The following is a 56,827-nucleotide window of genomic DNA, read 5'->3' on the forward strand; positions in this document are numbered from 1 at the left end:
CGAAATCCGGTGCGCGCATGCAAGGGAGCCGAGATTTGGATCTCGCTCTTCCGAGCGGCCGATGCCGCTTAGCTCTGGCTCTGGCTTTGCATCTGGCCGCCATCCTCGACCTTCACGGTCACCGACAGCGTTTCACCCGGCGTGCCGATACGCATGCCCGAAATCGGGGCGGCGTCGCGGTAGCAGAGGCCGGAGGCAACGCGGACATAACGCGTATCCGGGCAGATCTCGTTGGCGGGATCGAAACCGACCCAACCGAGGCCGGGAATATGGGCTTCGGCCCAGGCATGGGTCGCCGCCTGCTCGACCTTTTCCTCCATCATCAGATAGCCCGAGACATAACGGGCCGGTACCTGCAGGGCGCGGGCGGCGGCAATGAAGATGTGGGCATGGTCCTGGCAGACGCCGCTCTTCCTTTCCAGCGCCTGTTCGGCCGTCGTCGCGGTGTTGCTGGTGCCGGGCTTATAGTCGACCGTCTCATGGATTGCTGCCATCAGCGCATGCATGCGGGCAAGTTCGTTATCGCCAGCGACCCCCTTGATCAGCTCCTTGACCAGCTTGCCGCCCTTGGTGAGCGGCGTTTCGCGCAGGAAGAGCCAAAGCGGGCAGAAGCCGGTATGCGGGCCGGTGACGCCGTTATTATCAGTCGTTTCGACCTCGCCTTCGGCGAAGATGCGCGTCAGGTGCTGTGCGCCTTCCAGCGAGACCAGGTTGACGTGATTGCCGTACTGGTCGTCATATTCCACCTCGGGCTTGGCGCCCTCGACGTTCAGCGACCAGCCGAGCACCTTCTGGGCGGCTGTTGTCGGCGGCGTCAGCCTGAGGCGCTGCAGCGAGAACTGCGCCGGTTCGTCGTAGCGGTATTCGGTGAGGTGGCTGATTTTCAGTCTCATGTTCTGATCCGCTTAAACGTAGAACCGGTAGCCGTCGGAAATTTCCGCGCCGAGCTGGTTGTTGCGCGAGACGAAATCCTCCAGGAACTCGTGCAGGCCCTGATCCATGATGTCGCGAATCGCCCGCGTCTGCAGCGTGGTGCGGATTGCATCGGCGGTATCGTGGGCAGGCAGCCGCGCCTCGTAATCCTGGGCGAGATAGCCGAGATTGCTGACGATCTTCTCGTAGCAATAGGCGAGCGAACGCGGCATCTGCACGTTCAGCGTCAGGAAGTCGGCGATGTTCATCGCCCGGTATTCGCCGTCATAGGCCCAGCTATAGGCACGGTGGGCGGAGACCGAGCGCAGGATCGATTCCCACTGGACGTTGTCGAGCGAGGAGCCGACGGCCGAGACCGAAGGCAGCAGCACGTAATATTTCACGTCGAGAATACGGCTGGTATTGTCTGCCCGCTCGATGAAGGTGCCGATGCGGGCGAAATTATAGAGTTCATTGCGCAGCGTCGAGCCATGGAAGGCGCCGCGGATGAGACCGGCGCGGCGCTTGATGGTGTCGATGACTTCAGGCATTTCGGCCGGCTTGACGCGCTTTTCGAGCAGCGACTTCAGGTCGATCCAGCATTCGTTGGTCGCTTCCCAGGTCTCTCGCGTCAGCGCAGTGCGCACCATACGGGCATTGTTGCGGCCGGACTCGATGCAGGACATGACGCTCGACGGGTTGGCGCGATCGCGCAGGAGATAGTCGATCGCATCGGCATTGGTCAGCTTCGTGTGGCCCTCGTCATAGGCTTCGCGAACGCCGGCACTTTGCAGCACGCCATCCCAGTTGTCGTCGCCGGCACTGCTGCGGGTCAGCGACATTCGCAGCCCGGCATCGACAAGGCGGGCGATATTTTCGGCGCGCTCGATGTACCGGAACATCCAGTAGAGGCCGTTTGCGGTTCTTCCGAGCATCAGTCCTCCAATACCCAGGTGTCTTTGGTGCCGCCGCCTTGGCTGGAATTGACCACCAGCGAGCCCTGCTTCAACGCCACGCGGGTGAGCCCGCCCGGAATGATCTGAACCTTGTCCGACACGAGCACATAGGGACGCAGGTCGACATGGCGCGGCGCAATGCCCTTGTTGACGAGGATTGGCACGGTGGAGAGCGACAGCGTCGGCTGGGCGATATAATTGTTCGGCTTGGCCTTCAGCTTCTCGGCAAAATCGGCGCGCTCCTTCTTCGAGGCCGTCGGTCCCACAAGCATGCCGTAGCCGCCGGAGCCGTGCACTTCCTTGACGACCAATTCCTCAAGATGCTCCAGCACGTATTTCAGGCTTGATGTCTCCGAACAGCGCCAGGTCGGCACGTTTTCGAGCAGCGCCTTGCTGCCGGTGTAGAATTCGACGATCTCCGGCATATAGGAATAGATCGCCTTGTCGTCGCAAATGCCGGTGCCGGGCGCGTTGGCGATGGTGATGTTGCCGGAGCGGTAGACATCCATGATGCCGGGAATGCCGAGTGCGGAATCGGCCCGGAAGGTCAGCGGATCGAGGAAATCGTCGTCGACGCGGCGGTAGAGCACGTCGATCGCCTCGTAACCGCGGGTCGTCCGCATCTTCACCTTGCCGTCGATGACGCGCAGATCCGAGCCTTCGACCAGTTCGACGCCCATCATGTCGGCGAGGAAGGAATGCTCGTAATAGGCCGAATTGTAGATGCCGGGGGTCAGCACCGCGACGCGCGGCTTGCCGCTGCAGCCGGGAGGGGCGAGCGAAGCAAGGCTCTGGCGCAAGAGATAGGGATAGTCTTCGACGCGCTGCACCTTGTTCTCATGGAAGAGTTCCGGGAACATTTGCATCATGGTTTCCCGGTTTTCCAGCATGTAGCTGACGCCGGAAGGCGTGCGGGCATTATCCTCCAGCACGTAGAACTGGTCCTCGCCGGTGCGCACGATGTCGGTGCCGACGATATGGGTGTAGACGCCGCCCGGCGGGCGGAAGCCGATCATCTCAGGGATGAAGGTGACGTTGTTCTCGATCAGCTCGCGCGGGACGCGGCCGGCGCGGATGATCTCCTGCTTGTGGTAGATATCGTCCAAGAAGGCGTTGAGCGCGATCACCCGCTGCTCGATGCCCTGGGCGAGCTTGCGCCATTCGCGGGCGGAGATGATGCGCGGGATGATGTCGAAGGGGATGAGCTTTTCGGAGCTATCGGCATGGCCGTAGACCGCGAAAGTGATGCCGGTCTTCCGGAAGATGTTTTCCGCATCGCGGGATTTGGCAATCAGATGCGACCGGTCTTGGCTGTTGTACCACTCAAAATATTTTTCATAAGGCGGGCGAGGACTTTCGTCCCCGGTAATCATTTCATCAAATGCCAAAGGTGCGTGCTCCCCTTTTTTGTTCATTTGAATACAACGCAAATTGCAATGCAAGAACCATGCGCAGTTCGAGGAAAAGATTTTGCGTTGCGGGAAACAGGGGAATCCGGGCGGTGGAAGCGAGGTGGCGGATGGCTGCTCCGCGAAGGCTGCGCAAAATTTGGGCAGGTGATGGTTTTTCGTTCGGCGAGTTTGTGGGAGCGCGGCCTTCCCACTTGCTCCCTCATTCCTGTGCTCGTCACAGGAATCTAGCCGACGCGCGTCGGCGCGGCGAATGACTTCTACGGTGAAGTGAGTCTCCTGCGCCCAAGGACGTGGGCGCGCTGGATCCCTGTGACGAGCACAGGGATGAGGGTGGGCGGGGGATGTGTCGGCGATCCTTCTTGGCCATGGCATGGCGTCGAGATGTCGATAGGCTCGTCCACCAAAAGTATCATCTTCAGCATGTCCGTCGTCCCACCATCAGCGAAATTTCAAATAAGCATCAACGCTTCGCCTTTGACTGTGACCGCCCGGTGCCGCTATCAGCACGGCGAACTCTTTTCTCCCGAGCAGCCTCATGTCCCTCGACCGCCTTGCCCCCGCTCTTTTCGTTCTGCTCTGGTCCACAGGCTGGGTGGTGGCGAAATATGCGGCGCTGCATTCCGAGCCCTTCACCTTTCTTTCGATACGCTACGGGCTGTCGGCTTTGGCATTCCTGGCGCTCTGCGTGGTGATGCGGGCGCAATGGCCGACAAGCCGGACGACCTGGCTGCGCGCCATCTATTCCGGCTTTTTCCTGCATGGTTTTTATCTCGCTGGCCTGTGGTGGGCGATCGCCAATGGCGTGCCGGCCGGCATATCGGGGATCATCGCGGCGCTGCAGCCGTTGTTGACGGCGATGGCGGCTCCCTTTCTGGTCGGCGAGCGGTTGCAGCAGAAGCAGAAGCTCGGCCTTGCCTTCGGCTTCATCGGCATTGCCATCGCCATTTCGCCGAAGCTCGTCGATCCGGCGACATCAGATCTCACGCATGCCGCCCTGCCGCTGGCGATCAACCTCATCGCCATGGGATCGGTCACCTACGGCACGCTCTATCAGAAGAAACACCTGCAATCCGGCGACCTCAGGACCATCGCGACGCTGCAATATGTCGGGGCGCTGATCCTCACCCTGCCGCTGTCGCTGATCTTCGAGCACCAGCATTTCGATGGTGCCGCACGGGCCTATGCCGCGCTCGCCTGGTCGGTCTTCGGCCTGTCGATGGGCGGTGTCGGGCTGCTGCTCTATCTCATCCGCCGGGGGCAGGTCTCGCGTGCGGCTTCGCTGATCTATCTGATGCCGCCGGCCGTCGCGCTCGAGGCCTTCATCGCCTTCGGGGAGCCACTGACCCTGCCGTTGATTGTGGGCACGGCGATCGTGGTCACGGGTGTCTACATGACAAACCGCAGGGTCGTTCAGCAGGTGCCCGCGAGCGTATAGGCCGCCGGCCGCGCCAAGGCCGCCGCCGGACGAGGAGCGTCTCTTCGTAGACGCAATCGGCGACGGCTACCGGTGCCGCTAAGAAAGTTTTCTTTCCCGACGACATTCCACTCTTGCCGCTAGAACAGGATGAGTTAAGGCCGGGTCGGCCTTAAATCTGAATCCTGTTCTAAATTAAAGAGTTAGAGCATGATGTCGCCCGAAAACCGCTCGCACTTTTCGGCAGCATGCTCTAGTCACCGAACCCCGGACGGAACGCATCGGAGGTCGCCGACGATTGCCGGTGACCTGTTATCCAGAGCATCTTCAGTTCGACTGTGCGTGATCCGCAGGTTGAAAGCAATGATCAGTTGCGGGGCTGCAGCAACGCCAAGGCAATCGTCGATGCAGCCAGGATCGCCGTCACAGTCAATGGTCCCACGGCGCCGTAGTGGTCGACGATATAGCCGCCAAAAACCGCGCCGATACTGATGGCCACCTGAAAAGAGACGACCATCAGGCTACCCGCCGCCTCCAGAGCGTCTGGGGCTGCGCGGGAAAGATTGGTCGGCAGCACGACCGGCGCCATTCCGAAGGCAAAGCCCCAAAGTGCGACGAGGGCGAACGCAATGCCGGTATGGGCGCCCCAAAGCACCAGAGCGAGCGCTGCAACCGTCATCAGCGCGGCGGTGACAGCGAGTGCCAGCCGGATACTGGCATCGGCCATTCGGCCACCGGCAACATTGCCGATCACGGAGGCGATGCCAAATCCGAGCAGTGCCAGGGCGATTGATCGGGTATCAAGGAGCGTTACCTGTTCGAGGAAAGGACGCACATAAACCGACCCGGCAAAATGCCCGGTCATCAGCAAAAGGATGGCAAGCATTCCCAGTTGAATGCCGCCCCGTCGTGTCAGCCGGAAAACATCAGCGATACTGTTGCTTGTGCTTGCAGGAAGCGTCGGCAAGCTGATCAGTTGCAGCAGCATGGCAAGCGCGGCAAGCCCGGCTGTCATCGCCATGGCGCTGCGCCATCCCAGCCAATCGCTGATCAAAGCACCCATTGATGGTGCAGCTATCGTGGCGAGCGAAACGCCGAGGGTGACGATAGCCATGCCCCGACCTGTCGCATTAGCGCCGACCAGCCTCGCCACGACGGCTACTGAAAGCGCCCAAAAGCCGCTCAGCGCGATGCCCAACCCGGCCCGGCCCACCAACAACAGCCAAAAATCAGTCGCCAATGATGCCAGAACATTGGAGCCGATCGCCAGCGCGCTGAGGCTGACCAGCACGGTTTTGCGGTTCAGTCGGCCGATGAGGACGTTGCTCAATAAGGCCGCCACGGCGCCGACAGAAGCGGTGGCGGTGACGACTTGTCCGGCCGTTCCCTCGGAAATGCCGAGATCGCGCGCCATCGGCGTCAACAGGCCCGCCGGCAGGAACTCAGCGGACACCAGCGCAAAGCTGGTGGCTGCCATCGAAACAACGGCAAACCAGGTCGCCGTGTTCCACGCGGATGGTTCATCCGTCTCCAGGCCAATTGCGATCCCGTCGAACTGTGATGTTGAGTCCGTCATTGAACTATCTCCTATGTTCGGAGATTTGATAGACGAAGTTTTCAGGATGATATGTGTCTTAAAATCCGAAATCTATATCCATTCGTCCGGAACTTGTGCGGCGCACAATCCCGGGTGAAACGTTGGTGACGCGTTTGAAGGCGCGCGCGAAAGACGCCTCGGACTCATAGCCCAGCCGGGAAGCAACTTCCGCGATCGACATGCCGCTTTGACCCAACAAATCGCGGGCAAGCTGCATACGCAGACGGACGAGGTAATGTGCCGCGCCTTCACCCAAGATAGCGCTGAAGCGTTCGGCGAAGATCGAGCGCGACTGGCCAGCCACACCAGCGAGGCTTTCGAGGGTCCAGTTATGGCCGGGGTCCCGGTGCATGGCCGCCAATACACGACCGATATGAGGATCCCGGATGGCGGCGAGCCAGCCGGTGGTCGAAGCTCCGCTGCAATTGACCCAGCAGCGGATAAGCCGCGCCGCGAGCAAGTCCGCCATTCGCGATAGCACGGTCGCGCTTCCCATTTGGGGCTGTGTCGCTTCCGCCGACATGGCGGCCAGAAGGGGGCCAACGATCGGGTCATTGCCGGCCACATCGCAGCCCTTGATGATTGGCGGCATCAGAGCGATCAAGGGGTGAAGCGCATGCGCGCCCAAAGCCATGGAACCACAGAAGAGGGTGCTATTCGCCCCCATTCCCTCCCGCACGACATCGCAGACATTGCTTCCCACCCTTGTTATCTGACAGCTTTTAAGCGAATCTCCTTCAACATCCGGCGCGCTGGCTAACCGATGTGCGATGCCTTGAGGCAGCAGAACCAGATCGCCATCGTTTAACTCCTGCCATCCTTCGACTTCGGTATGGATCCAGCACGGACCTTGGCTGACGAAGTGGAAACGAAGCAGCTGTTGTTGCGGAAAGGCGATGCTCCATGGATGCCTGAGCTCGCAGCGGCCATAGTTGACCCCGCTCAAGCGAAAGTCTTGCAGGACTTCGCTCAGGGCATCCATTGGGATAGTTGACGGCGACAACGGCCGGGACGGATGGTCAAGCATTTAGCCAATTTAGGTCTCAAGCGTCCGACATTCAAGCGGATGTGCCCGTCTCGATGTACGGGCGAAGGACCGGCTGGGCCCCGGACTGCCGTTGCGATGTTGCCACCACAAAGAGAGAAAGGCCGGAGCACCTGTCAGATGCTCCGGCCTCCCAACGTAAGACCGGAGATATTCGGCCTTTCCTTTAAATCAATCGGCGCTCAGGCGCGTTCGCGACGTTGGCCACCGCCATTGCGGGAGCCCGAGCCGCCGCGGCCGTTGCCGCCATTGCCCTCGCGGCGCGGTTCGCCGCCCTGGGTCTGCTGCGGGCCGCGGTCTTCGCCATGCTTGCGGGCCGGGCGGCCGTGGGCGTGGCGGCCGTTGCCGCGGTGATGACCGCTCGGCTCGCCATTGGCATGATGGCTATTAGGACCGCCATGGGCAGGACGCTGCGGCTTTGCCGAGGGGCGGAAGTCGGAGGTCGAGACCAGGTCGTTGTCGGGGCCGAGATTGGGGGTGGCTTCGCCGCGGCGCTGGCCGCGGAAATCCTCGTTGCGGCTTGTGCGTTCGGGACGCGGGCGGCGCTCCTGGCGGCTGCCGCGATGCTCCGAGCGGTTCTGATCGCCACGGCCTTCGCCGCGACCCTGGCCTTCGCGACCCTGGCCGCCACCGCGATTGCGGTTGTTGCCATTGCCGTTGCCGCGGCGGGGGCCGGCGCTGCCGATATTGGCCGGCGCTTCGCCGCTTGCGACTGCGATGTCGATGCCCATCAGGCGCTCGATATCGCGCAACAGCTTGGCTTCGTCGGGGGCGCAGAAGGCGATCGCGATGCCGTCGCGGCCGGCGCGCGCCGTGCGGCCGATGCGATGGACATAGGCGTCGGGCACTTCGGGCAGGTCGTAGTTATAGACATGGCTGACGGCCGGGATGTCGATGCCGCGGGCGGCAACGTCGGTGGCGATCAGCGTCTTGATGCTGCCGTCGCGGAAGGCTTTCAGCGCCCGCTCGCGCTGGCCCTGGCTCTTGTTGCCGTGGATCGAGGCGACGGAATAGCCGATATTGTCGAGATGCTTCATCAGCTTCTCGGCGCCGTGCTTGGTGCGCAGGAAGACGATGGCGCGGCCATCGGGATTTTCGGTCAGCGACTTGCGCAGCAGTTCCGTCTTGTCGTTCTTGCCGGCGACGAAATGGACATACTGCTCGACCTTGTCGGCAGCCTTGCCGGGCGGAGTGACTTCGACCTTGACCGGATCGACGAGATATTCGCCGGCGAGATCGGCGATCGTCTTCGGCATGGTGGCCGAAAACAGCATGGTCTGGCGCTTTTTCGGCACCAGCTTGGCGATTTTGCGCAGATCGTGCACGAAGCCGAGATCAAGCATCTGATCGGCTTCGTCGAGCACGAGATAACGCACCGTGGTCAGGGTGATGGCGCGGCGATTGACGAGATCGAGCAGGCGGCCCGGCGTTGCGACCAGGACATCGGTGCCCTTTTCGAGCTGCAGCTGCTGCTTGTTGATCGAGACGCCGCCGACGACGACATTGACGCGCAGGTGCGACTTGCGGATGAACTTCTTCAGATTGTCGGCGATCTGGTTCACCAGTTCGCGGGTCGGCGCCAGGATCAGCGTCCGCGTCGTGCGGTTGTCGGGGCGGCGCTCGTCGGCAAGCAGCTTTTCGATGAGCGGCAGGCCGAAGGCGGCGGTCTTGCCGGTGCCGGTCTGGGCAAGGCCGATCAGGTCTCGGCCCTGGAGGAGAAGGGGGATGGCCTGTTCCTGGATCGGCGTCGGCGTTTCGATGCCGAGCTGGAACAAGGTGGCGACGATCGGCTTGGAGACACCAAGCGATTCAAAATTAGTCAAGGCATAACCTTTCGGGGCGCCACAACGACTATCGCCGGAGCGCACCATGCGATCCGGTTTCATTCTGGCGTCAAGAACCCCGCGTGAAGTGGGAACTTGTGAGTTGGAAAAAGCTTTCCAGCGCTTCTGGCCGCTCATGGGAGTGCGGCGCTCTATCGAAATGCGCTTTTGTCCCTTCTTCCTGCGTCCGTATTTTTTAGCAGGGGCACGCTCACGCGGCGGCCGGAAGGGTGAAAGCTGGGCTGCATTTGGGCTAGTTCGCGCGGAAAGTCAAGTGCAGTGCACAAGAAAGCCTCCGGTAGAACTTAGTCGGGCATCACGAGCAAGAAGCTTTGAGATGCGCTTTCCCAGCCGTTGACGAGGATGGCGATGCGGTGCTCGCCGGGGTAATAGCGCCGGGTGGTGATCGGCCGCAGGGCGTGGCGGCGCTCGATTGCGTGGCTTTGCCCGGGTGCGAGCATGATCGTCTTGCATTTGAAGATCTTGGGCTAGAGCGAGCCGTCGGCCTTCACGTGGTGGATGGCGTAGTCGATCATCAGCGATTGCGCGGTCTCGCCGGCATTGTTGACGTGGATTTCGAAATCCAACCCCTCGCCGAACGTGACCTCGCCGTTCAGGAGGCGTAGTTCGCATGTCAGCGCCGTAGCCGCCCCAAAGCCGAAATTGGCGAGCGCTTGCGCATGACCCTTCTTCAGGAGCGTGCGCGAAGCATGTTTCAGCATTCGGCGCCGCTCGGGCGACGCCCCCTCGATACTGCTGGCGATGAAGGCTGCGACCAGATCCGGGTGATCCTTGGCGATGTCGTTCAGACTGTTGGCAACGGAGCGGCGGACATAATCTTCCGGATCGTCGATCAGCGCGGTCAGGATCGGCAGGATCGGCGCGGGGTCTTTCACAAGTTGCGGCAGGCGCATGGCCCAAGGCAGGCGCGGCCGCGTTCCCTCGCTCGCCAGCCGGCGCACGTGCCGATCAGGGTCGCCGACCCAGCGGGAGATGATGGCGAGCGCGCGCTGCTGGTCGCGGTGGATGAATTGGCGGATACCGAATTCGGCGGTGAAATGCGGCGTCAGCGCCTTCAGCAGATCGAGGCCGAGATCGAAATGATCGGGGCCGCGGGCCGCGATGAACTGGTTGACCGGCAGCAGCATCCAGCCGGAAAGCCCGGGCCTGCCTGAGACAGGCAGGCTCGCCTTCAGGATGGCGGCGGCCTTGGTAAAATCATCGGGAAGCGTGGCAAACAGCGCGTCGCGGATCAGGGCCGAGCGCTCCATCAGCTCCAGCGCCCCGAGGCCATCGGTCGCCAGCGCCACGAAACGGCTCGTGTCGAAGGTGGGCGCATTGGCGGCGATGCGATCGGCCATGTCGGCGACCAGCGCCTGATGCAGCAGATTCTTGAGTGGTTCCGGCATGTTTATACCTCTCACGACTCCTAGCGTATCGGCGCTGTCGATTTCCTGGGAATGAGTGTTGGAGCCGAGATCCGAATACGGTCGTCAGCGAGACGGTCAGTACCCGCAAGAAGATCGAGGGCGTTTGAGGCAATTTGGTCGAGCGGCACCCGCAACGTCGTGAGCGGCGTGGGGAGGTGGCAGACGATCGGAATGTCGTTGTAACCGACGACCGAGATGTCCTGGGGCACGGAAAGGCCGAGTTTCGTCAGTCCCGACAAGGCTCCGATGGCGGTATTGTCGTTGACGGCGAAAACAGCGGTCGGGCGAGGAGTGAGAGTCATCAGTGTCTCGACAGCGAGAGCGCCCGATTCGATGCCGAATGTCGAGGGAACGATGTAGGAGGGATCTGTATTCAATCCAGCTTCTTCCAGAGCCTGCTTGAACCCTTCGACTCGGCCCCGAGCGCTGGAAGCATAGGATGGGCCGGCGATGATCCCAATTCTGCGATGGCCTAGATCGAGCAGATGGCGGGCCGCGAGATAACCGCCAAGCCTGTCGTCGCCAACCGAAGAGAGGCTGTGACCATCGGTTCGAAGAGCAAGGACATACGGGACGCCGCGTTTTGCCAACTCGTCCGGAAAGTCGTCGTCCTCCCGGGCCGTTGAAAGAATCAGTCCATCGACACCGCGTTTCAGAAGAGACTCGGCGGCCAGCCGATCTGCCTTCGGCTTGTCGTCGGTGGTGGCGACGATCGCGAAGCGGCCGGTACGACTACAGGCTTTGGCCAGGGCTTCGTAAAGCATGGCCATGACCGTGTCCGTCAGCCTGGGCACGATCACCCCGACCGTCATGGTGTTGCCGCGCCTGAGGCTTGCTGCAGAAACGTCCCTGACATACCCAAGCTCTTCGGCCACCCTGCGCACCCGACGCGCGGTCTCGCTGTCTGAGCGTGGAAGCCGTTCGTCAAGTAGGCGCGATACGGTCGACTTGGAGACGCCGGCTGCGGCAGCCACGTCGTGAATGTTGACGCGGATCTGGCCGGGAATTTCGTCTGCCTTTGAATTCATTGAGCCTTTTCCACTAGAGTCGGGCAATCCGCCCCCGTTTCCGAAGATGCACTAAAAAAGACATTGACTCCAGCAGTTTCGAGAACGATATTGGGAACGTTCCCGCTAACGATCCTATTGCCGGTCGCTGATGTACGCGATCGCATAGAGGAGGAGATCAAGATGCAACCCATGGACATGCGCGGGCTGAGCCCGGCCCCCGTAACCGCTTTCACCCGCGACGGCGAAGTCGATCACAAAGCCAACGCAAAAATCGCCAAATGGCTGGTTTCGATGGAAGGGGTCAAAAGCCTCGTCATTCTCGGCCATGCCGGCGAGGGTACTTTCCTCACGGAAGACGAGCGGCTGGCGCTCGTCCGCACCTATGTCGAAGCGGTTGACGGCGCCGTTCCGATCATTGCCGGGATTACCGGTGAAGGCACGAAGGTCGCCGCCGAAGAAGCCAGGAAGTGCAAGGCGGCTGGGGCCACCGGCGCGCTCGTCTATCCGAACCACGGTTGGCTGCGCTTCGGCTTTCAGAAGGGTGCGCCCCAGGATCGCTACAAGGCGGTCTGGCAGGAATCCGGCCTGCAGTGCATCCTGTTCCAATATCCCGATGCCACCAAAGCATCCTATGATCTCGACACGCAGCTGGCGATCGCCACCCAGGAAGGCGTCGTCGCCACCAAGAATGGCGTGCGCAACATGAAGCGCTGGTATGTCGAGATTCCGGAACTGAAGAGAGCCAATCCTGATCTGCAAGTTCTGAGCTGCCACGACGAATGGCTGTTGCCGACCATGTTCGACGTCGATGGCCTGCTCGTCGGTTACGGCAATATCGCGCCGGAACTGCTGATCGAGCTGATCAAATCAGGCAGGGCGCAGAACTACCCTGAAGCCCGTAAGATTTTCGAACGCCTTCTTCCGGTGACGCGAGCCGTCTATCATCGCGGCTCCCATATGGAGGGGACCGTCGCGCTCAAACTCGGTCTCGTCCATCGCGGCATCCTTGAGCATGCGACAATCCGCGAACCGCTGAAGAATCTTGGCGCAAAAGCCGAAGCGGAAATCTTTGCCGCCTTCGATGCCGCCGGTATCGGCCGCGTCGACCAGCTCCTGGCCGCCGAGTGATTCATTCGACGCTCCTGTGCATTGCGCAGGGGCGTCGCTTCGATGGGCAGGAGGCAGCGTGGGAGCACAGCCTTGGCCAAAGGTGGCTCGCCGTTCAAAGCGCAGCGCATCAACAGGACAAACCGGCACGCAAAAATAACCATCAAGCAGGAGCGCCCCTGGCCGGGAGAGTGGTAGGCCACGGGGCGAGAAGGAGGAACCAATGAATGTCATGCAGCCTATGCCGGCTGAGACGGCGAATGCCGCTGATCCTCAGGCCGAAATCAGCGCTCGTCTGGAGCGCCTTCCCATCACCCGCGAGGTATTCTGGGCGCGCAATATCGTCGGCGCGGCAACATTCTTCGACGGCTACACGGTCATCGCCATCGCTTATGCCATGCCCGTCCTCGTCCGCGAGTGGGGCCTGACACCCTCACAGACAGGCATGATCCTGTCGATGGGCTATCTGGGGCAGTTGATCGGTGCGATCCTGTTTGGCTGGCTTGCCGAGAAGGTCGGCCGGCTGAAAGTTCTTCTGTTCACGATCCTGCTCTTTGTCAGCATGGATGTCGCATGCCTGTTCGCTGCCGGGGCCGGCATGATGATGGCCTTTCGTTTCGTCCAGGGGATCGGCACCGGCGGCGAGGTTCCGGTCGCCAGCGCCTATATCAACGAGTTGATCGGGTCGAAGGGGCGCGGCAAGTTCTTCCTCCTCTATGAGGTCATGTTCCTGCTGGGCCTCGTCGGCGCCGGGCTGATCGGCTACTTCATGGTACCGGTTTACGGCTGGAAGGCGATGTTCATCGTCGGTCTCGTTCCCGCAATCATCATGATTCCTCTGCGCTGGTTCCTGAAGGAATCACCGCGTTGGCTGGCTGCCAACGGCCGCTATGGCGCAGCAAACGCTATCGTCACCCGCATGGAAGAGAGTGCCCGCGCAGCCGGCAAGGAACTGCCCGAGCCGAAGCTCATCCAGGCGCCGGTCCGCCGCAAGTCGGACTGGCGCGAGCTCTTCCAGGGCATTTACCTGAAGCGGACGCTTTCCATCTGGGCAATGTGGTTTACCGCCTATACGGTGGCCAACGGTACGATCACCTGGTTGCCGACCCTGTATCGACAGGTCTTCAATCTGCCGCTTCAAACCAGCATCTTCTATGGTTTCCTGACGTCGGTCGGCGGCGTGATTGCCGCCGTCATCTGCGCGCTGCTCATCGACAAAGTGGGACGCAAGCGCTGGTACACCGGTGCACTGCTTCTCGCTCCCGTGCCGCTGCTCGCTCTCGCATGGCTCGGCGCGACGTCTCCCATTCAGGTTTTGGTTCTTGCCGGTCTCGCTTATGCGATTGTCCAGACCGTTACATTCTCCCTGTACCTATACTCGGCAGAGATCTACCCAACGCGCCTCAGGGCACTGGGAACAGGAACCGGCAGCGCCTGGCTTCGCTTGGGATCATCGGCCGGTCCGATCCTCGTCGGCACGGTGATGTCTTCCATGGGCATCCAGTATGTCTTTGCGAGCTTCGCAGCCATTCTGATCGTCGGTGCGATCATCACGGTGTTGTTTGCGGTCGAAACCAAGGATCGCGTGCTGGAGGAGCTTTCTCCGTAACGATGCAAATGCGATGTCAGCAATTCGTTCTGGCGGGTGAGAACCCGCCAGAACGAGCTTTCATTTACTCCGGGCAGACTTTGACGCGGTAGGCTTCGCCCCAACGGTCGTAGCGCCATTCGAGGTGGCAATAGGACGGCCGGTAATAGGTCCGATAGACAGGGTAGGGGCGGTAATAGGGGTAGGCGGGATAGGCCGGGCGGGCGGCCTCGGACAACAGGGCGCCGCCGACGACGCCGGCGGCAAGGCCGCCCCAGAAGGCATCGCGTGGACGGGCATCGGCGGTGGTGGCGGTGGCGAGTGAGGCGCCGGCAAGGGTCAGCGCGATCAGGCCCGTCGCCATGCTCTTATGAAGAACGGACATGCTATTTTCCTTGATCTAGACTGGCTTCCATAAAGCCGTGTTCAGACTCCGCCCGGATCGCGGCGGCGCGATGGCCGTGCAAGCGGCTCCCGCATTAAATTTTCGTCATGATTTCAACGAAAGTCGGCGCGAAAAGGGAATGTGCGGACGGTAAGGATTGCAAGTCCGGGTGCACATGTACGGCGGCTTAGCTTGATGAGCCGACTTGTAAAAACACTCTGCTGAAATTTATGGTTAAAACCTTGTTAAAAGCCTTGGCGTTATAATCTTTGTAGTTGATATTTCATTCATTGCGGGAGCGACAATTTCTTGAAATCAGCCGGGGACATACTGGAATTGGCTTGCCGCCGGATCGCCGATCTGGACACCCCGGCCTATGTCAAGAACAGCGAACTGCGCTATGTCGCCGTCAACGAGGCCTATGCCGATTTCCTCGGCCGTGAAATTTCCGATTTCATCGGCAGGCGCAGCCGCGAGCTGTTCGACCGTCCCGAGGAAGAGGAGCGCGAGGATAGGGAGCGCCGCGCGCTGGTGTTCGGCACCGAGGAAAACGCCATCTGTTTCGATGCCGCGGGTCTCGGCCACGAGCGCGTCCAGATCGAAAGTTTTTCGCCGTCGCCGGAGCGGGCCTATGTGCTCGGCATTTTCGAAGGGCGCGAAGCGCCGCGGCGCGCGGTGAACGATAGAGGGGCTGCCGGCAACCCCGGCGCTGCAGCGGATTTTGCCCGTGTGTGCGAGGCGCTGGAAAAGCTCGACCATCCGATCGGCATCTTTGCCGAGGACGGACGCCCGCTGGTCGTCAACGCCGCCTACCGCAACGGCGCAAAGCCGGCTGCTGCCGGCGATACGGGCTGGCACGAGAGCGTCAACGAACGCGATCTGCTGCGCACCATCATGGAGGACCTGCCGGTCGCGGTTTTCGTGCGCGACGACAAACATCGCCTCGTCTATGCCAATCAATATTACGAGAGCTTCAGCGGCTACGAACGCTCTCAGGTGTTGGGGATGACCGAGCACGAGATGTTCGGGCCGGAGGGTGGAGAGGCGATCTACCAGGAAAACCGGCTGGCGCTGGAAGATGGGCTGTCGAAGGAGATCGAAAGCCAGATGCCGGGTAGGGATGGCCGCATTCATCCGCTCATCTCGCGGGTCAACCGCGTCGTGACGGCGGATGGGCGCACCTATGTCGTCGGCTCCTTTTCCAATATCGCGCCGCTTAAGGAGCGAGAGACGGCGCTGATCGAGGCGAAGAAGCAGGAGGAGGCGCTGCATCGGGATATCGAGAACATCCTGCGCTCGCTGCCGATCGGCGTGCTTATCCTCGATAACGACCACCGGATTCTCTCCGCCAACGACGAATTTTACAGCATCTGGGAGCTGCCGCTCGACGATCCCTTCGACGGCCGTCATTTCGTCGATGTCATCCGCCGCAATAACGAGCTCGGCCGCTACGACGGCACGCAGACGGCGGAAGAGATCTACGCCTTCCGCAAGCACCTGTTCGAGACCGATGAACCGGAACCGATCGAGCTCGGTTGGGCGGGCGGAAAATCCGTCATCTTCGACAGCCGGCGCATCTCCAACGACCGGATCCTGCTAACCTACGCCGATATTTCGGCTGTGCGCGAGCGGGAAAAGGAAATTCACGAGACGCGCGCTGCGTTGGAGCGGGTCGGCGAAATGATGCGTGATGCCACGCATGCGATGTCGCAGGGGCTTGCCATCGTCCAGGACGGCATCATCAAAATGTCCAACGAGGCAATGGCCGATATCTTGCGGATTCCGGCTTCCTACATCGAGGCCGGGCAAGGCTGGCTCGGCATGTTCGAATTCTGCGCGGTGCGCGGCGATTTCCACGATGCGGCGGACGAGATCCTGCAGGAGTGGCGCGCCAATATCGCCGCGAGGCAGCCGATCTCCACCGTTTTCCATGTCGGCAGCGAGCGCTGGGTGAACATGGATGCGATGGTCAGCGAGGGACAGCATTGGGTAGCGCTGTTCACCGATGTCACCGATCTGAAGAGCCGTGAGGAGGAACTGCGCCAGCTCTTGTCGCGCGCCGAAGCCGCCGACCGCGCCAAATCCGAATTCCTCGCCAATATGAGTCATGAGATCCGCACGCCGATGAACGGCGTGCTGGGGATGGCGGAGCTGCTGGCCAAGACCAATCTCGATACACGCCAGAAGACCTTCGTCGACATCATCGTCAAGTCAGGCAATGCGCTGCTGACGATCATCAACGACATCCTCGACTTCTCGAAAATCGACGCCGGGCAGATGAAACTGCGCAGAGCCGCCTTCGACATCACCGAAGCGGTGGAGGATGTGGCCACGCTCCTCTCCTCGCATGCCGCCGAGAAGAACATCGAACTGCTGGTGCGGGCGTCTCCCGATCTGCCCGCCGCCGTGATCGGCGATGCCGGCCGTTTCCGCCAGATCGTCACCAATCTCGTCGGCAACGCGGTCAAATTCACCGAGCGCGGCCATGTCTTCGTCGATGTCGGGTTCCAGGCGGCCGGGGGCGGCGAGATCATGGCGAGCATCCGCATCGAGGATACGGGTATCGGCATCCCGGCCGAAAAGCTCGAATCGGTCTTCGACAAATTCTCGCAGGTTGACGCTTCCTCGACCCGGCGGCATGAGGGAACGGGTCTCGGGCTTGCGATCACCGCCGGCCTCGTCGATCTCTTCGGCGGTTATCTCAATGTCGAGAGCGAATGGGGCAAGGGCTCGGTCTTCACCGTCAACCTGCCGTTTGCGGTGGCGGCCGCCCGGCTCGAGCCGAAACCGCTGCCGATCAACGTGCAGGGTGCGCGCATCCTTGTTGTCGACGACAATGACGTCAACCGGCGGATCCTGACCGAGCAGCTGTCGCTTTGGGGCTTCGACGGCGTGGCGGCCGAAGGCGGCGGCACCGGTCTGGCGATCCTGGAGGCGGCTGCCGATCTCGGCATCACCGTCGATGCCGTTGTGCTCGACTATCACATGCCCGATATGAACGGCGCCGATGTTGCGCGCCGGCTGCGCGCCGATCGCCGCTTCGTCGAGCTGCCGATCATCTTCCTCACATCGATGGATATTTCAGGCACGGAAAAGGAATTCGCGGCGCTGAACGGCCACGCGCATCTGATGAAGCCGGCGCGCGCCAACGTGCTGCGCAACACCGTCGTCGAAGTGGTGCGCGCCAGCCGCGTCAAGCAGGCTTCAGAGGCCGAGATCGCCCGGCTGCAGGCGCAGGCGGACGCGCCTGTCCCGCCGCCTGCGCCGGTGCCGCAGCAGCGGGCCGCCGAATTCGTCGACGTGCTCGTCGCCGAGGACAACGAAGTCAACCAGATCGTCTTCACGCAGATCCTGCAGGGAACCGGCCTTTCCTTCCTCGTCGTCGACAATGGCGAGGAAGCGGTCGCCGCCTGGGAGCGGCATACGCCGCGGATCATCATGATGGACGTGTCGATGCCGGTCATGAACGGCCATCAGGCGACCCAGACGATCCGCGAAAGGGAAAAGGGGCAGGGCCACCGGGTGCCGATCATCGGCGTCACTGCCCATGCACTCGAAAGCGATCGCGAGCTCTGCCTCGATGCCGGCATGGACGACTATATGTCGAAGCCGATCAGCCCCGAACTGCTGGAAGAGAAGATCCGGCAATGGCTCGGCAAGGACGAGGAGCAGCCGGGGCGTACCAGCTACTGATCTGCTTACTTGCCGGATGCCTTGATGCCACAAAGCATTTCGCGTTTGCCGGCGAAGCCTTGGCGGCGCTCGACGGAAAAACCTGCGGCGATGAGATTTCGGCGCACGAAACCGGCGGCCGCATAAGTGGCGAAGGTGCCGCCGGGTGCCGCTTTCTCACAGACCAGCCGCATCAGTTCCTCCGACCACATGTCGCCGTTGCGCGACGGGGCGAAGCCGTCGAGATACCAGGCGTCGAAGCCGGGCTTTGCGGCCGCGACGCCTTCGAGTGCTGCGCCGCAGACGACGCTGAGCCTCGTCTGCTCGTCGAGGTCGAGCGAGACCGTATCGGCAGGCGTTTCCGGCCAGGACGCCGTCAGCGCCTGGCGTTCGGCATCGATCTCCGGCCAGTGCGACAGCGCCCGGCCGATCTCCTCGCCGCGCATCGGGTGGAGTTCGAAGGAGATGAAATGCAGATGCTGGCCGGCTGCGCGATGCTGCGTCCATTGCCGCCAGGTCTCGGCGAAGTTCAGGCCGGTGCCGAAGCCGAGTTCGCCGATCACGAACGTCCGTCGCCCGTTCCAGCGCTCCGGCAGCCCGTTGCCGGCGAGGAAGACATGGCCGCATTCCAGCCGACCGTCCGTCTGGCAATAAAAATGATCGCCAAAGGCGGTGGAATAAGGCATATCGCCGTCGCGCCATTCGAGCGGCTGCGGCGCGCCCGCGCCAATCTGATCGGGGTTCACGTCTGTCATGGAAAAAGCCGATAATCCTCGGCCGGTCTCAGGTCAATCATCCTGCGAATTGCTGATCGTCGGCGGCGGCATCATGGGTCTCTGGGCAGCCGTTCATGCCGAACGCCGCGGCATCGATACGATCGTAGCCGACGCCGGCAGGTTGGGCGGGGGCGCAAGCGGTGGCCTGCTCGGCGCGCTGATGCCGCATATGCCGGATCGGTGGTCTGAGAAGAAGCAGTTCCAATTCGATGCGCTGGTCTCGCTCGAGGCCGAGATCGCGACGCTCGAAGCGATGACGGGGCTTTCGGCGGGCTATCGCCGTTCGGGACGGCTGATCCCGCTGCCGAAGCCGCATCTCGAGATAATCGCGCGCCGCCACTGCGAGGACGCCGAACGCCATTGGCAGGCCGACGCGCGCCGGTTCCACTGGCATGTGTTCGACACTCCGCCGGTCGGCGGCTGGATCGAGGCGTCGGCCGGCGAGAGCGGCTTCATACATGACACGCTCGCCGCCCGCGTCGCGCCACGTTCGCTGATCGCGGCACTCGTCACCTTGCTGCGGCAGGCCAAACGTGTACGCATTCTGGAGCATGCAGCCGTTGCCGGCCTTGATCCGGATCGCGGCGTGGCTGAGATAGGCGGCGAAACTATCGCTTTCCGTCACTGCATCCTGGCCGCTGGCCATCAATCCTTTCCGTTGCTGCAGGGCCTCACGCCGGGGTTGAAACAGCCGCTCGGCCAGCCGGTCAAGGGGCAGGCGGCGCTGCTGAAAGCCGATCTCGACCCGGCGCTGCCGACGATCTTTCTCGACGGGCTCTATGTCGTAGCGCATGAGGGCGGTTATGCGGCGATCGGCAGTACCAGCGAGAATCGTTTCGACGATCCCACTTCGACCGATGGCCAACTCGACGCGCTGATCGGCGCGGCGCGGGAGATTGTGCCGGCACTCCACGACGCTGCCGTCGTCGAACGCTGGGCCGGGCTTCGCCCGAAGGCGGTCGACCGCGATCCGATGATCGGCCGCCATCCCGAGCACTCGCGCCTCATCGCGCTGACCGGCGGTTTCAAGGTCAGCTTCGGCCTGGCCCACCGGCTGGCGGAAGCGGCGATATGTATCGCAGGCGATAGAGACTGCGGGTTTGCACTTCCGGAAAGCTTCGATATTTCAAGTCATATCGCGGTGGCTTCACGTTAAACGTGAATTCGGCGCCGCTTCGTTTCGTTATTCTGTCATGCAAATCACCTATCTGCTTGCGCATCGACAGCGCCTGAGATCACCGGCGCTCCTTTTCCTGATGGAGGAAATCGCATGCGCTATGCCATTTGCTTCACGCCCCCGGCGAGCGACCCGCTATCGCTTATGGCCGCCCATTGGCTTGGCCGAAACGTGTTTTCAGGTGAGATGCTGGAGCCTCCGGCGGTGCGCGGCCTCGGCATTCATGAGATTGCCTTCCATACGGCCGTGCCGCGGCGCTATGGTTTTCATGGCCTTTTGAAAGCGCCGTTCCACCTGTGTCCGGAACTGTCCGAATCGCAACTCCTGCGCGACCTCATGCGTTTTTCCGGGACTGTCCTTCCCTTCCAGATTCCGCGCCTCGAAGTCGCCCGGCTCGGCAATTTCTACAGCCTGCTGCCGAGTGTTCCCTGCGAGCGGATTCAATATCTCGCTTCGGCGATCGTGCAGGAATTCGACCGTTTCCGCGCGCCGCTGAGCGAGGCCGACATCGAACGCAGCGATCCGGATGGCTTGTCGGCCGCGCAGTTCTCAAACCTGCATCGCTGGGGCAATCCTTACGTGATGGAGGAATTCCGCTTCCATATGCCGGTGACAGGCCCGGTCAACGCGATCGACATGCCGCGCATCGAGCCAGCGCTGCGGATGATTTTCGAGCCTGTGCTCAGCGAACCAGTCCTGGTTTCGAACGTGGCGCTGATGATCGAAGAGGGCACCGGCGGTCCTTTCCGCGTTCATTCTCTGCACCCGATGGGCAAGGTCAGCGCGCGCAAGATCGCCTGACAAGAGATAAGCTAACGTATTGCGCAGAAAGGATAAAAATCCGCTGCGCAGTTTCCGTCTCGACATTCCGGCTGCGGATGCTACCGTTCTTCGTCTTTTCAGAAGGTGATTTGATGGTATCCGAGACTTATCCGCGCAATCTCGTCGGCTACGGGCGTCAGACGCCCGATCCGAAATGGCCTGAAGAGGCACACGTCGCCGTGCAGTTCGTCATCAATTACGAGGAGGGCGGCGAAAGCTCGATCCTCGACGGGGATCCGGCGTCCGAAAACCTGCTGTCGGAGATCGTCGGCGCGGCGGCCTGGCCTGGGCAGCGCAATCTCAACATGGAATCGATCTACGAATATGGTTCGCGCGCCGGTTTCTGGCGGCTCTGGCGGATGTTCACCGATCTCAAGGTGCAAGCGACCGTCTACGGCGTGACGCTGGCGATGGCGCGCAACCCCGAGGCCGTCGCGGCGATGAAGGAAGCCGGCTGGGAGATCGCCAGCCACGGTTACCGCTGGCTGGAATATAAGGATTTTCCGGAAGACTTGGAGCGCAAGCATATCCTCGAAGCCGTGCGCCTGCACACCGAACTGACCGGCGAGCGGCCCTACGGCATGTATCAGGGCAAGCCCTCCGACAATACGCTGCGGCTGGTGCAGGAGGAGGGCGGCTTCCTCTATTCCTCCGATTCCTATGCCGACGACCTGCCTTTCTGGGTGAAGGGCGTCGACGGGAAACCTTTCCTGATCATTCCCTACACACTCGAAACCAACGACATGCGTTTCGCGACGCCGCAGGGCTTCAACACCGGCGATCAGTTCTTCACCTATCTCAAGGATGCCTTCGATACGCTTTATGAGGAAGGCAAGGCGGGCAGCCCGAAGATGATGTCGGTCGGCCTGCATTGCCGTCTCGTCGGGCGCCCCGGCCGGGCGGCGGCGCTGAAGCGCTTCATCGAATATGTGCTGAAACACGACAAGGTCTGGATTCCGCGCCGCATCGAGATCGCCGCGCATTGGCACAAGCATCATCAGCCGGACGCGATCTGATGCTGTCGCGCGAGGATTTCGTTTTCCGCTTCGGCGGCGTCTTCGAACATTCGCCTTTCATCGCCGAGCGTGCCTATGACGCCGGCGGCCTGACCGAGCCGCTGACGGCATCAGGCGTGCATGCGGCGCTTGCGGCCGTCTTCCGCGCCGCAAGCCCGGAGGAACGTCTCGGCGTGCTCCGCGCCCACCCCGATCTTGCCGGGCGTCTTGCCATATCCGGCGAACTTACCGAAGACAGCCGCAAGGAGCAGTCCGGCGCCGGTCTCGACCGCCTGAGCCCTGCCGAACACGCCCGCTTCACCGAACTCAATTCGGCCTATGTCGAAAAATATGGCTTTCCCTTCATCATCGCCGTCAAAGGACTCGGCAAGGAGGATATTCTGGAAGCTTTTGAAACACGGATCGGCAACGGCCGGGACGAAGAATTTGCGACCGCGACTGCGCAGGTCGAAAAGATCGCGCTGCTGCGTCTGACCTCGATGCTGCCGGAGGCGGAATGAAGGAGAGGCGTGCCATCGACTATCTCAATGACATGCAAAAGGCGGCATCCGAAGCGCTGTCCTTCATCGGCGGAATGGATGAGGCGGCTTTCGCCGAGGATCAGCTCACTTTCAAGGCCGTTGCCTTCTGCCACTTCACCATCGGTGCCGCGGCATCCCGTCTGCTGGTGACGCATCCGGAATTTGCCACCGAGCATCCCGGCCTGCCGTGGACAAAGATCTGCGGCACGGGCAATCGCATCCTCGACGATGTCTTCGATCTCGATCCTTCGGACATCTGGGAGGCGACCTATCGGACGCTGCCGGAGCTTCTTCGCGAGATCGATGCCGTCCGCAACTGGCATGCCCAAGGTGAGTGAGGCCATGCCCGAATTTCTCGACATTTGCCCGCTCACCAGCGCTGCCTTCGCTGCCTTCGGCGAAGTCATCGAAGCCGATCCGGCCTCGATGCGGCTCATCAATGGTGGCACGACCGAACGGTTTCACGCGCTGGCTGTGGCGGAGGCGGCGGGCGAGGGCGCGCGCGTCATCATCAATCTGTTTCGCGGCCAGCCGCGCAGTTTCCCCTATGATGTCGATATGATGGAGCGTCATCCTTTCGGCAGCCAGAGTTTCTCGCCGGTTTCCGGCCGTCCTTTTCTGGTCGTCGTCGCCGAGGACGAGAGCGGACGCCCGGGCAGGCCGCAGGTGTTTTACGCGCGGGGGGACCAGGGTGTGAACTACCGCCGCAATGTCTGGCATCATCCGCTGATGGCGCTTGGCCAAGTCTCCGATTTCCTGGTCGTCGATCGCGAGGGGCCAGGCAACAATCTGGAGGAATTCTTCTTCGAAACCCCCTTCGTCATCAGAGAGCCAGCCCCATGACCGGACTGACCACGCATGTTCTCGATACCGCCTTGGGCAAGCCAGCCGAGCGGCTCAGGATCGATCTTTTCCAGCTCGATGGCGAAATCCGCAGGCATCTGAAGACGGTCGAGACCAATGCCGATGGCCGGGTCGACGGCGGCCCCATCCTTGCCGGCGAAAATTTCCGGGCCGGCACCTATGAACTGGTCTTCCACGCCGGTGATTATCTGAGGGGGAGCGGCACGCCGCTGCCGCATCCGGCTTTCCTCGATCTTGTACCGATCCGTTTCGGCATCGCCGATATCACGGCGCACTACCATGTGCCGCTGCTGATCTCGCCCTACGGCTATTCCACCTATCGAGGCAGTTAATTATGAAATTCGCCGCGATCGCCGACATTCACGGCAACCATCTGGCGCTTGAAGCCGTGCTTTCGGATATTCGCGCTGAAGGTATCGAGGAGATCGTCAACCTCGGCGATTTCTTCAGCGGTCCGCTCGATGCCGGCCGGACGGCGGAGCTGCTGATGCCGCTTGGCCTGACCTCGGTCTGCGGCAATCATGACCGCTACCTGATCGAGCAGGATCCGGCGACGATGCATGTTTCGGATGCCTCAGCCTATCGGCAGCTGACGCCGGCCCATCTCGACTGGATCCGCGGCCTGCCGTTCGACACGGTCTATCGCGGCGAGGCCTATCTCTGCCATGCGACCCCAAAGAACGACAATCTCTATTGGCTGGAATCGGTCTCGCCCGAAGGATTGGTCTTCCTGAAGCCGATCGAGGCGATCGAGGCGCTGGCTGAGGGTATCGACCTGCCGCTGATCCTCTGCGGCCACAGCCATCTTCCCCGCGCCGTCCGGCTCTCCGACGGCCGCCTGATCGTCAATCCCGGCAGCGTCGGCTGCCCCGCCTATGACGATGTGCTGCCTTACTACCACAAGGTCGAGGCCGGCCACCCGCTGGCGAGCTACGCTATTCTGGAAAAGACGGCGGCCGGATGGATATGGCAGTTTCGAACCGTTGCCTACGACCATGTGGCGATGTCGGCACTGGCCGGCGAAAGGGGCCGTGCCGACTGGGCGAGTGCCTTGGCGGCGGGCTGGGTGAGATAGCCAAGACCCGCCTGCGCTGCGATCAGTCCTTCTTCGGCGACGAAGGGGCGATCGTCTTTGCCGGGGCCGCGGCCGGTGTTGCCGGCGTTGCCGGAGCAGCAGCCGATGTTGCCGGCCTTGCCGGAGCCGTGGGCGGTATTGCCGGCTTTGCCGGTGCTGCGGCTGGTGTTGCGCCATTGAGATTTCCAAGGAGCGACGAGATAGCATCGTCGCCGTCGAAGCCGGCTTCCTTCATCAACCTGTCGAGGATCGGTTTGTTGGCCTGATAGGACAGAAGCTGGCCGGCCAGTCCTTCGCCAAGCCCGATGCCGTTTCCGCCGGTCGCGCCGTTTCCGCGGCCAAGCATGCCGCCGGTGTCGAAGATCCGGATATCGGAGATCTTTTCGATCGGCTTGACCGCCTCGGCAAGCGCCTCGGGAATGATGCGGATACGTTCGCGGGTGATCTCGAACTCGATGATGGCAGCGCTCAGTTTGTTACGCGCGTCGTTGAGCAGGGCTTCGCTCTCGGCCGCGGCCTTGCCGGTTTCGAGAATACCCTTGGCCTTGATGATCGCCGCATCCGCTTCGGCGGTCGCCAGCGTCTTGATGGCTTCGGCTTGGTCGCTTGCGGCCTGTTTTTCAGCCTCGGCGCCGACGGTGACTGCGGTTGCGTCCGTCTCGGCTTTCTTGCGCGCATCGATCACGGCAATCTGCCTTTCGCGTTCGGCGATCTCGATCGCCTTGGCGGTGCCGACTTTTTCCTCTGCCGCAATCGCCAGCGCCCGGGCCGCTTCCGCAGCCGCCTTCGCCTCGGATTCTTCACGGCTTTTGTTGGCAACGGCGATCGCGCTTTCCTGCGCGACGATCTGCAGGTCACGCTTGGCTTCGGTGTCGCGCTGCTGCACGGCGCGGGCCGAATCGATGTTGGCGCTTTCGCGGGCCTGTTTGGCGGCTGCCTCGCGTTCGGCGACCGCCTGTTCGGAGGCGATGCGGGCTTCTTCCTCGGCGCGTTTTGCCGCCTGCTCCTGCTGGGCGGTTTCGGCGCGCGTCGCCGCGGATTTGTTGGCGATGTCGCGTTCCTGGCTGAGTTCGGCTTCCCGCTTGGTCCGCTCGATGGTCAGCGACTGCTGGCGGGCCTCCAAATCTTTCTGGGCGATGGCGACTTCGGTATCGCGAACGATTTCGTTTCGCTCCTTCTTGCGACCCTCGGTGATGCGGGTCAATGCCGCAAGACCTTGCGCATCGAAGAAGTTGTTGGCGTTGAAGTGCTTGATGTCGGTCTGGTCGAGGCGTGTCAGCGACACGGATTCGAGCTCGAGGCCGTTCGACTGGAGATCGGCGCCGACGGCTTCCTGCACGGCCTTGACGAAGTCCATGCGCTGTTCCTGCAGCGCGTCGAGATTCATTGTCGCGGCCACCGAGCGAAGGCCGTCGACGAATTTTGCTTCGATCAGGATACGAAGCGCCTCGGCATCGTTGGTGCGGCTGCCGAGCGTCTGAGCGGCCAGCGCGATCGAGGAGGCGTCGGGTTTGACGCGCACATAGAATTCGGCGCCGATATCGACGCGCATGCGGTCCTTGGTGATCAGTGCATCGCCCTCGCCGCGGCGAACCTCGAGCCGCAGCGTCTTCAGGTTGACGCGGGCGATCGAGTGAAAGATCGGCAGAACGACCGAACCGCCGTCGAGCACAACCTTCTGGCCGCCAAGACCGGTGCGCACATAGGCTTCGTCGCGGCTGGAGCGGGTGTAGAGAGAGGCGAGGACAAAACCGATGCCGAAGATCAGAACGATCGCGATAGCGGCCGGTAGAATAATGTCATACATCATGACTGCTCCCTGAAAGATTGATTGTCCGAGCCGGTGGGGTCCACCAGGGCGGGAATGGCGATAAATACATCTGCGTTGCGATCGACGAGGAGAACCTGCGTGCCGATGCCGAGAGGCTGCTGATCCTTGGCGGCCCTGGCTCTCAGCACATGCCAGTTGCCATGCTGGTCCTTGACGCGGACGCGTCCCGGCAGTCCCTGATCGAGCGGGCCGAGGGACACTTCGGCGGTCCGGCCGACGAAGGTGTCGAGATCGACCGCATAGGTCTCGTCGTGCGGCACGATCCGCGCCACGGTTCTGCTCGATGCCCTGACCATGGGGAAGGTGATCAAAAGGGCCGGAATGACGGCGATGACGGAGGGTAGCGGCGCCCAGAAGGTGTTGGCGACGGCCTGGACGGCAAAGCCTGAAATGGCGAAGAAGCCGAGTGTCAGCATCAGCAGAATGAGCAGGGGAACGCCGCCGAGATTGAGCCAGGAGAGATAGCCAGCAATGCCGTCATGGCCATGGAAATCCGGCTTTCCGAGAAGTTCCGTGATCGAAAAACCCATGACGGTCGCCAGCATCTCGATCGCCGTCAGGCCCGCGAGCACGGCGGCGGCAATGGCAAAGGGAGCACATTCGGGCGCGAAGAAAAGTGCCATCGGCGTTACCGGCTATCCGTCTTGAAGCGTGCGAGGCGTGCCTCGATCGCGCGTTCGCGATGCAACCGGTCGAGTTCGTCCAACTCGGAACTATTGGTATGCTCGGCTGATGGCACGCCGGTCAGCCGCGAGACCGCCGCGGCGGCGCGGGCGGCACCTGCGCCGGGCGTCGGTCTGTTGTGGCCGGCTGCGGCCTCTTCGGGATGCTTGGCGATGCTGCGCTTGAAATCGGCAAGGCGGGCGTCGGCCTCGCGGCGGGTGGCGAGAACGGCCTGGAGGGCTTTCTGGCCTTCGTCCAGCTGCTCCCGGGCGTCGGCCAGTGCCTTGTCGAGCGCGGCGATCTGGGATTCGAGATCGATCTGACGGGCGACGCCGGCCTTTGCGAGATCATCCCGTCCGGAGGAGACGGCAAGGCGGATCTTTGCGTCGAGCGCGTCCATGTCTTCAACGATTTCGTCCTTGCGGCTCTGGATGCGGTATTCCTCAGCGCGCGCCTTGCCGAGGTCGGTGCGGGCTTCCTCGGCCGCCGCATCGATTTCGCGGATCGCCTGTTCGATGACGGCGATCTTGTTGACGCCTTCCGCTTTGTCGATCGCTGCATTGGCGATGCCCGCGATCAGGCGACCCATGCGTGAAAGAATGCCTTCATTCGTCATGTTTTCCTCCATCCGAGCGGAATTCGGCGTGACGCCGATGTTAATCTCGTAGCGATCGTGGTCCGCTACAAGGTATGCGGGAAAAATACTCTCCCATCCCTTGGAATAACCCGCGACATCGAAAGCCACGGCAACACGTCCGTGCACCGTAGCGATCGTGAGATCCGATGGCCCCTTGATGGCGAAAAGCTTGTCGTCGAGCGGCAGCTGCAGCGGATCGGGGATGGCGCCCCGATTGGCGGCGAAATCGCGCAGGCCGAGCGTCACCAGCCGCGCCGGCAGGCCCGTCTGCTCGCGGACCGTCTCGTAAGCAAGATCATGCAGGACCACGAGATTGGCGCCGGCCTTGTCGTCGATGAGTTCGGTCAGGATGCCGGTCATCTTGCGATAGGCGGCAATGGTGTCATCAAGCGCCTGCCGGGCCTGATCGTCAGGCGCCAGCATGTAGCGCAATAGCGAAGGATGCGGTGTCTTGCTCGTGGGTGCCATGGATAAAACATAAAGCACCGCTTTTGTGCTTTCAAGGGGAGGCGCAAAAAATACAACCTTTGCTTAACGTATCGTTAGAAGGCGGGAGGCGTCGAACGATACGCGCTGTAAGCAAGTTGCAAGAAGCAGCGTTTGAGACATTCCGAATTACATTGCAGATGGAAGAACCGGCATCAGATCGGCTCCGCTCCCTATCGAGCGGCCGTGCGCGCCTCGCGAATGCCGGCGCTGATACGATTGATGATGGTCCATATGAGCAGGAGAGCCACCACGGCCCAAAGCCACGAAGTCCATGCTGCAAACGTTCCACCTGCCGCGACGAAGATGCCGAGCGCGCTGAAAAGTACCGCGCGGTCGCTCTTGCCCAGTGGCCCGTCGTAACGCCGGCTTGCGCCGACGGTCTGACCCAGAACGCCGGTAAATTCCGTCAGCGCCGAAAGGAAGATGACGGCCATCGCCAGCACCAAGCCGTTTGGATCGATGAGCGCAAACGGCAAATACAGGGCGACATCCGACACGACATCGCCGATCTCGTTCAGATAGGCGCCCAAAATGCTCTTCTGCCCATGTTCGCGCGCAAGCATGCCGTCAATGGCGTTGAGGCCCATGCGCAGGAGAAACCAGACAGGCACCAGCAGGAACCAATGCGGAAGCGGAGCAACGCTCAGAAAAAGGCCGAGTGCAACCGAGACGGCGGCGGCGATTGACGTCACCTGATTGGCGGTGACGCCTCGCGCCGCAAGGGAGCGCACCAGAGGGCGAAGAATATTCTGAAACCGGGACTTCAATTGATAAACAGACATGCGACCTCAATGGAATTTCGTGGCATCGGATAAATCTAGTCCGGCTCCGGCGGTGCAGATCGTACTTGTGGGGAAGTCCATACTTCATAGCGGTTCTCGCTTAGGACTTACATTTGCGACTAGACTTTTGCAATGAATGCAAATCACTGTTCCGCTAATGGTTGCAACTCATCCATCGATCAGAATTGGAGAAGACCGTGCTGCAAACTGCCGATAGTGGGCATTCGTCATCGACGGCCAGAGCAATGCAAGAATCCGAATTTGTCTCGCATGATGGCACACGGCTCTTTTATCGGATGTGGCCTGCGACCGGCGCTGCACCGAAGGGCGCAATCATCCTTCTCCATCGCGGCCACGAGCATAGCGGCCGCGTCGCCCATCTCGCCACCGAGCTCGGCCTCGATGATTTTGCCTTCTACGCCTGGGACGCGCGCGGCCACGGGCGTTCACCGGGGGAGCGCGGCTATTCGCCATCCTTTGCCGCCTCGGCGCATGACCTCGATTGCTTCGTCCGCCATGTCAGCGAGACAAGCGGTACTGCCGTCGAAGACATCGCCGTCATTGCGCAGAGCGTCGGCGCCGTTCTCGCCACCGCCTGGGTGCACGACTATGCGCCGCCGATCCGTGCGCTGGTGTTGGCCTCGCCGGCCTTCAGCGTCAAGCTCTATGTGCCTTTTGCCAGGGAAGGCATTGCGCTCTGGGAAAAGCTTAAGGGCACATTCTTCGTCAATTCCTATGTCAAGGCGAGGTTCCTGACGCATGACCCCGAGCGCATCGCCTCGTACGAATCCGACCCGCTGATATCTAGGCCAATTGCCTCCAACATTCTTTTGCAGCTCTACGAGGCGGCAGCCCGCGTCGTCGGCGACGCCCGCGCCATCACCGTTCCGACCCAACTGCTGATATCCGGCAGCGACTGGGTGGTGCGACACGCGCCGCAGCACCGGTTCTATGAAAACCTCGGCAGCCGCATCAAGGAGCGGCATGTGCTTGCCGGCTTCTACCATGACACACTTGGCGAAAAAGACCGTACGATGGCGCTCGCCGAGATCCGCCGTTTTGTCGATGCGCGTTTCGCCGAGCCCCGGGCGCCTGCCGATCTCAGCACCGCCCATATCCAGGGCTATACGAAGGATGAGGCAGACCGGCTCGCGAGCCCTCTCGACGCCGCATCCCCACGCGGCATCTACTGGGCGCTCAGCCGCCTCAACATCAGGCTTGGCGCCCTGGTCTCAGAAGGCATCAGGACGGGGGTCAAGACCGGTTTTGATTCCGGCTCGACGCTCGATTACGTCTACGAGAACAAGCCGCGCGGGCTCGGTCCCGGCGGGCGTTTGATCGACAAGGTGTTCCTCGAGGCGATCGGCTGGCGCGGCATCAGGCAGCGAAAGCTGCATTTGCAGGAGCTGATCGACCGCGCGCTGCAGCGCCTGAAAGCAGCCGGCCGCAGCACCCATATGCTCGACATAGCGGCCGGCCACGGCCGTTATGTCCTTGATGCGATCGAGGCGGCTGCCGTGCGTCCCGATAGTGCGCGATTGCAGGATTATTCCCCCATAAACGTCGATGCCGGCCGCAACAGCATCGCCGCGCGGGGACTGGGTGATTTCGTGAGCTTCCGCCAGCAGGATGCCTTTGACGGCGAAGGGCTGGCTGCAATCATGCCGGCTCCGGATCTCGCGATCGTCTCCGGCCTGTATGAGTTGTTTTCCGACAATGCGATGATCGCCGCTTCGCTCGATGGGATTGCCCGCGCGATGCGGCCCGGCGGACTGCTCGTCTACACCAACCAGCCATGGCATCCGCAACTGGAGATGATCGCCCGTGCTCTGACCTCCCACCGCGGCGGCCAGGCATGGGTGATGCGACGGCGGACGCAGGAAGAAATGGACCAACTGGTCGCCGCAGCCGGTTTCCGCAAGCTCGAACAGCGCATCGACCAGTGGGGTATTTTCACCGTCTCGCTGGCGGAGAGAGCGTGAGGGCAAGACGTTGGGGCAGGCACGTTCAACTCTTTCTGAGGCAGCGCCGGTCCTGAGACGGGCAGCGCTCTGGCTCGTCCTCCTGGCGCCGTTCTTCTATCTGACCTATGGCGGCGCCAATTGGGTGGCGTCGCAACGCGCCCATGTGCCGAACATCGCCTTCGCATGGGAAAGCGCCATTCCGTTCCTAGCGTGGACGATCATTCCCTATTGGTCGATCAATCTGTTCTACGCACTCTGCCTGTTCATCAACACGACGCCGCGCGATGTGGATGTGCTCGCGAGGCGTTATTTGACGATCCAGCTGCTAGCCGTCGCCTGCTTTGTCGCGTTTCCGCTCGAAGCGCTCTTCGTGCGGCCGGCAACGAGCGGCCTGCCCGGTTTCATGTTCACCGTCCTCGGTGGATTCGATAAGCCGTTCAACCAGGCGCCGTCCCTGCATATCGCGCTTCTGATGGTGATCTGGGACCATCTGCGCGGCCGGCTGCCGCGGAAGGCACGGCTTTTTTGGCACTTCTGGTGCTTCCTGATCGGAGCCTCCGTGCTGACGACGTGGCAGCATCACGTCATGGACATACCGACCGGCATGCTGCTCGGTCTGTTCGCCGCCTGGCTTTTTCCGCGCGACGCCGGTTCGCCTCTCGCGAAGTTTGCGATGAGCGGCGATCCGAAGTCGCGCCGCCTTGGCGTCTACTACCTGTGCGGCGCCGTCGCATTCCTCGGTCTTGCAGTGCTCTGCACGCCTCTATCGGCCGCAGCACTTCTGTTGCTCTGGCCGGCCATGGCGCTGGCGATCGTCGCAGTCGGATATTTCGGCGCCGGCCCGCAGATATTCCAGAAACGCGCCGATGGCCGGACCACGCTTGCCAGCCGCTGGCTGCTGGCGCCCTACCGGCTCGGCGCTGTCATCAACGTTTGGCTCTGGACCCGAAAAATGCCGGCATCCGTGGCGATCGCTGATGGTGTCCATCTTGGTCGTTTTCCGCGTCGCCACGAGGCCAATCGTTTTGCCACGGTGATCGACATTACCGGCGAACTTCAGCGCCCGAGCGGGACGCTCGCGGGCTGGTCCAGCTTTCCAACCCTTGATCTGACCGGCCTCGACAAGATCCAGACCCGGGCTGCGGCGAACCTTATCGAGGTTGCGCGCCACCAGGGACCGGTCCTCGTCTGCTGTGCTTTAGGTTTCCAGCGGAGCGCCGGCGTCATCGTGCGCTGGCTGCTTATCAGCCGACGTTGCGACAATCCAGCCGAAGCGCTGCGGCTGATCGAACGGGCGGGGTGGCGTGTTTATCTGCCTGTGGAAAGTCTCCATGCCGTGGCGGAGGGTTTGCAATGACGCAGTGGAATACCGTGGCCTCTGCGGCTGCGCGAAACCTCGGCCGCAATGCAGTCGTCTGCGGGCTCACAGTGTTGTTGCCACTGATTGTCGGCCCGATCACCGCGGACTATCGAGGTTTCGCTCCAATGCTCGGCTGGCTTCTGATGCTCGTTTTCTGCGGGATTATTCTTGCGCTGGCGATCCATCTGCTTTTCGATGCGCTGTTGTTTCGCCTCGCGTCGAGCTACGAGACCGAGACGGCCGGTCTTGCCGCGATCGACGACCTGTTGTCCCGCATGCAGCTTCGCAAGCCTGACGGGACGCCGCGTGGCCTCGAGAAGCGGATTGCCGGATCGCGCCGCATCGTCTGGCAGCAGCGTCTCGCGCTCTCCATCTATCTCGTGATTTTCGCGATCCTTCTGCTCGACGCGACCGATGGGCCGCCGCTCTGCTGAGCGGCTTCTCAAGCAGGGTCACGGCCGCACAGCGATGATCGACGAGTTCACATCCTTGATGTCGCGCTTGCCGCAGAGGGCCATGGTGATGTCCATCTCCTTGCGGAGAATGCCGAGCGCCAGTGTGACGCCCTCCTTGCCCATGGCGCCGAGGCCATAAAGGAAGGGGCGGCCGATATAGGTGCCTTTGGCGCCGAGCGCGACGGCCTTCAAGACGTCCTGTCCGGAGCGGATGCCGCCGTCGAGATGGACTTCGATGCGGTCGCCGACGGCGTCGACGATCGCAGGCAGCATGCTGATCGAGGAAGGGGCGCCGTCCAGTTGGCGGCCGCCATGATTGGAGACGACGATCGCGTCGGCGCCGGTATCGGCGGCGGCCTTCGCATCCTCCGGATCGAGCACGCCCTTGATGATCAGCGGGCCGCCCCATTGCTCCTTGATCCAGGCGACATCGGCCCAGGAAAGCCGCGGGTCGAACTGCTCGTGTGTCCATGCGGCAAGCGAGGTGATGTTGGTGACATTTTTCGCGTGGCCGATAATGTTGCCGAAGGTGCGGCGCTTGGTCTTAAGCATATCCAGGCACCAGAAGGGCCGGGTCGCCATCTGCCAGATGTGTTTCGGGGTAAATCTTGGCGGCGCCGACAGGCCGTTGCGCAGGTCCTTGTGGCGCTGGCCGAGGATCTGCAGGTCCGCTGTCAGCACCAGCGCCGAACATCTGGCGGCCTTGGCGCGGTTGATCAGCCCGAGGACGAAATCCTTGTCCCGCATCACATAGAGCTGGAACCAGAAGGGACGCGTCGTCACCGAAGCGACATCCTCGATCGAGCAGATGCTCATCGTCGACAGCGTGAAGGGGACGCCGAACTCCTCGGCGGCGCGCGCCGCCAGCATCTCGCCATCGGCGTGCTGCATGCCGGTCAGGCCGGTCGGCGCCAGGGCCACCGGCATCGACACTCTCTGGCCGATCATCGTCGTTTCCAGCGAGCGGTTGGCCATGTCGACCATTACCCGCTGGCGCAGCTTGATCCGGCTGAAATCACTCTCGTTCGCCTGATATGTAGATTCCGTCCAGGCGCCCGAATCCGCATAATCGAAAAACATCTTCGGCACGCGGCGCCGTGCGCGCTGTTTCAGATCGGCGATGGTGAGCGGCGTGGCCATGAATTGAACCTTCACATCTGAATGCGGCTACAGGAAATTGGCCCTTTCAGGCTGCAGTTGGGCATCGGGGATCGATAAAGCGAGGTGTCATCCAAGCCCCGCTTTCATAGCCACACCCGCCACATAGGTTTCGGCGACCGCCCGGTCGTCGCCCATCGTCTGCAAGAGGAAGAGTTCTTCGGGCAAGGTCTTTACCGCCTCCAGTTTCAGCGCCATGGCCGGGGTCGCGGCCGCGTCGAGGACGATGAGGTCGGCTTCGGTGCCGGGGTCCAGCGTGCCGATCCGACCTGCCAGTGACAGCGCCTCGGCATTGCCGCGCGTCATCAGGTAGTAGCTTTCCAGCGGGTTCAGCCGTTCGCCGAGCAATTGCTGGATCTTGTAGGCCTCGTCCATGGTTTTCAGCATCGAATAGCTGGAGCCGCCGCCAATATCGGTCGCCACCCCGATGCGCACCGGCTTTTCGCGCCGCGCCAGCGCCTTCAGCGGAAACAGGCCGGAGCCGAGGAAGAGGTTCGAGGTCGGGCAGTGGACGGCGACCGAGCCCGTCTCGCTCATGACATCGGCTTCACGCTCGGACAGGTGAATGGCGTGGCCGAACAGGCTTTTCGGTCCGAGCAGGCCGTAACGGGCGTAGATGTCGGTATAGTCGATCGCGTCGGGATAGAGCTCGCAGGTGAATTTGATCTCGTCGTGATTTTCCGAAAGATGCGTCTGGATGTGCAGATCGGGAAATTCGCGGGCGAGCGCTGCCGTCGCTTCCATCTGCGCCGGGGTCGAGGTGATGGCGAAGCGCGGGGTGATGGCGACGTGGTTGCGGCCCTTGCCGTGCCAGTCGGCTATCACCTGACGGGTCTCGTCATAGCCCATCTCCGGCGTGTCGAGCAGGCCTTGCGGGGCGTTGCGGTCCATCATCACCTTGCCGCCGACCATGCGCATGTTGCGCTTCATCGCCTCGGCGAAAAAGGCGTCGGCCGAGGTCTTGTGCACGGAGCAATAGGCGACCGCCGTGGTCGTGCCGTGGCGGATCAGTTCGTCGTAGAAATGCGTGGCGATCCTTTGCGCGTGTGCGCTTTCGACGAAACGGCATTCCTCAGGAAAGGTATAGCTGTTCAGCCATTCGAGCAGGTTGGCGGCATAGGAGGCGATCACCTGCATCTGCGGAAAATGCAAATGCATGTCGATGAAGCCGGGCAGGATCAGATGCGGGCGATGGTCGATCTCGATCACATCAGCGGCTGCCTTTGCCTTCACGTCGGCATAGGCGCCGGCCGCCGCGATCAGCCCGTCTTCGATCAGCAGACCGCCATCCTCCTCGTAGAGATAGCTCTGGCTGTCGGTCAGACTCAGCGGCGCGCGATGAAAAGAAAGCAGGCGGCCGCGCAGGAGTGTCGTCGTCATTGTTTCTTGCCTTCGACTGCGCTTTCGAACCAGGCGACCAGCAGCTTGCGTTCGTCCGGCGTGATATCGGTCACGTTGCCGGGCGGCATGGCATGGGTGCGGCCCGCTTGTATATAGATCTCGCGGGCATGGGCGGCAATTTCCGCGTCGTTTTCGAGCATCACCTCTTTCGGCGGCCGCACGATGCCCTCATAGACGGGCTCGGCGGCGTGGCACATCGAACAGCGCGTCGCGACCAGTTGCTTGACGGCGGGAAAATGCGGATCGCCGGCGAATTGCTGGAAGGCGGGCGCCACCGCCGCCGTATCCTTATCGCCGGTCAGCAGCTTCGGCACCGTCGAAAGCCACATGATCAGGATGAAAAGGACGAGGGTGACGATCCAGGTCCAGGTCGGCCGGCCTTTCCTGGCATGGGTGGTGTTGAACCAGTGGCGGATGGTGACGCCCATCAGGAAGACAAGCGCCGCGATCACCCAATTGAACTGTGTTCCGAAAGCCAGCGGATAGTGGTTCGACAGCATGAAAAAGATGACGGGCAGGGTCAGGTAGTTGTTGTGCAGCGAACGCTGCTTGGCGATCTGTCCGTATTTCGGATCGGGCGTTCGGCCGGCGATGAGATCGGCGACGACGATCTTCTGGTTGGGGATGATGATCATGAAGACGTTGGCCGACATGATCGTCGCGGTGAAGGCGCCGAGATGGAGGAAGGCGGCGCGGCCGCTGAAAAGCTGCGTATAGCCCCAGGCCATGAAGACCAGCACGACGTAGAGGACTGCCATCAGTCCCCAGGTGTTGCGACCGAGCGGCGACTTGCAGAGCAAGTCGTAGACGATCCAGCCGAAAGCCAGGGATGCCAGCGAGATCGCGATGGCGACCGGCGGGCTGATATCGAGCACATGGCGATCGATGAGAAAGAGGTCGGCGCCGCCATAATAGACGATGCACAGCATCAGGAAGCCGGATATCCAGGTGAAATAGCTCTCATATTTGAACCAGGTCAGGTGCTCCGGCATTTGCGCGGGTGCCACCAGATATTTCTGGATATGATAGAAGCCGCCGCCATGGACCTGCCATTCCTCGCCATAGGCGCCGGGCGGCAGATGTGGGCGTTTCACCAGTCCGAGATCGAGCGCGATGAAATAGAAGGACGATCCGATCCAGGCGATCGCGGTGACGACATGGAACCAGCGCGCCGCGAAGGCGAGCCATTCCCATGCTATGGCATATTCATACATCGAGTTCCCCTATCTTCCTCCGACTCGTAACATTGCGGAAATTTTGGCGGGGAGGGAAGAGGAGATTGAAAGACCGCACATGTGCACCGGTTTCCGCAACGGTGGCGAGGCCGAAGGAGCCATGGAATGATCACCGCGCTCTACAGCGATCAGCTCATCGCCGAAAACGCGCCGATGGACCGGCGGCTCGCGGCGCTCATTCTGTCGCGTGGTAACCGCATCGGCTATATCGCCTCGGCCCCGGAGCCGCAGCGGGCGTTCTTCGACGAGAAGCGGCAGTATTATGCCCGATATGGCCTTTCTCTCGATCTCTTCGTCGATCTCGACGCGCTTGCCGGCGGCGAGGAGATCGGCCGGCTGTTTGCCTGCAACGCCATCCATCTCACAGGCGGCCACACCGGCGATTTTCTGAGACGGCTGCGCCAAAGCGGCATGCTGGAAAAACTGCGCGCATGGGCGCTTGACGACGGCATTCTCGTCGGCACCAGCGCCGGGGCGATTTTGATGACGCCGACGATCGCCGCCGATGCGCTCTTTGAGGGCGGTTCGCCGGAGGCGGTACGGGATGGCGCGGCTCTTGATCTCATGCCCTTCGAGTTCTTTCCGCATCTGAACGACGATCCCGGCTATCTCCCCGCGCTGCTGCGCTACAGCGAGACCACGGCAAATCCTATTCTCGCGTGCCGGGACGGTGAGGGTCTCATTCTCTGCGATGGGCTCGTCGAAATCTTCGGCGCTCCGCTGATGATCGCTGGCGGCTTTGTCGAAGCTGCCGATCGCGGCCGCATCGCCGATCTGCTGTCCCGTGCCTAAAAGCTGCCGAGAATGCTGTGCATTATCTCCGTCTTATACTCGATCTGCTAATATAGTGGATCTTGAACGATGACGACTCGATTGCAGTTATGTTTAAGGCCGCCGGAATAAATAAGAAAAGTTAGATCGTCGGCGGCGCATTCATCAACGGAGAAGATGCCCATGCGCAGCATTCTGACGTGTGTGATGATTGCGTATGCGTCGCTGGCGATGGCTCACGACGCACCGTCGGGGTGGAGTTATGACCCCTATTGTTGCAACGGCGACAGTCATAATGGCGACTGCCAGATGATCCCTTCGAAGAGCGTGGCGGTGACGCCGGGCGGATATCGTGTCACGCTGCTGCCGGGCGACCACCGGCTGGTCACGCATGCCCACGTCTTCCTGCTGCCGATGACGAAGGCGATGCAATCCGGCGACAACGACTATCATCTCTGTTTATTCCCGAACGAGGACACGCCGCGCTGCTTCTATGCGCCGGAGATGGGATACTGAGGCCACGGCGATGCCTGGCTCCAAAGCGCGTCGCAGCAAACTTGATTCATGCTACGCGCTTTAGCTTTTTGTTTTGATGCATGTCGTTATCCCGGAACCGCTACACACTTCCCGGCGACATGCATTAGTTCCCGGCTGCCTTCATCTCGTCGAGGATCCAGTTGCGGAAGGCTTTGATCTTCGGCACGTTGCGGCGGTTTTCCGGATAGACGAGCCAATAGGCCTTGCCGTCGCTGCGGGTCAGCTCGAAAGGTTGATACAGCCGGCCGAGGGCGATCTCGGCCGCGTAGAAGGCCGGATGGAGGATGGCAACGCCATGGCCGGCGATTGCCGCGTCGGCTTCCACCGCCTGGGAGCCGAGCTGGTTGCGCGGGCGGCGATCGAGGTCCGTGTCGGTAACGCCGGCTGCCTCGAACCATTGTTTCCACCAGATGTCGCCGGCGTCGAAGAGATCGAACTTCAGGAGATCGCGCGGCGCCTTGATGCCGCCGGCTGATTCCGCCAGCTTCGGGCTGAGCATCGGGGTGAACTCCAGCCCCATCAGCCGGTGCAGGGTCAGACCCGGCCAGTTGCCGTCGCCCCAGCGGATCCCGACATCGATCTGTTCACGGGTAAAATCGATGATGTCGGAACTCGCCTGAAAGCGCACCGCGATCGCCGGATGCTTCAAGTGGAAGGAACCGAGGCGCGGCGCCAGCCATTTCGAGGCGAACGTATGGGTCGAGCTGATGGCGAGCGTGCCTTCCACACTGTCGCGCGCCGTCGCCATTGCATCGTGCAGCATGGCAAAGGCTTCGGTCACCTTCGGCGCCAGCCGTTCGCCGGTTTCCGTCAGCGCGATTTGGCGGGGACGGCGCAAGAAGAGCGGCTCGCCGACATTCTCCTCCAGCAGCTTGATCTGGTAGCTGACGGCCGTCTGCGTCATGCCGAGTTCGTCGCCCGCCTTGGTGAAACTGCCGAGCCGGGCAGCGGCTTCGAAGACGCGCAGCGCATTCAGCGGGAATTGCTTCGACAGTTTCATGGATAAGTTCTCTTGATGCAGGCAGACGGTCGTTCGATTGGAATTGCAGCATTTTCGGCGGCAAACTGCAACTCATACCATCAATCTATCGAGGTGATGTCATGGATTGCTCCACGATCGAAGAGAACCGGCCGCAACAGAGCATCGGTGCTTTCCGGCGTTTTGCCGGCTGGCTGGCGGGCAGCGCCGACCGTTTCTGCCGTCTGCCTCGGCTCGACTTTTCCGCCATGCCGGACCGCGTCAAGCGCGACCTCGGCTTTCTCGACGGGCGGGACCCTTACTACGAAGACGACCGCATGCGGTAGGCTGAAAGCGCCGTCAGGATTTCGGCGGCGCTCATGGCGGCGATCACTTCGGGGCGCTTGTCCCTGACCGCCGAGCCGCCGATCGGCAGCGTCAGCCGCTCCATCCAGCCACGCTCTCCGCCGCCTACGCGGGAAAGCCAGCTTGCGAAGGTGGCGCGCTTGGTCGCCGAGCCGATCATGCCGGTATAGGCAAGGTCACTCCTATCAAGCGCCTCGCGGGCGATGAGGAAATCCAGCGCGTGGTCGTGCGTCAGGATGACGACAGCGCCGCCGCCGCGAATATCCTTCACCAGCGCCTCCGGCATCGGCACGAGCCGGGTTTTCGTCTCAGCCGGCAGATTGGTCAATTCTTCCTGTCGCGTTTCGACGATCGTGACCGACAGCGGCAGCGGCGCAAGGGCTGCGGCAAGCGCCCGGCCGACATGGCCGGCACCGAAAAGATAGACCTCGGGCAGGCGCTCGATCTCGCCGGCAATCCTGGCTTCGAGTTCGTCTTTTACCGCCTGCGTCAGCCGGCGAAACCGCAACTGTGTGCGCCCGCCGCAGCACTGGCCGATTTCGGGGCCGAGCGGGATGTCCATCGCGGCGGTTCCGCCGGTTCCTGCGAGCATCTCCCGTGCATTCGCGATCGCCATGAATTCAAATTGCCCGCCGCCGATCGTGCCCCACAGCGCGGTCGGCGAGACGAGCATGTAGGCGCCGGCCTCGCGCGGGGTGGAGCCTTGCGCCCCGGTGATGTCGACGAGGATGCTGTCGGGGTTGGCGGTGAGGAAGGTGGGGAGGTCGGTCATGGAAAGATGGCCGATAGGTAAGCGGCTGTGATACCCCCCTCTGTCCTGCCGGACATCTCCCCCACAAGGGGGGAGATCGGCATCAGGCGCTGGCCTCCCAAGACACCGAAACGACAGCGTAAAAGCGGATTTTGATAATCCGATGCCAAGGCAATATGGGCGAAGGGCTGCGGTCTTGTCGATCTCCCCCCTCGTGGGGGAGATGTCCGGCAGGACAGAGGGGGGTGCCACCCGCGCCGCCGGTCCCGCTGACGCAATAAACCAGCCGAACGCCTTCTCATCCTAAACCCGCTTCATCCGCTCCACCGCCATCAGCACCCGCTCCGGCGTCGCCGGCGCGTCGAGCCCTGGGCAGACCTTGTAGTCCGCCACGCTGGCGACTGCCATCGATAACGCTTCCAGCACCGAGATCGCCAGCATGAAGGGCGGCTCTCCGACGGCCTTGGAGCGGCCGATGGTGGCCTCTGCGCTCTCCGACCATTCGGCAAGGCGGACGTTGAAGATCTTCGGGCGGTCGGAGGCGAGCGGGATCTTGTATGTTGAGGGCGCATGGGTGCGCAGCCGTCCCTTGTCATCCCACCAGAGTTCTTCCGTTGTCAGCCATCCCATGCCCTGGACGAAAGCGCCCTCGACCTGGCCGAGGTCGATTGCCGGGTTCAGCGAGCGGCCGACATCGTGGAGGATGTCGGTGCGGTCGATCAGGTACTCGCCGGTCAGCGTATCGATCGAAACCTCGGTGCAGGCGGCGCCATAGGCGAAATAATAGAAGGGCGTGCCGCGGCCGGCCTTGCGGTCCCAGTGGATCTTCGGCGTTTTGTAGAAGCCGGTGGCGGACAGCTGGACGCGGGCGAAATAGGCCTGCTTGATGAAATCAGGGAAGGGGATCTCGATTTCGCCGACGCGCACACGGTTCGGCAGGAAGACGACGTCGGAGGGCGCCACATCCCATTTTTCGGCGGCAAAGGCCACCAGTCGTTCCTTGATCTGGCGGGCGGCGTCATAAGCTGCCATGCCGTTCAGGTCCGAGCCGGAGGAGGCGGCGGTGGCCGAGGTGTTCGGCACCTTGGCCGTCGTCGTCGCGGTGATCTTCACCCGATCGATATCGACCTGAAAACTGTCGGCCAGCACCTGCGCCACCTTGGTATAAAGGCCCTGGCCCATTTCGGTGCCGCCATGGTTCAGATGGATCGACCCGTCCTGATAGATGTGGACGAGGGCGCCCGCCTGGTTGAAGGCGGTCATGGTGAAGGAGATGCCGAATTTGACCGGCGTCAGGGAGATGCCTTTTCTGATATAGCGGCTATCGCGGTTGAAGCCGATGACGGCATTGCGCCGCGCGCGGTATTCGGCAGTTTCCTCCAACTCCTCGACGATGCGGGCGATGATATTGTCCTCGACCTCCTGGTGGTAGGGCGTCAGCGTGCGCCCGGAGCCCGGCTGGCCGTAGAAATTCAGCTTGCGGATATCGAGCGGGTCCTTGCCGAGGGCGTAAGCGATTTCCTCGATGAAGCGTTCAGCGCCGAGCATGCCCTGGGGTCCGCCGAAGCCGCGGAAGGCGGTGTTGGAGACGGTGTGCGTCTTCAACGGTTTCGACTGCAGATGTACATGCGGGTAGAAATAGCTGGAGTCGGCGTGGAACATGGCGCGGTCGGTCACCGGCCCCGAGAGATCGGAGGAGAAGCCGCAGCGCGCCGCGTAGGTCGCGTTAACCGCGTGGATGCGGCCTTCGGCATCGAAGCCTATTTCGTAGTCGACCAGGAAATCATGGCGCTTGCCGGTGGCGCTCATATCCTCGTCGCGGTCGGGGCGGAATTTGATGGCGCGGCCGAGCTTCTTGGCGGCGATCGCCGCAAGGGCTGCGAACTGGTTGCCCTGCGTCTCCTTGCCGCCGAAGCCGCCGCCCATGCGGCGCACGTTGACGGTGACCGCGTTCGACGGGATATCGAGCACGTGGCCGACAATGTGCTGGATCTCGCTCGGATGCTGGGTCGAGGACCAGACGGTGACCTCGTCGTCCTCGCCGGGGATCGCCACGGCGATATGGCCTTCGAGGTAGAAATGCTCCTGTCCGCCGATGCGCATCTGCCCTTTCAGACGCATTGGAGCATTCGGCATTTCCGTTTCCGGCTCGCCGCGCTGGAGCGTCATCGGGGTGATGACCAGCGGGCCCCCATTGGCGAGCGCGCCGTCGATATCGTGCCAGTGCGGCAGTTCGCGATAGTCGATCTTCGCCAGCCGGGCGGCGCGTCGCGCCGCGTCGCGTGTCTCGGCGATGACGGCAAAGATCGGCTGGCCGTGGAACTGAACTAAGGTTTCAGCAAGCAGCGGCTCGTCATGGCTGCCGTTAGAACTGGTGTCGTTGACGCCGGGCACGTCCTTGCCGGTGAAAACCCAGACGACGCCGGGATAGGCGGCGACAGCGGAAAGATCGATGCTGATGATTTCGGCATGCGCCCGATCGGAAAGGCCGAGTGCGCCGTGCAGCAGGCCGGCGGGTTCGGGAATATCGTCGATATAATCGGCACTTCCGGTGACATGTTTATGCGCTGAATCATGCCGCAGCGAGCCGTGCATGGGGCCCGATATGACGACCTTGGGGTTTTCGAAGGTGGACTTGTCCATTAGATGAGCCCTCCGCAGCCGGTGCTGCCCCTCATCCGGCTGCCGCCACCTTCTCCCCGTTCTGACGGGGAGAAAGGATATGCCGCACCGTATTTCCCTCTCTCAACCATCGCGCAGGGCACGCCCCCTCTCCCCGCAAGCGGAGAGGGGGTTAGGGTGAGGGGCAAAATGGTGGCGGCAGAAGGCCGGTTGGTGAAACAAACCATCACGCCACCTCCTCGAACCGCTTCAGTTCCGCCGGCGCTCCAACTGTCTCCAGATAAAACCGCGTCAGCAGGTTCTTTGCCGTCAGCTGCCGGTATTCCGCCGTGGCGCGCCAGTCGGTCAGCGGCTGGTAGTCGGCGTCAAACGCGGGGCGGGCGGCTTCGATCGTCGCTTCCGTCCATGGTTTGCCCATCAGTTCGGCTTCGACCGTGGGGGCGCGTTTCGGCGTTGCGGCCATGCCGCCGAAGGCGATGCGGATGTCCGTGACCACTTCCGCTTCATCGAGCGTCAGCAGGAAGGCGCCGAGCACGGCGGTGATATCCTCGTCGCGGCGCTTGGTGATCTTGTAGGCGGCAAAGCGGCTGGTTGTCTTGGGATAGGGCACGAAGACGCTCTCGACGAATTCGCCGGGCTTCCGATCCTGCTTGCCGTAGGCAATGAAAAAATCTTCGAGCGGCATTTTGCGCTGGCCTTCCAGGGAGCGCAGCGTCAGCGTTGCGCCCAGCGCGATCAGCGGCGGAGGGCTGTCGCCGATCGGCGAGCCGTTGGCGATATTGCCGCCGATCGTGCCCATGTTGCGCACCTGCTCGCCGCCGATGCGATCGATCAACCGCCCAAGCGCCGGGATCTTTTTCGAGATTGCGGCGAAGGCGCCGCTATAGCTGACCCCGGCGCCGATGGTGACGCCCTGCTCGCTTTCGGTGACCGACTGCAGTTCGCTCAAGTGATTGATGAAGACGACGGGGCTCAGCCGCCGCATCTGCTTCGTCACCCAGAGACCGACATCGGTCGAACCGGCGACGACGATCGCGTCGGGCTCCTGCGAGAGGACTTCGGTCAGCGCTTGAAGCGAAACCGGAATGATCAGCCGGTCTTCGTCCTTGGCAATCCTGATCGTGCTGCTTGTCTGTATTGCCCAGAGCCGAGCGACGATTTCCGAACGTGTCCGCTCCAGCGGGTCGAAGAGCGCGCTCGGCCGCATCAGGCTCACCTGCTCGGCGGCCTTGACGATCGGCTCGTAGCCGGTGCAGCGACAGAGATTGCCTTGCAGCGCCTTTTCGATCTCGCGGCGGCCGGGATTTTCCTTCGTCAGCCATAGGCCATAGAGCGACATGACGAAGCCCGGAGTGCAGAAGCCGCACTGCGAGCCATGACAATCGACCAATGCCTGCTGCACCGGATGCAATGCGCCGTCCCGGCCGGCCAAGTGCTCGACCGTCACCACATGGGTCGCATGCAGCGAGCCGATGAAACGGATGCAGGCATTGACGGATTCATAGGTGAGCTTGCCGTCGGCGAGCCGGCCGACGAGCACGGTGCAGGCGCCGCAATCGCCTTCCGCGCATCCTTCCTTGGTGCCCGTCAGGCGTCGCTTCAACCGCAGGAAATCGAGCAACGTCTCGGTCGGGCCGACATCGGCGAGCGCGATGTCCTCGCCATTCAGGATGAAGCGGATGCTGTCGTTCATGATATTCCCGGTTGTTTTTTCCAAATGGTTAAGCCGCAGTCCAGCCACCGTCAATCGAGATATGCGTTCCCGTCACCTGCCGGGCGGCGTCGCTGGCAAGGTAAAGCGACAGCGCACCGATTTCTTCGGCCTTGACGAATTCACGGGTCGGCTGCGCCTTGAGGATGACCTCGCTCTTCACCTGTTCCTCGGTCATGCCGCGGGCCTTGGCGGTATCGGGTATCTGCTTCTCGACCAGCGGCGTCAGCACATAGCCGGGGCAGATGGCGTTGACCGTCACGCCGAATTCGGCAAGCTCCAGGGCGGCCGTCTTCGTCAGACCTAATATACCATGTTTTGCTGCGACATAGGCGCATTTGAAGGGAGAGGCGACGAGCCCGTGCGCCGAGGCGATGTTGATGATGCGGCCGTGCTTCTTCGCCTTCATCAGCGGGATGGCGGCGCGCATCGTGTGAAAGGAGCTCGACAGATTGATGGCGATGATCTGATCCCATTTCTCGATCGGGAAGTCCTCGATCTTTTCGACATGCTGGATGCCGGCATTGTTGACCAGGACATCGACGGTGCCGAAGGTCTTTGCCGCCGTTTCGATCAGGTCGGCGATCTCGGCGGGCTTGGTCATATCGGCCGGATGGTAGATCGCCCGGGCCTTGGATACTGATTCAAGCCGTGCGACGATCGCCTTGATTTCATCGGCATTTCCGAAACCGTTGATGACGACGTTGTCGCCGGTTTCGGCAAAGGCGGTGGCGATCGCAAGGCCGATGCCGCTGGTGGAACCGGTGACGACGACTGATCTGCTCATATTTTTCTCCTGACAGGCCGATGCTGCGTTGCAACGTTAGTGGCGAGGTTATGCCCAAAGCCGGCAGGCTGGCAATTCCGCTTTATTCGCTTTTCTCACCCGCATCCGTGTCTTATTGATTTGTCACGATAATCGACATGCTAGAGGAGGGAATTGCATGAGTGGATATGTTCTGGCGATCGATCAGGGAACGACATCGACGCGGGCGATCGTCTTCGACGGCGAAATGCATGTCGCCGGCAAGGGCCAGAAGGAATTCACTCAGATCTATCCGCGATCCGGCTGGGTCGAGCACGATCCCGAGGAAATCTGGGACTCGGTCGTCTCCACCGTCAACATGGCGCTGCGCGACGCCGGGATCACGGCCAAGGATATTGCCGCGCTCGGCATCACCAACCAGCGCGAGACGGTGGTCGTCTGGGAACGCGAGACCGGCCGGCCGATCCAGAACGCCATCGTCTGGCAGGACCGGCGCACGGCAAGCTATTGCGACAATCTGAAACGGCAGGATCTGGAGCGGTTGTTCACCAAGAAGACCGGCCTGATCCTCGACCCGTATTTTTCCGGCACCAAGCTTTCCTGGATGCTCGCCAACGTCAAGGGCGCCCGGGCGCGCGCCGCCAGGGGCGATCTCTGCTTCGGTACGATCGATACCTTCCTGATCTGGCGGCTGACCGGCGGCAAGAGCTTCGGCACCGACGCCACCAACGCCTCGCGCACGCTGATGTACAATATCGCCGAAAACGCCTGGGATGAGGATCTGCTCGATATTTTGCGCGTGCCGGCCGCCATGCTGCCTGAGGTGAAGGATTGCGCCTCCGATTTCGGCACGGTCGATCCTGATATCTTCGGCGCCGCGATCCCGATTCTCGGGGTTGCCGGCGACCAGCAGGCGGCGACCATCGGTCAGGCCTGTTTTGCACCGGGCATGCTGAAATCGACCTACGGCACCGGCTGTTTCGCTTTGCTCAACACCGGCGCCGATATGGTCCGTTCGAAAAACCGGCTGCTGACCACCATCGCCTATCGCCTGAACGGCGAGACGACCTATGCGCTTGAGGGGTCGATCTTCATCGCTGGCGCGGCGGTGCAATGGCTGCGGGACGGGCTCGGGATCATCGGCAGCGCCGCCGAGACCAATGCGCTTGCCGAAAAGGCCGATCCGACGCAGGAGGTCTATCTCGTGCCCGCCTTCACGGGGCTTGGCGCACCGCATTGGGATGCCAAGGCGCGCGGCGCGATCTTCGGGCTGACACGCAACAGCGGCCCGGCGGAACTGTCCAGGGCGGCACTCGAAGCTGTCTGCTACCAGACCCGCGATCTGCTCGACGCCATGCAGAAGGACTGGAAGAACGGTGGCGACGACACGGTGCTGCGCGTCGATGGCGGCATGGTCGCCTCCGACTGGACGATGCAGCGCCTGGCCGATCTGCTCGACGCCCCGGTCGACCGCCCGGTGATCCTGGAGACGACGGCGCTGGGTGCTGCCTGGCTTGCTGGCAGCCGGGCAGGGGTCTGGCCGGACAGGGACGGTTTTTCAGCGACATGGAAGCGGGACCGGCGGTTCGAGCCCGACATGGATGAGAAGGTGCGGGCGGCAAAGCTCAAGGGCTGGAAGAGCGCGGTCAGGCGGACGCTGAGCGAGGGGTGAGGAACGCGATGTAGGCCTAGGGTGTCTCCACGCAGCATCCGGCTATTTCTTCCGCCGGAGCGTTGCCGTGCTCCGGAAGATCACGAATCCTATCCAGAATTTTTTGATGCGGCCTGTCGGCTAAGCGGCTACTCCTTCGTCATTCGGAAAGAGGAGTGAGCAATGCTTTATGCAATCCTTTGTTACGCCCATGAGGAAACCGTCTTCGCCTGGACGAAGGAGGAAGAGGCCGCCGTCATGGAGAAGCTCTATGCCGTGCAGGAGCCGCTTGCCGCATCCGGCAAGCTCGGCCCCGTTGGCCGGCTGATGCCGACGACGGCTGCGACCACCGTGCGTAAGGGCAAGGACGAGCCTTTGGTCATCGACGGGCCTTTTGCGGAAACGAAAGAGGCGCTTCTCGGCTTCTACCTGGTCGACTTCGAAACGCTCGACGAGGCGGTCGCCTTCTCGAAACAGCTTTCCTCCGTCAATCCGGGTTCCACCTCTTACGAAATTCGGCCGTTCTACGTCTTCAGGCCGGGAGATGCTTCATCATGACAGACATTGCCTGGATCGACCTTGCCCTTGCCTCGGCCCGCCCGAAGGCGCTCGGTGCGCTGCTGCGCTATTTCCGCAATCTTGATACCGCGGAAGAGGCTTTTCAGGAGGCATGCCTGAGGGCGATCCGGACATGGCCGGAAAAAGGGCCGCCACGCGATCCCACAGCCTGGCTGATCTTCGTCGCCCGAAACAGCGGGATCGACGCGGTGCGCAAGCGGTCAAAGCTCCAGGCCCTGCCGGACGAGGATACGATCTCCGATACCGAGGATGCCGAAAGCGATATTGCCGAGCGGCTGGACGATTCCCACTATCGCGACGATATCCTGCGGCTTCTCTTCATCTGCTGCCACCCGGACCTGCCGGCGACCCAGCAGATCGCGCTGGCGCTGCGCATCGTTTCCGGCCTTTCGGTGACGCAGATCGCCCGCGCCTTCCTGGTGTCGGAAAGCGCCATGGAGCAACGCATCACCCGCGCCAAGGCACGCGTCGCCAAGGCCGGCGTGCCGTTCGAAACGCCGAGCGCTGAGGAAAGGGCCGAGCGTCTTACGATCGTCAGCACGATGATCTATCTCGTCTTCAACGAGGGCTACAGCCAGGCCGACCCGAAGCATGAGGCGGCCGCCTTCAGCGACGAGGCGATCCGGCTGGCACGGCTGATCCTGTACCTCTTTCCGTCCGAACCGGAGCTGATGGGGCTGCTTGCACTGATGCTTCTGCAGATATCGCGCCGGCCGGCGCGCTTCAGCGCCGAAGACGAGATTGTGCTGCTGGAAGATCAGGACCGCTCGCTCTGGAACCAGCCCTTCATCAACGAGGCCCTGGCGCTGCTCGACAAAGCGCTGCGACACCGCCGGCCCGGCCCGTATCAGCTTCAGGCGGCCATCGCCGCCATCCATTCCCGGGCGAAGCGCGCCGAAGACACCGACTGGGTGGAAATCGATCTGCTCTACCGCGCGCTGGAACGTGTGCAGCCTTCTCCTGTGGTGACACTCAATCGCGCGGTCGTTGTTTCCAAACTGCACGGGCCGCAGCAGGCGCTCGATCTGATCGATCCGCTGGGCGAAAAGCTCGGCGGCTATTTCTACTATCACGGCCTGCGGGGCGGGCTGCTGAAGCAGCTTGGCTTGACCGGCCAGGCGCGCGAAGCCTTCGACCGCGCCATCGCGCTTGCCCATTCGGCGGCGGAGGCCGCCCATATCCGCCGGCAGATCGACAAGATGCAGGAAGAGGCGACGCAGCCGGTCGCGAAATAATCAAGAAAAAATCGGCGCTTTGTCGGAACGGCGAACTTCGGCACGTCCTTGTAACAACCTGACAGAAACAGGTTTATTCAAATGGAGAGATGTTGAAATGACCGCCAGCACCCAACATGAACTCGTCCTCGTTCGCGAATTCGACGTCCCGCGCGAGAAAATCTACAAGGCGTGGACCGATCCCGATCTCATGAAGCAGTGGTTCGTTCCACGCCCCTGGGGTGTTGCGGAAGCAACGCTCGACGTTCGCCCCGGCGGTTCCAGCGTGATCGTCATGCAGGATCCCGAGGGCAATCGGTACCCGAACCGCGGCGTCTATCTCGAGATCATCGAGAACGAGAAGATCGTCTTCACCGATGCCTATACCAGCGCCTGGGTGCCTGCCGAAAAACCTTTCTTCACCGGCGTCATCCTGCTCGAAGACCTCGGCAATGGCCGCACGAAATATACCGCCAAGGCATTGCACTGGCGCGCGGAGGACAAGGAAACGCACGAGAAAATGGGCTTCCATGAAGGATGGGGCAAGGCCGCAGATCAGCTGGCGGAATTGCTGGCGAAGGCGCCGTCCTGACGCTTCAGTGCGAGTTGAGGTGGCTCGAAAGATGATTCCGCCGGCGCCTTCAAGTCGTTGAATTGAGAGTCGAATTGGGGGCTGAGCGTGGCCGTGTCTCTGTCGACGTCGGATGTGTCCTGTGCCAATCTGCAGAGATAAAGGATACGTCTACATCCTCGCATCTGGACGCAACGGCATGCTCTATACCGGCGTGACGCGGGACCTAGCCGGGCGGTTATACGAGCATCAGAATGAGCTGACGCCGGGCTTCACATCGAAATATGGCGTCAAGACGCTGGTGTGGCTTGAGGAGCATGATCTGCTGACGACAGCGATCACACGGGAGAAGACGATCAAGAAATGGCCGCGGCAGTGGAAGCTTAATCTGATCGAGCGGGATAATCCTGCGTGGGAGGATATTTCGTTTCATCTTCTCGGTCTGTGACGAGTGTCTCGTCGCGCGGACGCGCAACTGCTGGATTCCTGTGACGAGCACAGGAATGAGGGAGTTGTGCTTTGTATGATAGGCGATATGGGAGCACGGCGTGCACCCCTTGCTCCCTCATTCCTGTGCTCGTCACAGTCCAGCAGCGCCGTGTCTACGGCGCAAAGACTCTTACCACGCTGCAGAAAACATCACGCCACTATCGAAATTCTCGAACATTCCGTTCCAGAGTTTGTATTTGCGCTCGGTCTCGGCGATCCTTATCTCCTGGCGGAATTCAACAGGATGCCGACGATGGAACTGGGTCTTTATACGTTTGCGGATGTCAATCCCAATCCCTCCCGCAGCAAGGGTGCGGAAGGGGCCGAACGGCTGAAGCATCTGATCGAGGAGATCGAGCTTGCCGATCAGGTGGGGCTCGATGTCTTCGGGCTCGGCGAACATCATCGGCCGGATTATGCGGCGTCGGCGCCTGCCGTCGCGCTGGCGGCGGCGGCCGTCAAGACGAAAAACATCCGGCTGACCAGCGCCGTCACTGTGCTTTCCTCCGATGATCCGGTGCGCGTCTTCCAGCAGTTTTCGACGCTGGATCTAATTTCGAACGGCCGCGCCGAGATCATGGCGGGGCGCGGCTCCTTCATCGAGTCCTTCCCGCTGTTCGGCTACAATCTCGAGGACTACGACCAGCTTTTCGAAGAGAAGCTCGATCTGCTGCTGGCGTTGCGCGATGGCGAGACGGTCGACTGGAGCGGCGAGCTCCGCGCGCCGATCCGGGGGCGCGGCGTCTATCCCAGGCCTCTGCAGGATCCGTTGCCGTTGTGGATCGCCGTTGGCGGCACGCCGCAGTCGGTGGCGCGCGCCGGTGCGCTCGGCCTGCCGGTGGCGCTGGCGATCATCGGCGGCGAGCCGCGCCGGTTCGCGCCACTCTTCGATCTCTACCGGGAGGCCGCGCGCCGGGCAGGGCAGGATCAGGCCAAGCTGAAGAGCAGCATCAATGTCCACGGCTTCATCGCCGATACGACAGAGGCGGCCGCCGAACAGTTTTACGGACCGCAGGCCGAAGTGATGAACCGCATCGGCCGCGAGCGCGGCTGGGGGCCGACGAGCCGGGCACAGTTCGATATGTCGCGCGGACCGAACGGTGCGCTCTTCGTTGGGGATCCCGAGGTGGTCGCCGAAAAGATTATCGCCCATCACGCACTCTTCAAGAACGACCGCTTCCTGCTGCAGATGGCGATCGGCCTGATGCCACATGCCGAGATCATGCGCGGCATCGAGCTCTACGGGACGAAAGTCGCGCCGATCGTCAGAAAGGCATTGACTGAAAGCGGCGAAGGGGCGAAAGCCACGGCCTAACCAAGGCGGCTGCGGTCGCCCCTGCGCAAAGCCGGAACAGACGAATGGTTATCGCAAACGACGACGAACTGACAAAGCTCAAGGAGATCGGCCGGATCTGCGCCAACGCCATCCAGGTGATGGCGGCGGCGATGGAGCCCGGCATGACGACGCTGGAGCTCGACCGGATCGGCCGTAAGGTGCTCGAGGATTCGGGCGCGCGCTCGGCGCCGGAGTTCTGCTACCAGTTTCCGGGGGCGACCTGCATCAGCGTCAATGAGGAAATCGCCCACGGCATTCCCGGGTCGCGCGTCATCCGCGCCGGCGACCTCGTCAACATCGACGTCTCGGCGGAGAAGGACGGCTTCTTTGCCGATACCGGCGCTTCCTTCGCGATGCCGCCGGTCAAGCCGAAGATCGACAAGCTCTGCCGTGACGGCAAGCGGGCGCTCTGGGTCGGGCTCAATCAGGTGAAATCGGGCGAGCCGTTGGCAAAGATCGGCACCGCCGTCGGCGCCTTCGCGCAGAAGAACCGCTATACGCTGGTCGCCAATCTGGCGAGCCACGGTGTCGGCCGCTCGCTTCACGAGGAGCCGGCCGAACTCTCGACCTGGCCGGACCCTTCGGAAAAACGCGTCATGACGGATGGGCTCGTCTTTACCGTCGAGCCTTTCCTGTCGCTCGGCGCGACCTGGGCGGAGGGCGGCGACGATGCATGGACGCTTTATGCCGATCCGAAGGCGCCGACCGTTCAATATGAACATACGGTTGTGGCAACGCGCAACGGGCCGGTGATTCTGACTTTGCCGGACGGGCGGGCGTAGGGAAACGCGCAGAGGCGGAGCTCCCTTACGTGCGGCATCCTCCGACGCTTCCTACGCCGAGGTGCGCAGCCCGTGGGGCGGAGCCTCGAATGATCATACTGCTACTTCGCTTCTTGCATTCATCCGGCATCAGTGCGCCCGCCCCGTCCTTCGAGGCCCCTGCGGGGCACCTCGGGATGAGGCTCTCTTGAGTGTAGGCGGCGGCATCTCAGGGGGCTTGAGTGTCGGCACGGCATCCTGCAACGCCCGCTTCTACAAGCGCGGCATCCACCAACGTTCCTCATGCTGAGGTGCGCAGCCAGTAGGGCGGAGCCTCGAAGTACGCCACAACGTCGCTTCTTGCATTCATCCGGCATCGGTGCACCCGTCCCGTCCTTCGAGGCCCCTGCGGGGCGCTTCAGGATGAGGCCCTCTTGGGCACCAGTGCGGTATCCTCGAGCGCCTCATCCCTTGTACCTTGGCATCACCCGTCTTCACCCCGCGTTTGCGGCCTGCCGCCCTGCAGGATTTCCGTCGCCGCACGTTCCAGTATGCCGGCAATGCGGGCGGCCTCGGGCTTTGACCAGGGATAACGCATGCGCAGTGCCGAGCGCAGCAGCATGCGAGCGGCGCGGATATCGCCGCCGTCCTGCATGAAATCGCCGTCGTCACCCTCGTCGGCGCCGTGGCGGTCGGTTTCGAAGACGCGCTTCACATAGGCCATCTTCTCACCGATGCGTTCCAGCTTGGCGAGTGTGTGCAGGATCATGTCGCGGTTTTCCTCGACGCGGCGGCGGCCGGCGTCGGTGATGCTGTAGAGTTTCTTGGTGCCCTCGTTCTCCACCTCGGCAAGACCGGTTTCCTCGAGATAGGTGAGCGCCGGGTAGATAACGCCGGGGCTCGGCACGTAGAAGCCCCCGGAGCGTTCCTCCAGCAACTTTATCAATTCATAGCCGTGGCGGGGTTGCTCAGCGAGCAGCGCCAGAATGACGAGCTGCAGATCGCCGGCCGCAAATTTGCGGCCCATGCGGAAAGCGTCGCCGAACATGCCGCCTTTAAAACCTCTCATGACTTTTCCTTTCATCGTTGGATGTATCGTTGGCTATGTCTTAAAACATATATCGTAAGATAATTGCTTTCAAGGGAGGCGAGGAATTTTTCATGTTTCCGGAAATTGATCGACCGATCAGAATTACTTGATTGTCGCGCAGGTGCTGCGGCGCGATAAGCGCTGCATGCTTGAGCGCATCCGTCATTCCCCGCCGAACCTTGTTTCCACTGCCGCTGCCGGCGCCGTTGCGATGGCGGCGGCCATGGGCTTCGGGCGTTTCTCCTACACGCCGATCCTGCCCGGCATGATGAGTGGCGTGCCGCTTTCGGCGGCGGATGCCGGTTTTATTGCTTCGGCGAATTTCGTCGGTTATCTCGTCGGCGCCGTGCTTGCCGCCTATGGCTGGGCGGCGGGGCGCGAACGGCTGGTGGCGCTCTCGGCACTGCTTGCGACCGCAATCCTGCTCGCCGCCATGGCCGCCACAAATTCCGTCGCAGTCTTTGCCGTCATCCGGTTCCTGGCCGGCCTCGCCAGCGCCTTTGCGATGGTCTTCACCTCATCGATCGTGCTCAGCCACGGGGCTTCCGCCGGCAACGACCATGTGCAGGCAGCGCATTTCGGCGGGCCGGGAGCGGGGATCGCGCTGTCCTCGATCATGGTGTTTCTCATCGGCCTCGGCTTTCACGGCCGCCCGGACAGCTGGCGCGCCGACTGGATCGGCGGCGCGCTCTACTGCGCGGCAAGCCTCGTCATCGTCTTCCTGCTCTTGCCGTCGGCGCCGGCGCAATCGGCGCGCACGGGCAAAGAGCCGGCCCTCGTCTGGAGCCGGCCGATGGTGCTGATCACGCTGTCCTACGGCCTGTTCGGCTTCGGCTATGTGATCACCGCGACCTTCCTCGTCACCATCGCCCGCCTGTCAGCCACGGGTGCCTTTGTCGAATTTCTCTGCTGGTTCATCGCCGGCCTGACGTCGGCGGTGGCGCTGTTTGCCTGGAAGCCGCTGGTCAGGCCGCTCGGGCTCGGGGGCGTCTATGTCGCAGCACTTCTGGTCGAAGCCGCCGGCGTGCTCGCAACCGTCATGCTGCCGCACTCTGCCGCACCGCTGATCGGCGGGGCGCTGTTCGGGGCGACCTTCCTGGCGATCACCGCTTACGGGCTGCAGATCGGCCGCAAGCTTTCCCCCGAAAGCCCGCGGCGGATCCTGGCGATGATGACGGCCGCCTTCGGTGTCGGCCAGATCGTCGGGCCTGTCGTTGCCGGCTGGATCGCCGAACGCTCGGGCAGTTTCACCGTTCCGACGGTGATTGCTGCGGCGGCACTCGTTGCCTGCGCGGGACTGGTGATGCCGGTGATCAAGAAAATCGCTTAACCCGTTACATCTGCGTAACAATCGGCTAAACCCATTGCTGCTTCCTTCGAACTGCCTTAGTTTCCGGCACAATCAGTGTTCGACGACACTCCCGAGACTCACAGTTCAGGAAAGCAAAGCTCCCCGTGTTTCATTCCTTTTTTCCCCAGCCGAAGGCGTTTTTTACTTCGCTCGTCATTTGGACCCTGATTTGCATCGCCGGCTGGTATCTGTTCGCCGCTCATCTCGGTGTATCGCTCGGTTATGGACCTGTTCCGGAAGACCAGCAGCCGATCGATCTTTCGTTCTTCCTGCTGCCCGAAAACCTCTGGTTCTATAGCCATTTCTTTCTTTCGGCGGTGATCTTCTGCGGCGCATGGCATCTGAAGGCGCTGCACCATCCCTGGAAGCTGTGGTCGATCTGGGGTTCGGCACTCATCATCTTCGTGACCTATTTCGGCGTCCAGATTACCGTCGTGATCAACAACTGGCGCCGGCCGTTCGGCGATCTTTTGCAGAACGCATTGTCGAAGCAGCCGGGCATTAGCGTCGATAATTTCTACGACCTGATGTGGGTCTTCTGTCAGATCGCATTTCTCAGCATGTTCGTGTCGATCATGACCGACTTCTTCACCAGCCACTACATCTTCCGCTGGCGCACGGCGATGAACAATTTCTACATGTCGAAGTGGGAAAAGCTGCGCCATATCGAGGGCGCCTCACAGCGCGTTCAGGAAGATACGATGCGTTTTGCAAGCACGCTCGAAGTGCTCGGCATCAGCCTCATCAACTCGGTGATGACGCTTGTCGTCTTCCTCCCGATCCTGCTGGCGCTCTCGCATTACGTGACCGCGCTGCCGGTCATCGGACCGGTGGCGAATTCGCTCTTCTGGCTAGCGCTCTTTTGGTCGGCTTTCGGCACCGTGCTGCTGGCGGTTGTCGGCATCAAGCTGCCGGGTCTGAACTTCCGCAATCAGCGCGTTGAAGCGGCCTATCGCAAGGAACTCGTCTACGGCGAAGACCATGCGGAAAGGGCCCAGCCACTGACGGTGCGCGAACTCTTCGACAATGTTCGTCGCAACTATTACCGGATGTATTTTCACTACATGTATTTTAACGTCGCCCGCAATTTCTACAGTCAGGCGGACGCGCTCTTCGTCATCTTCATGCTGGTGCCGACGATCGTGGCCGGCGCCATCACCTATGGCATCTTCCAGCAGATTTCGACCGCCTTCGGTCAGGTCAGCAACTCATTCCAGTATCTCGTCAACGCCTGGACGACGATTATCGAGCTACTTTCCATCCACAAACGCCTGAAGGCCTTCGAGGCGGCAATCGATGATGAGCCGTTGCCGGAGATCGATCAGCGCTATCTGGAGCGTGAAGCCGGCGCCGTACACGCGGATGGCTGATGGGTGAGATTGTCCGATGGGGAGGCAGGCGGCAACGGGAAATACCTCACCTGCCGTGTCGCCCCGTCATCCGCCCTACGGGCGCCTTCTCCCCGAGGGGAGAAGAGGGAGTCGAAATTCTGCGGCTTATCCCTTTTCCCTAGCGCGCCGAGCGCGGAGAAGGTGCCGGCAAGCGGATGACGGGGCCGCACGGCACCTCGTCTCAGTCTCGAAAAGTACTGTCACAGCCCCGACGTCTGCTGCAATCTCCCCCGCGCCTCGATCATCGGGATCGCTTCGGAATAGCTGACACAGGCGACGTCCTCTCGGTGGCAGACGTCGCCGACCAGCCGGTCGAGGGCGCGCCAGTAGGCGCCGCCGTTCATCTCGACGAAGTGGAAGCCAAGCTGGAGCGGGATGCGGTTGCCGTTGTACTGGCGGTCGAAGGCTTGGGAGAAGGCGGCATAGGCGCGGTCCTCGAATTCTTTCGAATCCGCGCTGTCTTCCTCGCCCTTGGAGTGGCGCACGAAGAGATTGTAGTCCATGCCGATGATCGGTTTTTCGCTTGGGCCTTCAGGGATCAGCGGCAGGCCGAAGCGGATAATGCCGTCCTCCTCGACAGGCATAGCCGGGCCTTTGGTGACGAGGCTCGCGTCATAGCTGAAGCCCGCCTTCTTTTCGGCGGCGATCATGTCGGCGCCCGCGGTCGCGGAGAGGTAGGGGGCGCGGAAACCCTTGATGCCATGATCGACCAGATCCCGCCAGCCGGCCGGCTCGTCCAGACCGACGCCTTTCCAGGCATTCTTCAGGGTTGTGTGGAAGGTGGCGTATTCGGCCGACCAGTCGGCCTCGCTCCATTCGCGGCCATCGAAATGGCCGCAGGCGTGGCTCGATATGTCGTGACCTTCGAGATGGGCATGCCAGATATTGCCGAGGCGTTCGCGGATTTCGTCGTCGCTCTGGGCGAAGCCGACATTGGACTTTCCGCGTCTCTGGTGCGGCGCCCGGTAGGCCTTCTTCGCCGCCTCGTTCATCAGGAAGGTGCAGGAGAGGAAATAGGTGAAATGGGCGCCGTTCTTTGCCGCCATCTCGCGGCTTTTCAGCCAGAGCGCATTGTCGTGGGCGCCGTCGAAAGAGATGATGACCAGCTGTTTCGGCCGGTCGGCCGCCTCTGCCGTGACAGGCAGAATGAAGGAGGCAGCCAGACAGGCGGAGAGGAGAGGACGAGACATGGGCACCGCGACAATTTGTTCGCGGTTTCCCTCCGATAGAATTGCGGCGAAGCTGCGGTCTCAACTGGTATTTTTTCCCGCTAGCCGCTAAGCCATGACAAACGGCACGGAAGGGATCCGCCATGGCATTGCTTATCGTCGGCAT

Annotated in this window: 51 protein-coding genes and 1 pseudogene (1 of these 52 running past the window's edge); 28 read left to right on the plus strand and 24 right to left on the minus strand. The window is 62.0% G+C overall.

The genetic code is table 11. The features are described 5' to 3' along the window. Positions 1-68 precede the first annotated feature (68 nt). The 3 genes from K6N12_RS26650 to K6N12_RS26660 are packed head-to-tail and all read right to left on the minus strand — an operon-like array spanning position 69 to position 3,256. Positions 69-893, minus strand: a complete 825-nt coding sequence (locus K6N12_RS26650; protein WP_097626498.1) for a transglutaminase family protein — start codon at positions 891-893, stop codon at positions 69-71. 12 nt (positions 894-905) lie between these two features. Continuing rightward, a complete protein-coding gene (locus K6N12_RS26655) occupies positions 906-1,847 on the minus strand; it encodes an alpha-E domain-containing protein (RefSeq protein ID WP_097626500.1) in 942 nt (313 codons plus the stop codon). Continuing rightward, positions 1,847-3,256, minus strand: coding sequence for a circularly permuted type 2 ATP-grasp protein (locus tag K6N12_RS26660; RefSeq protein WP_097626502.1), 1,410 nt, complete (start codon positions 3,254-3,256; stop codon positions 1,847-1,849). Before K6N12_RS26660 ends, K6N12_RS26655 begins: the two co-directional genes overlap by 1 nt. A gap of 559 nt (positions 3,257-3,815) precedes the next feature. Here K6N12_RS26660 and K6N12_RS26665 point away from each other — a divergent pair. Beyond that, a complete protein-coding gene (locus tag K6N12_RS26665) occupies positions 3,816-4,715 on the plus strand; it encodes a DMT family transporter (RefSeq protein ID WP_131711389.1) in 900 nt (299 codons plus the stop codon). 346 nt (positions 4,716-5,061) lie between these two features. On the opposite strand, the gene K6N12_RS26670 is transcribed toward K6N12_RS26665, so the two are convergent. The 5 genes and pseudogenes from K6N12_RS26670 to K6N12_RS26690 form a co-directional block, all read right to left on the minus strand. After that, positions 5,062-6,270, minus strand: a complete 1,209-nt coding sequence (locus K6N12_RS26670) for an MFS transporter (RefSeq protein ID WP_097626506.1) — start codon at positions 6,268-6,270, stop codon at positions 5,062-5,064. 58 nt (positions 6,271-6,328) lie between these two features. Continuing rightward, the gene (locus tag K6N12_RS26675; protein WP_165503945.1) at positions 6,329-7,318 is read right to left on the minus strand and encodes an AraC family transcriptional regulator; all 990 of its coding nucleotides are present in this window, start codon (positions 7,316-7,318) and stop codon (positions 6,329-6,331) included. Between the two features lie 200 nt (positions 7,319-7,518). Next, a complete protein-coding gene (locus K6N12_RS26680) occupies positions 7,519-9,207 on the minus strand; it encodes a DEAD/DEAH box helicase (protein WP_097626508.1) in 1,689 nt (562 codons plus the stop codon). A 257-nt stretch (positions 9,208-9,464) separates the two neighbouring features. Next, positions 9,465-10,568: pseudogene (locus tag K6N12_RS26685) on the minus strand (DNA alkylation repair protein). A gap of 20 nt (positions 10,569-10,588) precedes the next feature. Next, on the minus strand, positions 10,589-11,617 hold the full coding sequence (locus tag K6N12_RS26690; RefSeq protein ID WP_097626510.1) for a LacI family DNA-binding transcriptional regulator: 1,029 nt from the start codon (positions 11,615-11,617) through the stop codon (positions 10,589-10,591). 162 nt (positions 11,618-11,779) lie between these two features. On the opposite strand from K6N12_RS26690, the gene K6N12_RS26695 reads away from it, so the two are divergent. Continuing rightward, positions 11,780-12,727: a dihydrodipicolinate synthase family protein gene (locus tag K6N12_RS26695; RefSeq protein ID WP_165503944.1), complete on the plus strand. Its 948-nt coding sequence runs from the start codon at positions 11,780-11,782 to the stop codon at positions 12,725-12,727. A gap of 202 nt (positions 12,728-12,929) precedes the next feature. Then, the gene (locus K6N12_RS26700; protein WP_097626514.1) at positions 12,930-14,315 is read left to right on the plus strand and encodes an MFS transporter; all 1,386 of its coding nucleotides are present in this window, start codon (positions 12,930-12,932) and stop codon (positions 14,313-14,315) included. A 64-nt stretch (positions 14,316-14,379) separates the two neighbouring features. Here K6N12_RS26700 and K6N12_RS26705 read toward each other — a convergent pair whose 3' ends face one another. After that, positions 14,380-14,679: a hypothetical protein gene (locus K6N12_RS26705; RefSeq protein ID WP_097626516.1), complete on the minus strand. Its 300-nt coding sequence runs from the start codon at positions 14,677-14,679 to the stop codon at positions 14,380-14,382. Positions 14,680-14,988: 309 nt separating this feature from the next. On the opposite strand from K6N12_RS26705, the gene K6N12_RS26710 reads away from it, so the two are divergent. Further along, on the plus strand, positions 14,989-18,372 hold the full coding sequence (locus tag K6N12_RS26710) for a response regulator (RefSeq protein ID WP_131711388.1): 3,384 nt from the start codon (positions 14,989-14,991) through the stop codon (positions 18,370-18,372). 5 nt (positions 18,373-18,377) lie between these two features. On the opposite strand, the gene mnmC2 is transcribed toward K6N12_RS26710, so the two are convergent. Then, positions 18,378-19,106, minus strand: a complete 729-nt coding sequence (mnmC2, locus tag K6N12_RS26715; protein WP_097626520.1) for a tRNA (5-methylaminomethyl-2-thiouridine)(34)-methyltransferase MnmC2 — start codon at positions 19,104-19,106, stop codon at positions 18,378-18,380. Here mnmC2 and K6N12_RS26720 point away from each other — a divergent pair. The 8 genes from K6N12_RS26720 to K6N12_RS26755 all read left to right on the plus strand — a co-directional run bounded on the left by K6N12_RS26720 (position 19,105) and on the right by K6N12_RS26755 (position 24,602). Continuing rightward, positions 19,105-20,283: an NAD(P)/FAD-dependent oxidoreductase gene (locus K6N12_RS26720; protein WP_097626522.1), complete on the plus strand. Its 1,179-nt coding sequence runs from the start codon at positions 19,105-19,107 to the stop codon at positions 20,281-20,283. The genes mnmC2 and K6N12_RS26720 overlap by 2 nt on opposite strands. Positions 20,284-20,397: 114 nt before the next feature. After that, positions 20,398-21,105: a DUF1045 domain-containing protein gene (locus K6N12_RS26725; protein WP_097626524.1), complete on the plus strand. Its 708-nt coding sequence runs from the start codon at positions 20,398-20,400 to the stop codon at positions 21,103-21,105. Between the two features lie 113 nt (positions 21,106-21,218). Beyond that, positions 21,219-22,142: an allantoinase PuuE gene (puuE, locus tag K6N12_RS26730; RefSeq protein WP_097626526.1), complete on the plus strand. Its 924-nt coding sequence runs from the start codon at positions 21,219-21,221 to the stop codon at positions 22,140-22,142. After that, positions 22,142-22,642: a 2-oxo-4-hydroxy-4-carboxy-5-ureidoimidazoline decarboxylase gene (gene uraD, locus K6N12_RS26735; RefSeq protein ID WP_097626528.1), complete on the plus strand. Its 501-nt coding sequence runs from the start codon at positions 22,142-22,144 to the stop codon at positions 22,640-22,642. The genes puuE and uraD overlap by 1 nt, the downstream gene beginning before the upstream one ends. Continuing rightward, positions 22,639-23,001, plus strand: coding sequence for a HepT-like ribonuclease domain-containing protein (locus K6N12_RS26740; RefSeq protein WP_003592892.1), 363 nt, complete (start codon positions 22,639-22,641; stop codon positions 22,999-23,001). Before uraD ends, K6N12_RS26740 begins: the two co-directional genes overlap by 4 nt. A 4-nt stretch (positions 23,002-23,005) precedes the next feature. Continuing rightward, positions 23,006-23,506 carry an ureidoglycolate lyase gene (locus tag K6N12_RS26745; protein ID WP_097626529.1) on the plus strand — a complete coding sequence of 167 codons (501 nt, stop codon included), beginning with the start codon at positions 23,006-23,008 and terminating at the stop codon, positions 23,504-23,506. Further along, positions 23,503-23,859 carry a hydroxyisourate hydrolase gene (uraH, locus tag K6N12_RS26750; protein WP_097626531.1) on the plus strand — a complete coding sequence of 119 codons (357 nt, stop codon included), beginning with the start codon at positions 23,503-23,505 and terminating at the stop codon, positions 23,857-23,859. Before K6N12_RS26745 ends, uraH begins: the two co-directional genes overlap by 4 nt. Positions 23,860-23,861: 2 nt before the next feature. Next, complete coding sequence (locus tag K6N12_RS26755; protein ID WP_097626533.1) at positions 23,862-24,602, plus strand: metallophosphoesterase family protein; 741 nt, start codon at positions 23,862-23,864, stop codon at positions 24,600-24,602. Positions 24,603-24,624: 22 nt separating this feature from the next. Here the strand turns inward: K6N12_RS26755 and K6N12_RS26760 are convergent, their stop codons facing one another. The 4 genes from K6N12_RS26760 to K6N12_RS26775 form a co-directional block, all read right to left on the minus strand. Continuing rightward, complete coding sequence (locus tag K6N12_RS26760; protein ID WP_097626534.1) at positions 24,625-26,412, minus strand: flotillin family protein; 1,788 nt, start codon at positions 26,410-26,412, stop codon at positions 24,625-24,627. After that, complete coding sequence (locus tag K6N12_RS26765; protein ID WP_097626536.1) at positions 26,409-27,056, minus strand: OB-fold-containig protein; 648 nt, start codon at positions 27,054-27,056, stop codon at positions 26,409-26,411. The genes K6N12_RS26760 and K6N12_RS26765 overlap by 4 nt, the downstream gene beginning before the upstream one ends. A 5-nt stretch (positions 27,057-27,061) precedes the next feature. Continuing rightward, entirely contained in the window at positions 27,062-28,201 is a 1,140-nt protein-coding gene (locus K6N12_RS26770) for a PspA/IM30 family protein (protein WP_097626538.1), read from the minus strand. A gap of 191 nt (positions 28,202-28,392) precedes the next feature. Continuing rightward, positions 28,393-29,004, minus strand: coding sequence for a CDP-alcohol phosphatidyltransferase family protein (locus K6N12_RS26775; protein WP_097626540.1), 612 nt, complete (start codon positions 29,002-29,004; stop codon positions 28,393-28,395). Positions 29,005-29,201: 197 nt separating this feature from the next. On the opposite strand from K6N12_RS26775, the gene K6N12_RS26780 reads away from it, so the two are divergent. From K6N12_RS26780 to K6N12_RS26790, 3 genes are read left to right on the plus strand one after another with little or no spacing between them, the layout of a single operon-like run. Next, positions 29,202-30,986 carry a bifunctional alpha/beta hydrolase/class I SAM-dependent methyltransferase gene (locus tag K6N12_RS26780; RefSeq protein WP_097626542.1) on the plus strand — a complete coding sequence of 595 codons (1,785 nt, stop codon included), beginning with the start codon at positions 29,202-29,204 and terminating at the stop codon, positions 30,984-30,986. A 10-nt stretch (positions 30,987-30,996) separates the two neighbouring features. Continuing rightward, complete coding sequence (locus K6N12_RS26785) at positions 30,997-32,325, plus strand: phosphatase PAP2/dual specificity phosphatase family protein (protein ID WP_097626544.1); 1,329 nt, start codon at positions 30,997-30,999, stop codon at positions 32,323-32,325. Continuing rightward, positions 32,322-32,762, plus strand: a complete 441-nt coding sequence (locus K6N12_RS26790) for a hypothetical protein (RefSeq protein ID WP_097626546.1) — start codon at positions 32,322-32,324, stop codon at positions 32,760-32,762. The genes K6N12_RS26785 and K6N12_RS26790 overlap by 4 nt, the downstream gene beginning before the upstream one ends. 18 nt (positions 32,763-32,780) lie before the next feature. Here the strand turns inward: K6N12_RS26790 and K6N12_RS26795 are convergent, their stop codons facing one another. The 3 genes from K6N12_RS26795 to K6N12_RS26805 form a co-directional block, all read right to left on the minus strand. Next, complete coding sequence (locus K6N12_RS26795) at positions 32,781-33,923, minus strand: alpha-hydroxy acid oxidase (protein ID WP_097626548.1); 1,143 nt, start codon at positions 33,921-33,923, stop codon at positions 32,781-32,783. An 87-nt stretch (positions 33,924-34,010) separates the two neighbouring features. Further along, positions 34,011-35,321 (minus strand): guanine deaminase, encoded by a 1,311-nt coding sequence (guaD, locus tag K6N12_RS26800; RefSeq protein ID WP_097626550.1) that lies wholly within the window; start codon positions 35,319-35,321, stop codon positions 34,011-34,013. Then, entirely contained in the window at positions 35,318-36,556 is a 1,239-nt protein-coding gene (locus K6N12_RS26805) for a urate hydroxylase PuuD (protein WP_097626552.1), read from the minus strand. The genes guaD and K6N12_RS26805 overlap by 4 nt, the downstream gene beginning before the upstream one ends. Before the next feature lie 126 nt (positions 36,557-36,682). Here K6N12_RS26805 and K6N12_RS26810 point away from each other — a divergent pair, with 126 nt between their 5' ends. Beyond that, on the plus strand, positions 36,683-37,369 hold the full coding sequence (locus K6N12_RS26810; protein ID WP_131711387.1) for a Type 1 glutamine amidotransferase-like domain-containing protein: 687 nt from the start codon (positions 36,683-36,685) through the stop codon (positions 37,367-37,369). Positions 37,370-37,531: 162 nt separating this feature from the next. Beyond that, positions 37,532-37,864 (plus strand): hypothetical protein, encoded by a 333-nt coding sequence (locus tag K6N12_RS26815; protein WP_097626556.1) that lies wholly within the window; start codon positions 37,532-37,534, stop codon positions 37,862-37,864. A gap of 124 nt (positions 37,865-37,988) precedes the next feature. Here the strand turns inward: K6N12_RS26815 and gcvA are convergent, their stop codons facing one another. Then, positions 37,989-38,885: a transcriptional regulator GcvA gene (gene gcvA / locus K6N12_RS26820; RefSeq protein WP_097626558.1), complete on the minus strand. Its 897-nt coding sequence runs from the start codon at positions 38,883-38,885 to the stop codon at positions 37,989-37,991. Positions 38,886-38,986: 101 nt separating this feature from the next. Here gcvA and K6N12_RS26825 point away from each other — a divergent pair, with 101 nt between their 5' ends. Continuing rightward, complete coding sequence (locus tag K6N12_RS26825; protein WP_097626561.1) at positions 38,987-39,190, plus strand: hypothetical protein; 204 nt, start codon at positions 38,987-38,989, stop codon at positions 39,188-39,190. Here K6N12_RS26825 and xdhC read toward each other — a convergent pair. The 4 genes from xdhC to K6N12_RS26845 form a co-directional block, all read right to left on the minus strand. Further along, entirely contained in the window at positions 39,166-39,981 is an 816-nt protein-coding gene (xdhC, locus tag K6N12_RS26830) for a xanthine dehydrogenase accessory protein XdhC (protein ID WP_097626563.1), read from the minus strand. The genes K6N12_RS26825 and xdhC overlap by 25 nt on opposite strands. A 282-nt stretch (positions 39,982-40,263) precedes the next feature. Then, positions 40,264-42,603 carry a xanthine dehydrogenase molybdopterin binding subunit gene (gene xdhB, locus K6N12_RS26835; protein WP_097626813.1) on the minus strand — a complete coding sequence of 780 codons (2,340 nt, stop codon included), beginning with the start codon at positions 42,601-42,603 and terminating at the stop codon, positions 40,264-40,266. A gap of 205 nt (positions 42,604-42,808) precedes the next feature. After that, positions 42,809-44,275 carry a xanthine dehydrogenase small subunit gene (gene xdhA / locus K6N12_RS26840; protein WP_097626567.1) on the minus strand — a complete coding sequence of 489 codons (1,467 nt, stop codon included), beginning with the start codon at positions 44,273-44,275 and terminating at the stop codon, positions 42,809-42,811. A 28-nt stretch (positions 44,276-44,303) separates the two neighbouring features. Further along, a complete protein-coding gene (locus K6N12_RS26845; protein ID WP_097626569.1) occupies positions 44,304-45,080 on the minus strand; it encodes a 3-hydroxybutyrate dehydrogenase in 777 nt (258 codons plus the stop codon). Between the two features lie 157 nt (positions 45,081-45,237). On the opposite strand from K6N12_RS26845, the gene glpK reads away from it, so the two are divergent. The 7 genes from glpK to map all read left to right on the plus strand — a co-directional run bounded on the left by glpK (position 45,238) and on the right by map (position 51,681). Then, positions 45,238-46,731: a glycerol kinase GlpK gene (gene glpK / locus K6N12_RS26850; protein ID WP_097626571.1), complete on the plus strand. Its 1,494-nt coding sequence runs from the start codon at positions 45,238-45,240 to the stop codon at positions 46,729-46,731. A 162-nt stretch (positions 46,732-46,893) separates the two neighbouring features. Further along, positions 46,894-47,268, plus strand: coding sequence for a YciI family protein (locus K6N12_RS26855; protein WP_097626573.1), 375 nt, complete (start codon positions 46,894-46,896; stop codon positions 47,266-47,268). Continuing rightward, a complete protein-coding gene (locus K6N12_RS26860; RefSeq protein WP_097626575.1) occupies positions 47,265-48,524 on the plus strand; it encodes an RNA polymerase sigma factor in 1,260 nt (419 codons plus the stop codon). Before K6N12_RS26855 ends, K6N12_RS26860 begins: the two co-directional genes overlap by 4 nt. 97 nt (positions 48,525-48,621) lie before the next feature. Next, positions 48,622-49,095, plus strand: coding sequence for an SRPBCC family protein (locus tag K6N12_RS26865; protein ID WP_222149018.1), 474 nt, complete (start codon positions 48,622-48,624; stop codon positions 49,093-49,095). Between the two features lie 112 nt (positions 49,096-49,207). Next, positions 49,208-49,522 carry a GIY-YIG nuclease family protein gene (locus K6N12_RS26870; protein WP_097626578.1) on the plus strand — a complete coding sequence of 105 codons (315 nt, stop codon included), beginning with the start codon at positions 49,208-49,210 and terminating at the stop codon, positions 49,520-49,522. A gap of 294 nt (positions 49,523-49,816) precedes the next feature. After that, complete coding sequence (locus K6N12_RS26875; protein ID WP_222149019.1) at positions 49,817-50,878, plus strand: LLM class flavin-dependent oxidoreductase; 1,062 nt, start codon at positions 49,817-49,819, stop codon at positions 50,876-50,878. Positions 50,879-50,922: 44 nt separating this feature from the next. After that, positions 50,923-51,681, plus strand: a complete 759-nt coding sequence (map, locus tag K6N12_RS26880) for a type I methionyl aminopeptidase (RefSeq protein WP_097626580.1) — start codon at positions 50,923-50,925, stop codon at positions 51,679-51,681. A 463-nt stretch (positions 51,682-52,144) separates the two neighbouring features. Here the strand turns inward: map and K6N12_RS26885 are convergent, their stop codons facing one another. Next, entirely contained in the window at positions 52,145-52,729 is a 585-nt protein-coding gene (locus K6N12_RS26885; protein WP_097626582.1) for a PadR family transcriptional regulator, read from the minus strand. 166 nt (positions 52,730-52,895) lie between these two features. Here K6N12_RS26885 and K6N12_RS26890 point away from each other — a divergent pair, with 166 nt between their 5' ends. Both K6N12_RS26890 and sbmA read left to right on the plus strand, forming a co-directional pair. After that, positions 52,896-54,080 carry a YbfB/YjiJ family MFS transporter gene (locus tag K6N12_RS26890; RefSeq protein WP_097626817.1) on the plus strand — a complete coding sequence of 395 codons (1,185 nt, stop codon included), beginning with the start codon at positions 52,896-52,898 and terminating at the stop codon, positions 54,078-54,080. A gap of 125 nt (positions 54,081-54,205) precedes the next feature. Continuing rightward, positions 54,206-55,471, plus strand: coding sequence for a peptide antibiotic transporter SbmA (sbmA, locus tag K6N12_RS26895; RefSeq protein WP_097626584.1), 1,266 nt, complete (start codon positions 54,206-54,208; stop codon positions 55,469-55,471). Positions 55,472-55,692: 221 nt separating this feature from the next. Here sbmA and K6N12_RS26900 read toward each other — a convergent pair whose 3' ends face one another. Continuing rightward, entirely contained in the window at positions 55,693-56,682 is a 990-nt protein-coding gene (locus tag K6N12_RS26900; RefSeq protein WP_131711386.1) for a polysaccharide deacetylase family protein, read from the minus strand. Between the two features lie 122 nt (positions 56,683-56,804). On the opposite strand from K6N12_RS26900, the gene K6N12_RS26905 reads away from it, so the two are divergent. Further along, positions 56,805-56,827, plus strand: partial view of an NnrU family protein gene (locus tag K6N12_RS26905; protein WP_097626588.1) — the 5' portion only. 562 nt of this gene lie beyond the right edge of the window; the window shows 23 of its 585 coding nt (coding positions 1-23); the start codon lies at positions 56,805-56,807; its stop codon lies off the right edge, out of view.

The organism is Rhizobium redzepovicii (assembly GCF_019793435.1).
GTDB classification, from domain to species: Bacteria; Pseudomonadota; Alphaproteobacteria; order Rhizobiales; family Rhizobiaceae; genus Rhizobium; species Rhizobium redzepovicii.

Excerpts from the sequence above, each read along its gene's own strand:
- K6N12_RS26815 (WP_097626556.1), top strand. The coding sequence starts at position 37,532 with ATGCGCAGCATTCTGACGTGTGTGATGATTGCGTATGCGTCGCTGGCG.
- K6N12_RS26890 (WP_097626817.1), top strand. The coding sequence starts at position 52,896 with ATGCTTGAGCGCATCCGTCATTCCCCGCCGAACCTTGTTTCCACTGCC.
- K6N12_RS26790 (WP_097626546.1), top strand. The coding sequence starts at position 32,322 with ATGACGCAGTGGAATACCGTGGCCTCTGCGGCTGCGCGAAACCTCGGC.
- K6N12_RS26770 (WP_097626538.1), bottom strand. The coding sequence starts at position 28,201 with ATGGCACCCACGAGCAAGACACCGCATCCTTCGCTATTGCGCTACATG.
- xdhA (WP_097626567.1), bottom strand. The coding sequence starts at position 44,275 with ATGAACGACAGCATCCGCTTCATCCTGAATGGCGAGGACATCGCGCTC.
- K6N12_RS26680 (WP_097626508.1), bottom strand. The coding sequence starts at position 9,207 with ATGGTGCGCTCCGGCGATAGTCGTTGTGGCGCCCCGAAAGGTTATGCC.
- K6N12_RS26870 (WP_097626578.1), top strand. The coding sequence starts at position 49,208 with ATGTGTCCTGTGCCAATCTGCAGAGATAAAGGATACGTCTACATCCTC.
- uraD (WP_097626528.1), top strand. The coding sequence starts at position 22,142 with ATGCTGTCGCGCGAGGATTTCGTTTTCCGCTTCGGCGGCGTCTTCGAA.
- K6N12_RS26900 (WP_131711386.1), bottom strand. The coding sequence starts at position 56,682 with ATGTCTCGTCCTCTCCTCTCCGCCTGTCTGGCTGCCTCCTTCATTCTG.
- K6N12_RS26650 (WP_097626498.1), bottom strand. The coding sequence starts at position 893 with ATGAGACTGAAAATCAGCCACCTCACCGAATACCGCTACGACGAACCG.
- K6N12_RS26760 (WP_097626534.1), bottom strand. The coding sequence starts at position 26,412 with ATGATGTATGACATTATTCTACCGGCCGCTATCGCGATCGTTCTGATC.
- K6N12_RS26795 (WP_097626548.1), bottom strand. The coding sequence starts at position 33,923 with ATGGCCACGCCGCTCACCATCGCCGATCTGAAACAGCGCGCACGGCGC.
- glpK (WP_097626571.1), top strand. The coding sequence starts at position 45,238 with ATGAGTGGATATGTTCTGGCGATCGATCAGGGAACGACATCGACGCGG.
- K6N12_RS26825 (WP_097626561.1), top strand. The coding sequence starts at position 38,987 with ATGGATTGCTCCACGATCGAAGAGAACCGGCCGCAACAGAGCATCGGT.
- K6N12_RS26865 (WP_222149018.1), top strand. The coding sequence starts at position 48,622 with ATGACCGCCAGCACCCAACATGAACTCGTCCTCGTTCGCGAATTCGAC.
- K6N12_RS26855 (WP_097626573.1), top strand. The coding sequence starts at position 46,894 with ATGCTTTATGCAATCCTTTGTTACGCCCATGAGGAAACCGTCTTCGCC.
- K6N12_RS26805 (WP_097626552.1), bottom strand. The coding sequence starts at position 36,556 with ATGTATGAATATGCCATAGCATGGGAATGGCTCGCCTTCGCGGCGCGC.
- xdhC (WP_097626563.1), bottom strand. The coding sequence starts at position 39,981 with ATGACCGACCTCCCCACCTTCCTCACCGCCAACCCCGACAGCATCCTC.
- guaD (WP_097626550.1), bottom strand. The coding sequence starts at position 35,321 with ATGACGACGACACTCCTGCGCGGCCGCCTGCTTTCTTTTCATCGCGCG.
- K6N12_RS26690 (WP_097626510.1), bottom strand. The coding sequence starts at position 11,617 with ATGAATTCAAAGGCAGACGAAATTCCCGGCCAGATCCGCGTCAACATT.
- K6N12_RS26695 (WP_165503944.1), top strand. The coding sequence starts at position 11,780 with ATGCAACCCATGGACATGCGCGGGCTGAGCCCGGCCCCCGTAACCGCT.
- K6N12_RS26675 (WP_165503945.1), bottom strand. The coding sequence starts at position 7,318 with ATGCTTGACCATCCGTCCCGGCCGTTGTCGCCGTCAACTATCCCAATG.
- K6N12_RS26885 (WP_097626582.1), bottom strand. The coding sequence starts at position 52,729 with ATGAGAGGTTTTAAAGGCGGCATGTTCGGCGACGCTTTCCGCATGGGC.
- mnmC2 (WP_097626520.1), bottom strand. The coding sequence starts at position 19,106 with ATGACAGACGTGAACCCCGATCAGATTGGCGCGGGCGCGCCGCAGCCG.
- K6N12_RS26875 (WP_222149019.1), top strand. The coding sequence starts at position 49,817 with ATGGAACTGGGTCTTTATACGTTTGCGGATGTCAATCCCAATCCCTCC.
- K6N12_RS26725 (WP_097626524.1), top strand. The coding sequence starts at position 20,398 with ATGCGCTATGCCATTTGCTTCACGCCCCCGGCGAGCGACCCGCTATCG.
- K6N12_RS26755 (WP_097626533.1), top strand. The coding sequence starts at position 23,862 with ATGAAATTCGCCGCGATCGCCGACATTCACGGCAACCATCTGGCGCTT.
- K6N12_RS26745 (WP_097626529.1), top strand. The coding sequence starts at position 23,006 with ATGCCCGAATTTCTCGACATTTGCCCGCTCACCAGCGCTGCCTTCGCT.
- K6N12_RS26670 (WP_097626506.1), bottom strand. The coding sequence starts at position 6,270 with ATGACGGACTCAACATCACAGTTCGACGGGATCGCAATTGGCCTGGAG.
- K6N12_RS26845 (WP_097626569.1), bottom strand. The coding sequence starts at position 45,080 with ATGAGCAGATCAGTCGTCGTCACCGGTTCCACCAGCGGCATCGGCCTT.
- K6N12_RS26700 (WP_097626514.1), top strand. The coding sequence starts at position 12,930 with ATGAATGTCATGCAGCCTATGCCGGCTGAGACGGCGAATGCCGCTGAT.
- K6N12_RS26810 (WP_131711387.1), top strand. The coding sequence starts at position 36,683 with ATGATCACCGCGCTCTACAGCGATCAGCTCATCGCCGAAAACGCGCCG.
- puuE (WP_097626526.1), top strand. The coding sequence starts at position 21,219 with ATGGTATCCGAGACTTATCCGCGCAATCTCGTCGGCTACGGGCGTCAG.
- K6N12_RS26740 (WP_003592892.1), top strand. The coding sequence starts at position 22,639 with ATGAAGGAGAGGCGTGCCATCGACTATCTCAATGACATGCAAAAGGCG.
- uraH (WP_097626531.1), top strand. The coding sequence starts at position 23,503 with ATGACCGGACTGACCACGCATGTTCTCGATACCGCCTTGGGCAAGCCA.
- K6N12_RS26655 (WP_097626500.1), bottom strand. The coding sequence starts at position 1,847 with ATGCTCGGAAGAACCGCAAACGGCCTCTACTGGATGTTCCGGTACATC.
- K6N12_RS26705 (WP_097626516.1), bottom strand. The coding sequence starts at position 14,679 with ATGTCCGTTCTTCATAAGAGCATGGCGACGGGCCTGATCGCGCTGACC.
- K6N12_RS26720 (WP_097626522.1), top strand. The coding sequence starts at position 19,105 with ATGGAAAAAGCCGATAATCCTCGGCCGGTCTCAGGTCAATCATCCTGC.
- gcvA (WP_097626558.1), bottom strand. The coding sequence starts at position 38,885 with ATGAAACTGTCGAAGCAATTCCCGCTGAATGCGCTGCGCGTCTTCGAA.
- xdhB (WP_097626813.1), bottom strand. The coding sequence starts at position 42,603 with ATGGACAAGTCCACCTTCGAAAACCCCAAGGTCGTCATATCGGGCCCC.
- map (WP_097626580.1), top strand. The coding sequence starts at position 50,923 with ATGGTTATCGCAAACGACGACGAACTGACAAAGCTCAAGGAGATCGGC.
- K6N12_RS26665 (WP_131711389.1), top strand. The coding sequence starts at position 3,816 with ATGTCCCTCGACCGCCTTGCCCCCGCTCTTTTCGTTCTGCTCTGGTCC.
- K6N12_RS26775 (WP_097626540.1), bottom strand. The coding sequence starts at position 29,004 with ATGTCTGTTTATCAATTGAAGTCCCGGTTTCAGAATATTCTTCGCCCT.
- K6N12_RS26765 (WP_097626536.1), bottom strand. The coding sequence starts at position 27,056 with ATGGCACTTTTCTTCGCGCCCGAATGTGCTCCCTTTGCCATTGCCGCC.
- K6N12_RS26860 (WP_097626575.1), top strand. The coding sequence starts at position 47,265 with ATGACAGACATTGCCTGGATCGACCTTGCCCTTGCCTCGGCCCGCCCG.